The 41932-nt window shown below is 64.8% G+C and carries 45 protein-coding genes (1 of these 45 cut by a window edge); 19 read left to right on the top strand and 26 right to left on the bottom strand.

Annotated features, from left to right (window positions below):
• The 6 genes from QUV11_RS11225 to ffh form a co-directional block, all read right to left on the bottom strand.
• A partial coding sequence (locus tag QUV11_RS11225) for a tRNA (guanosine(37)-N1)-methyltransferase TrmD (protein WP_300882679.1) occupies positions 1-526 on the bottom strand: 526 nt, incomplete at its 3' end.
• Positions 523-906 carry a type II toxin-antitoxin system VapC family toxin gene (locus QUV11_RS11220; protein WP_300882677.1) on the bottom strand — a complete coding sequence of 128 codons (384 nt, stop codon included), beginning with the start codon at positions 904-906 and terminating at the stop codon, positions 523-525. The genes QUV11_RS11220 and QUV11_RS11225, both read right to left, overlap by 4 nt.
• Complete coding sequence (locus tag QUV11_RS11215) at positions 903-1157, bottom strand: AbrB/MazE/SpoVT family DNA-binding domain-containing protein (protein WP_300882675.1); 255 nt, start codon at positions 1155-1157, stop codon at positions 903-905. The genes QUV11_RS11220 and QUV11_RS11215 overlap by 4 nt, the downstream gene beginning before the upstream one ends.
• A gap of 31 nt (positions 1158-1188) precedes the next feature.
• Positions 1189-1662, bottom strand: coding sequence for a ribosome maturation factor RimM (gene rimM / locus QUV11_RS11210; RefSeq protein WP_300882673.1), 474 nt, complete (start codon positions 1660-1662; stop codon positions 1189-1191).
• Positions 1663-1770: 108 nt separating this feature from the next.
• On the bottom strand, positions 1771-2220 hold the full coding sequence (gene rpsP, locus QUV11_RS11205) for a 30S ribosomal protein S16 (protein ID WP_300882671.1): 450 nt from the start codon (positions 2218-2220) through the stop codon (positions 1771-1773).
• Between the two features lie 35 nt (positions 2221-2255).
• Positions 2256-3755, bottom strand: coding sequence for a signal recognition particle protein (ffh, locus tag QUV11_RS11200; RefSeq protein WP_300882669.1), 1500 nt, complete (start codon positions 3753-3755; stop codon positions 2256-2258).
• 416 nt (positions 3756-4171) lie between these two features.
• On the opposite strand from ffh, the gene QUV11_RS11195 reads away from it, so the two are divergent.
• The 6 genes from QUV11_RS11195 to QUV11_RS11170 all read left to right on the top strand — a co-directional run bounded on the left by QUV11_RS11195 (position 4172) and on the right by QUV11_RS11170 (position 10400).
• A complete protein-coding gene (locus QUV11_RS11195) occupies positions 4172-5863 on the top strand; it encodes an EAL domain-containing protein (RefSeq protein ID WP_300882667.1) in 1692 nt (563 codons plus the stop codon).
• 72 nt (positions 5864-5935) lie between these two features.
• Positions 5936-6739, top strand: a complete 804-nt coding sequence (gene dapF / locus QUV11_RS11190; RefSeq protein ID WP_300882664.1) for a diaminopimelate epimerase — start codon at positions 5936-5938, stop codon at positions 6737-6739.
• A 5-nt stretch (positions 6740-6744) separates the two neighbouring features.
• Positions 6745-8019: a tRNA (N(6)-L-threonylcarbamoyladenosine(37)-C(2))-methylthiotransferase MtaB gene (mtaB, locus tag QUV11_RS11185; protein ID WP_300882662.1), complete on the top strand. Its 1275-nt coding sequence runs from the start codon at positions 6745-6747 to the stop codon at positions 8017-8019.
• Positions 8016-8942, top strand: coding sequence for a signal recognition particle-docking protein FtsY (gene ftsY, locus QUV11_RS11180; RefSeq protein WP_300882660.1), 927 nt, complete (start codon positions 8016-8018; stop codon positions 8940-8942). Before mtaB ends, ftsY begins: the two co-directional genes overlap by 4 nt.
• Entirely contained in the window at positions 8939-9583 is a 645-nt protein-coding gene (locus tag QUV11_RS11175; protein WP_300882658.1) for an inner membrane-spanning protein YciB, read from the top strand. The genes ftsY and QUV11_RS11175 overlap by 4 nt, the downstream gene beginning before the upstream one ends.
• A gap of 157 nt (positions 9584-9740) precedes the next feature.
• Entirely contained in the window at positions 9741-10400 is a 660-nt protein-coding gene (locus QUV11_RS11170) for a hypothetical protein (RefSeq protein WP_300882656.1), read from the top strand.
• Positions 10401-10451: 51 nt separating this feature from the next.
• On the opposite strand, the gene QUV11_RS11165 is transcribed toward QUV11_RS11170, so the two are convergent.
• From QUV11_RS11165 to glmM, 4 genes are all read right to left on the bottom strand, one after another.
• The gene (locus tag QUV11_RS11165; RefSeq protein WP_300882654.1) at positions 10452-11075 is read right to left on the bottom strand and encodes a superoxide dismutase; all 624 of its coding nucleotides are present in this window, start codon (positions 11073-11075) and stop codon (positions 10452-10454) included.
• A gap of 112 nt (positions 11076-11187) precedes the next feature.
• Complete coding sequence (gene thiD, locus QUV11_RS11160; protein ID WP_300882652.1) at positions 11188-12336, bottom strand: bifunctional hydroxymethylpyrimidine kinase/phosphomethylpyrimidine kinase; 1149 nt, start codon at positions 12334-12336, stop codon at positions 11188-11190.
• Positions 12329-12559 carry a DUF1272 domain-containing protein gene (locus QUV11_RS11155; protein ID WP_300882650.1) on the bottom strand — a complete coding sequence of 77 codons (231 nt, stop codon included), beginning with the start codon at positions 12557-12559 and terminating at the stop codon, positions 12329-12331. The genes thiD and QUV11_RS11155 overlap by 8 nt, the downstream gene beginning before the upstream one ends.
• Positions 12559-13902 (bottom strand): phosphoglucosamine mutase, encoded by a 1344-nt coding sequence (gene glmM / locus QUV11_RS11150; protein WP_300882647.1) that lies wholly within the window; start codon positions 13900-13902, stop codon positions 12559-12561. Before glmM ends, QUV11_RS11155 begins: the two co-directional genes overlap by 1 nt.
• A gap of 154 nt (positions 13903-14056) precedes the next feature.
• On the opposite strand from glmM, the gene QUV11_RS11145 reads away from it, so the two are divergent.
• Both QUV11_RS11145 and QUV11_RS11140 read left to right on the top strand, forming a co-directional pair.
• Positions 14057-15277: a cation:dicarboxylase symporter family transporter gene (locus tag QUV11_RS11145; protein ID WP_300882645.1), complete on the top strand. Its 1221-nt coding sequence runs from the start codon at positions 14057-14059 to the stop codon at positions 15275-15277.
• Positions 15274-16263, top strand: coding sequence for an aldo/keto reductase (locus QUV11_RS11140; RefSeq protein ID WP_300882642.1), 990 nt, complete (start codon positions 15274-15276; stop codon positions 16261-16263). Before QUV11_RS11145 ends, QUV11_RS11140 begins: the two co-directional genes overlap by 4 nt.
• Positions 16264-16412: 149 nt before the next feature.
• Here QUV11_RS11140 and QUV11_RS11135 read toward each other — a convergent pair whose 3' ends face one another.
• The 4 genes from QUV11_RS11135 to QUV11_RS11120 are packed head-to-tail and all read right to left on the bottom strand — an operon-like array spanning position 16413 to position 21513.
• On the bottom strand, positions 16413-17093 hold the full coding sequence (locus QUV11_RS11135; RefSeq protein ID WP_300882641.1) for an NnrU family protein: 681 nt from the start codon (positions 17091-17093) through the stop codon (positions 16413-16415).
• 58 nt (positions 17094-17151) lie between these two features.
• Positions 17152-18459 (bottom strand): amidohydrolase family protein, encoded by a 1308-nt coding sequence (locus QUV11_RS11130; protein ID WP_300882639.1) that lies wholly within the window; start codon positions 18457-18459, stop codon positions 17152-17154.
• Between the two features lie 8 nt (positions 18460-18467).
• Positions 18468-19886: an amidohydrolase gene (locus QUV11_RS11125; protein WP_300882637.1), complete on the bottom strand. Its 1419-nt coding sequence runs from the start codon at positions 19884-19886 to the stop codon at positions 18468-18470.
• A 43-nt stretch (positions 19887-19929) separates the two neighbouring features.
• Entirely contained in the window at positions 19930-21513 is a 1584-nt protein-coding gene (locus QUV11_RS11120; RefSeq protein ID WP_300882635.1) for a peptide MFS transporter, read from the bottom strand.
• Positions 21514-21664: 151 nt separating this feature from the next.
• On the opposite strand from QUV11_RS11120, the gene QUV11_RS11115 reads away from it, so the two are divergent.
• A complete protein-coding gene (locus QUV11_RS11115) occupies positions 21665-22258 on the top strand; it encodes a nitroreductase (RefSeq protein ID WP_300882683.1) in 594 nt (197 codons plus the stop codon).
• A 27-nt stretch (positions 22259-22285) separates the two neighbouring features.
• Here QUV11_RS11115 and QUV11_RS11110 read toward each other — a convergent pair whose 3' ends face one another.
• Positions 22286-22609, bottom strand: coding sequence for a hypothetical protein (locus tag QUV11_RS11110; protein WP_300882633.1), 324 nt, complete (start codon positions 22607-22609; stop codon positions 22286-22288).
• Between the two features lie 223 nt (positions 22610-22832).
• On the opposite strand from QUV11_RS11110, the gene QUV11_RS11105 reads away from it, so the two are divergent.
• Positions 22833-23111, top strand: coding sequence for a hypothetical protein (locus tag QUV11_RS11105; protein WP_300882631.1), 279 nt, complete (start codon positions 22833-22835; stop codon positions 23109-23111).
• A 33-nt stretch (positions 23112-23144) separates the two neighbouring features.
• Here the strand turns inward: QUV11_RS11105 and QUV11_RS11100 are convergent, their stop codons facing one another.
• A complete protein-coding gene (locus QUV11_RS11100; RefSeq protein WP_300882629.1) occupies positions 23145-23579 on the bottom strand; it encodes a hypothetical protein in 435 nt (144 codons plus the stop codon).
• A gap of 162 nt (positions 23580-23741) precedes the next feature.
• Here QUV11_RS11100 and QUV11_RS11095 point away from each other — a divergent pair, with 162 nt between their 5' ends.
• Together QUV11_RS11095 and QUV11_RS11090 are read left to right on the top strand one after the other, a co-directional pair.
• Positions 23742-25283 carry a M20/M25/M40 family metallo-hydrolase gene (locus tag QUV11_RS11095; protein ID WP_300882627.1) on the top strand — a complete coding sequence of 514 codons (1542 nt, stop codon included), beginning with the start codon at positions 23742-23744 and terminating at the stop codon, positions 25281-25283.
• Positions 25284-25343: 60 nt separating this feature from the next.
• The gene (locus QUV11_RS11090; RefSeq protein ID WP_300882625.1) at positions 25344-26465 is read left to right on the top strand and encodes a zinc-binding dehydrogenase; all 1122 of its coding nucleotides are present in this window, start codon (positions 25344-25346) and stop codon (positions 26463-26465) included.
• A gap of 292 nt (positions 26466-26757) precedes the next feature.
• Here QUV11_RS11090 and QUV11_RS11085 read toward each other — a convergent pair whose 3' ends face one another.
• Positions 26758-27639: a LysR family transcriptional regulator gene (locus QUV11_RS11085; protein WP_300882623.1), complete on the bottom strand. Its 882-nt coding sequence runs from the start codon at positions 27637-27639 to the stop codon at positions 26758-26760.
• 140 nt (positions 27640-27779) lie between these two features.
• Between QUV11_RS11085 and QUV11_RS11080 the strand changes: the two genes are divergently transcribed.
• From QUV11_RS11080 to QUV11_RS11060, 5 genes are all read left to right on the top strand, one after another.
• Positions 27780-29279, top strand: a complete 1500-nt coding sequence (locus tag QUV11_RS11080; protein WP_300882621.1) for a CoA-acylating methylmalonate-semialdehyde dehydrogenase — start codon at positions 27780-27782, stop codon at positions 29277-29279.
• Complete coding sequence (locus QUV11_RS11075) at positions 29242-29694, top strand: VOC family protein (RefSeq protein ID WP_367279857.1); 453 nt, start codon at positions 29242-29244, stop codon at positions 29692-29694. The genes QUV11_RS11080 and QUV11_RS11075 overlap by 38 nt, the downstream gene beginning before the upstream one ends.
• Positions 29691-30566, top strand: coding sequence for a 3-hydroxyisobutyrate dehydrogenase (mmsB, locus tag QUV11_RS11070; protein ID WP_300882617.1), 876 nt, complete (start codon positions 29691-29693; stop codon positions 30564-30566). Before QUV11_RS11075 ends, mmsB begins: the two co-directional genes overlap by 4 nt.
• Positions 30567-30663: 97 nt before the next feature.
• A complete protein-coding gene (locus QUV11_RS11065) occupies positions 30664-33072 on the top strand; it encodes a ligase-associated DNA damage response DEXH box helicase (RefSeq protein WP_300882614.1) in 2409 nt (802 codons plus the stop codon).
• A gap of 81 nt (positions 33073-33153) precedes the next feature.
• Positions 33154-34140 carry a retroviral-like aspartic protease family protein gene (locus QUV11_RS11060; RefSeq protein ID WP_300882612.1) on the top strand — a complete coding sequence of 329 codons (987 nt, stop codon included), beginning with the start codon at positions 33154-33156 and terminating at the stop codon, positions 34138-34140.
• Between the two features lie 7 nt (positions 34141-34147).
• On the opposite strand, the gene QUV11_RS11055 is transcribed toward QUV11_RS11060, so the two are convergent.
• The 3 genes from QUV11_RS11055 to QUV11_RS11045 are packed head-to-tail and all read right to left on the bottom strand — an operon-like array spanning position 34148 to position 36003.
• Positions 34148-34675: a thermonuclease family protein gene (locus QUV11_RS11055; protein ID WP_300882610.1), complete on the bottom strand. Its 528-nt coding sequence runs from the start codon at positions 34673-34675 to the stop codon at positions 34148-34150.
• A gap of 47 nt (positions 34676-34722) precedes the next feature.
• Positions 34723-35583 (bottom strand): formyltetrahydrofolate deformylase, encoded by an 861-nt coding sequence (gene purU, locus QUV11_RS11050; RefSeq protein ID WP_300882608.1) that lies wholly within the window; start codon positions 35581-35583, stop codon positions 34723-34725.
• Positions 35584-35640: 57 nt separating this feature from the next.
• Positions 35641-36003: a DMT family protein gene (locus tag QUV11_RS11045; RefSeq protein ID WP_300882606.1), complete on the bottom strand. Its 363-nt coding sequence runs from the start codon at positions 36001-36003 to the stop codon at positions 35641-35643.
• 170 nt (positions 36004-36173) lie between these two features.
• Here QUV11_RS11045 and QUV11_RS11040 point away from each other — a divergent pair, with 170 nt between their 5' ends.
• Positions 36174-36431 carry a hypothetical protein gene (locus tag QUV11_RS11040; RefSeq protein WP_300882605.1) on the top strand — a complete coding sequence of 86 codons (258 nt, stop codon included), beginning with the start codon at positions 36174-36176 and terminating at the stop codon, positions 36429-36431.
• A gap of 7 nt (positions 36432-36438) precedes the next feature.
• On the opposite strand, the gene QUV11_RS11035 is transcribed toward QUV11_RS11040, so the two are convergent.
• The 6 genes from QUV11_RS11035 to QUV11_RS11010 form a co-directional block, all read right to left on the bottom strand.
• Entirely contained in the window at positions 36439-36945 is a 507-nt protein-coding gene (locus QUV11_RS11035; protein ID WP_300882603.1) for a PAS domain-containing protein, read from the bottom strand.
• 14 nt (positions 36946-36959) lie between these two features.
• Complete coding sequence (locus QUV11_RS11030) at positions 36960-37517, bottom strand: gamma carbonic anhydrase family protein (protein WP_300882601.1); 558 nt, start codon at positions 37515-37517, stop codon at positions 36960-36962.
• A 4-nt stretch (positions 37518-37521) separates the two neighbouring features.
• On the bottom strand, positions 37522-38535 hold the full coding sequence (gene hemB / locus QUV11_RS11025; protein ID WP_300882599.1) for a porphobilinogen synthase: 1014 nt from the start codon (positions 38533-38535) through the stop codon (positions 37522-37524).
• Positions 38536-38747: 212 nt separating this feature from the next.
• Complete coding sequence (locus QUV11_RS11020; protein WP_300882597.1) at positions 38748-40169, bottom strand: HAMP domain-containing sensor histidine kinase; 1422 nt, start codon at positions 40167-40169, stop codon at positions 38748-38750.
• On the bottom strand, positions 40166-40900 hold the full coding sequence (locus tag QUV11_RS11015; RefSeq protein WP_300882595.1) for a response regulator: 735 nt from the start codon (positions 40898-40900) through the stop codon (positions 40166-40168). The genes QUV11_RS11020 and QUV11_RS11015 overlap by 4 nt, the downstream gene beginning before the upstream one ends.
• A gap of 97 nt (positions 40901-40997) precedes the next feature.
• On the bottom strand, positions 40998-41609 hold the full coding sequence (locus tag QUV11_RS11010) for an EF-hand domain-containing protein (RefSeq protein WP_300882593.1): 612 nt from the start codon (positions 41607-41609) through the stop codon (positions 40998-41000).
• 278 nt (positions 41610-41887) lie between these two features.
• Between QUV11_RS11010 and QUV11_RS11005 the strand changes: the two genes are divergently transcribed.
• Positions 41888-41932: the 5' end (the start) of an ABC-F family ATP-binding cassette domain-containing protein gene (locus QUV11_RS11005; RefSeq protein ID WP_300882591.1), read on the top strand. Its footprint extends 1821 nt past the window's final position; only the first 45 of its 1866 coding nucleotides appear in the window; the start codon lies at positions 41888-41890; the stop codon falls past the right edge of the window.

Raw genomic sequence — 41932 nt, 5'->3', positions numbered from 1 at the left:
AACCGTTCTCGAACGATTCTTCGTCTCCGCTGGAAGAGGCGCCCATTACATCGGGGAGCAACCGAACGCAAGCATCAAGCAGCACCAAAGCCCCGGTTTCCCCGCCCGAAAGCACGAAATCGCCGATCGAAATCTCCTCGATCGGCCGCGCCTCGAACAGGCGCTCGTCAAAGCCCTCGAATCGCCCGCACAGGATGGTCACACCGGGGCCATCCGCAAGCTGCCGCACCCGCGCCTGGGTGAGCGGCGCACCGCGCGGCGTCATCGCGATCACCGGAGCCTTTGGCGCACGCTCGAGCGCATGATCGACCGCGCTGGCGAGCACATCGGCGCGCAACACCATCCCTGCCCCGCCGCCTGCAGGCGTATCATCGACGCTGCGGTGCTTGTCGGTGGCAAAGTCGCGGATCTGGATCGCCTCAAGCGACCAGCGCCCTTCGGACAGGGCGCGCCCGGCAATGCTGTGGCCCAGCGGTCCGGGGAACATCTCAGGGTAGAGCGTGAGGATCTGGGCTGCAAAGGTCATTGGGTCCAGTTCTCGACCTTCAGGCCGGGGATGTCAGCGAAATCGCCTTCGTTGTTGGTCACTATCGTTGCCCCGATGCTGAGGGCATGCGCAGCGAGCAAGCGATCGAAACGCGCGCGTTTGAAAGGCAAATCGGCATAGGCGCGCGCCGCAGCCTGGTCGAACGGCTGCACCGGTACGACCGAAACAAATGCAGCAAGCGCTTTCGGCGTCGGCGGCTTTCCAAGCTCGATGCCCAGTGCGATCTCCGCATAGCTTATAGCCGATAGCCCGATCTCTCCTGGCGACAGGGTGGCTAATCTAGCGCGAAGCGATGGGTGTTGGGCTGTTGTAGCAAATATGGCGCTGTCAGCATCGATCAGATAGCGAACTTCCTTCACAGCAGCAGATCGCTGGGCCGGGGCTCAAAATCTTCTTTCGGCGCCGGCACATGCACCATAGGGGCTGCCATACCCCAAAACGCGTCCACATCGAGACGCATAGGCTCAACCTTTCGCGGAGTCAGAACGAGCTGGTTATCCCGGTGTTCTACCGACCATTCGCCGTCCGGCTCGATCCCCAGCGCAGCCGGCATACGGATGGCGACGGAATTGCCCGACTTGAAGCTCTTTGCGCGGTATTCCTTGCCCATCATGGCCTCCTGTATATACGCGATGTATATACTATTCGGCCCAGATCGGGTCAATCGCGATGCGGTTCTCCCCGATATCGGCAGCGGCGACCGGGACCATGAACGTTTTGCCGTCGCGGGTGGCGATATCGAGCAGATCGCCGGCGCCGAAATCCTCGATGGCACGGACGGTGCCCAAAGGCTCGCCCGTTTCGGACACCACCGGAAGCCCGACCATGTCGGCGTGATAATACTCGCCCTCGCCAAGCGGCGGGAGCGCAGAGCGCGGCACGGTGAGTTCGGTGCCGCGCGCGGCCTCGGCAGCGTTGCGGTCGGCGATCTCGGCAAAGCGCGCGATGCCGAGGTCCTTTTGCGGACGCAAGGTCTTGAGCGTCAGCGCGCCGTCGTTGAAGCTCTTATGGGCCTTCACCCCGTCCAGACCGGAGCCGAACAGCTTAAGGCGCACCTCGCCGGTGATGCCGTGCGCGCCGACGATGACGGCGAGAGTTATCGGGCGGTCAGACATAAAGCCCCTCTCCTTCAGGGGAGGGGTTGGGGTGGGGCCTGAAACTTCAAGCCCCGAATTCATTCCCCACCCCCGACCCCTCCCCTGAAGGGGAGGGGCTTTTAAGCGTTAACCTTCAGCCGGTTCTGCAGCAGCTTCTTCAGCGGGTGCTTCTTCGGCAGCAGGCGCTTCAGCCGGTGCGTTCTTGGCTTCTTCAGCGGCCTTGGCGGCTTCTTCGGCTTCAGCGATCTTGGTCGCCTTTTCTTCAGCGCGTTCCTTGGCCTTCTCGCCGGGCTCGCCCTTCTTCATGTTCACGGTCGCCTTGCGTTCCTTGATGCCCATGGTGTCGAGGAAGCGGGCAACGCGATCGGTAGGCTGCGCGCCGACCGACAGCCAGTGCTTGGCGCGCTCTTCGTTGATCTTGACGCGCTCGCCCGAATCCTTGGCGAGCAGCGGGTTGTAGATGCCGATCTGCTCGAGATACTTGCCGTCGCGCGGCGCACGGCTGTTGGCAACGACGATCTTGTAATAAGGGCGCTTCTTGGAACCGCCGCGCGAGAGACGCATTGAAATAGACATGTGAACCTTACCTTTCTGAAATAATTAGATTTAAATCACTTTTTCTTGAAATTCTGAAAGCCGGGCGGGAGGCCGTTGGGAAGGCCCGGAAGCCCGCCAGGCATGCCCTTGCCGCCGCCACCGCCGAGCAGCCCGGCAATGTCGTCCTCGCTCGGCATCTTGCCACCGCCCAGACCACCCATGCCGCCGGCACCACCGCCGCCACCGAACATGGCGGCAAGACCCTTCAATCCACCCATTTTGCGGATCTTCTTCATCGCGCCTTCCATCTCCTGGTGCATCTTGAGCACCCGGTTGACGTCCTGCACGGTGGTACCCGATCCCTTGGCGATGCGGATCTTGCGCTTGGCGTTGAGCAAAGCGGGCTTGTCGCGCTCCTTGGGGGTCATCGAACCGATGATGGCGTCCATATGGACCAGCACCTTGTCGTCGACGCCGCTGGCGCTCATCGCCGCCTTGGCCTTCTTCATGCCCGGCATCATGCCCGCGAGCGCGCCGAGCCCGCCCATCTTAGTCATCTGGCGCAGCTGCGTGCGCAGGTCGTTCATATCGAACTGACCCTTGGACATCTTGGCGGCGAGCTTGTCCGCATCGTCCTTCTCGACCGTCGCAGCGGCTTTCTCGACCAGGCTGACGACATCGCCCATGCCAAGGATGCGGCCTGCGACCCGGCCAGGATGGAACGGCTCGATCGCGTCCATCTTTTCGCCCATGCCGACGAACTTGATCGGGCGACCGGTGACAGCGCGCATCGAGAGCGCAGCACCGCCGCGCGCATCGCCGTCCATGCGGGTCAACACCACGCCGGTCAGCGGCACCTGCTCGGAGAAGTTCTGTGCGACGTTGACCGCGTCCTGGCCGGTCAGCGAGTCGACAACGAGCAGGATTTCCTTGGGCGTCGCCTCGGTGGCGACCGCCTTCATCTCGTCCATAAGCTGCTGGTCGACGTGCAGACGGCCAGCCGTATCGAGCATCACGACATCGAACGACTGCAGCTTGGCCGATTGCAGCGCGCGCCGCGCGATATCGACCGGCATCTGACCGGCAACGATCGGCAGCGTGGCAACACTGATCTGCTCGCCGAGCACCTTGAGCTGCTCCTGCGCGGCAGGGCGCTGCACATCGAGCGAGGCCATCATGACCTTCTTGCCGTGCTTTTCCTTGAGCAGCTTGGCGATCTTGGCGGTGCTGGTGGTCTTGCCCGAGCCCTGCAGGCCGACCATCATGATCACCGCGGGCGGGGCGACAGCCAGGTCGAGGTCGCTGGCTTCGGAGCCCAGCATCTCGGTCAGTGCGTCGTTGACGATCTTGACGACCTGCTGGCCCGGCGCGACCGACTTGAGCACCGACTGCCCGACGGCCTGCTCGGTGACGGTGTTGATAAAATCGCGCACCACGGGCAAGGCGACATCGGCTTCGAGCAGCGCGATGCGGACCTCGCGCATCGCTGCACGGACGTCCTCTTCCTTGAGCGCACCACGGCCGCGCAGCTTGTCGAACACGCCGCCAAGGCGATCAGTCAGATTATCGAACATATCCGCTTCTCCTTCTGCCCGCCCAAATGGCCCGTTGCCCCGACATGATCAACCACCGCCCGATCCAGCTTTGTACCAAACGCACAAAACGCCGGTGGGCGAAACCTCGCCGACCGGCGCGCGCATGGACCGCGACTGCGGTTCTAGCGGCTGGACTGGGTGCCAGCACGCAATCGGGTGCGCACAGGCTGGGCGGGCCATTAGCGCAACCGCCGCAGGCTTGCAACCCCTGCGGCAACGGTGGCTGGCGGACGGCAACCCCTAACGGTGCGTTTACCATCGTGTGGCGCGGAAAGGCTGACAAGTGCGCTGGGCACTCTGTCCAAGCGTAAACGATGTTTTAACGCTCGCGGCGTAGGCTCCTTGCCATTCAGCCGGATACTCCAGGCCGGCTGAGGGGAATGATGGTGCGAAACGTGAAAACCGATCCCTCGAATTTCGCCCGTGCAGAGGCTCTCGCCCACCGCGCGGTGCAGGGACGCGATTTCATCGCCGGCGGCATCATGACCGCCGCACTGCTGATGTTTGTCGGCACCGCAGGCAGCATTTTGCCTACGGTCGTGTTTCGTTTCAGAGGCTTTCCCGTATCGCCGGACAATATTGCCGTCACGGCGCTGCTGCTCAACATCGCGCTGATCATCTTTGCATGGCGCCGGTACAACGAGCTCCATCAGGAGATCGCGCATCACAAGAACGCCGAAGAGCAGGCCAAGACGCTCGCGGTCACCGATCCGCTGACCGGGTGCCTCAACCGGCGCGCGATCGGCGAAGCAACCTCGAGCCTGATCGCGCAGGCATCCAGGCGCGAAATGACCGTCGCGTATCTGATGCTCGACCTCGATAACTTCAAAAACATCAACGACATTCAGGGCCATGATGCCGGCGACAAGGTGCTGGTGGAAGTTGCCCGGCGGCTCAAGGCGACGATGCCCCCCAACAGCCATGTCGCGCGACTGGGAGGCGACGAGTTCGCCTGCACCTTCATCTTCGATGCCGATTTCCCCGAAACGGTTCAGCGCGTGGCAGAGGACATGATCGAGCAGGTCAGCCAGCCGATCATCGGTCCGATCGGCCATGGCGATGCCGAGCTCACTGTCACTGCATCGATCGGCATCGCGCGCGCGGATCTGTGCGACAACAGCCTTGATGTGCTGATGCGCCGCGCCGACATCGCAATGTATGCCAGCAAGAAGCACGGGCGGAACCGCTATTGCTGGTTTGACCCGCGCATGGAAAGCGAAGTCCAGTTCCGCAACAAGATCGAATCGGGCATGCGCGTCGGCATCGGACGCGGCGAATTCGTGCCCTATTACGAACAGCAGATCGACCTCGCCTCGGGAACGCTGATCGGCTTCGAGGTGCTCGCGCGCTGGAACTCGCCCGAGCTCGGGCAGATCGCTCCCGACATCTTCATTCCCATCGCCGAGGACACCGGCATGATCGGCGACCTGTCGGCCTGCGTCATCCGCCAGGCGATGGAAGATGCCCGCAACTGGGACCAGAGCCTGACCATCTCGGTCAATATCTCGCCGGTGCAGCTGCGCGATCCGTGGCTCGCGCAGAAGATCGTCAAACTGCTGGTCGAAACCGGCTTTCCCGCCAGCCGGCTCGAGATCGAGATCACCGAAAGCTGCCTGTTCGAGAACATGGGGCTGGCGCAGTCGATCATCGGCAGCCTGAAGAACCAGGGTGTGCGGGTCGCGCTCGACGATTTCGGCACCGGCTACAGCTCGCTGGCGCATCTGCGCGCGCTGCCGTTCGACCGAATCAAGATCGACCGCAGCTTCGTCACCTCGATGAACGAGAGCAAGGAGAGCCGCGCGATCGTCCAGACCATTGCTTTGCTGGGTGAATCCATGGGCCTGCCGATCACCGCCGAGGGGATCGAGGATGGCGACCTGATCGCACATCTGACCGCAATCGGCTGTGCCAAGGGTCAGGGCTTTCATTTCGGCCAGCCGCTCTCGGTCGAGCAAGCGCGTCGCTTGCTTGCCGACCGCAACATGCTGGGTCATCCGGTCCAGCCGCGGATTGAAACCGATGCCCAGACATTCGACGAGCTGGCCGGGCTCACCGAACCCCAGCGCCGCGCTGCTCTGGGCGAATAATCGCCCGGCTGCACGGCTGGGATGGTCCCGATAAGCCTTCTCAATCTGCATCCCAGCGTCTAAAGCGCGGCCATGGCGCACCACCGTTTTCACAAGATGCACGGCCTCGGCAATGACTTCGTCATTTTCGATGCCCGCGAGCACGACCTTGCGCTAAGCGCGGATCAGGTGCGCGCCCTCGCCGATCGCCACAGGGGTATCGGCTGCGATCAGTTGATCGTCATGACCGCCGCCAGCCCATCTGGCACTGCCGATCTTGCCATGAGGATCTTCAACCACGACGGGAGCGAAGTCAGCGCATGCGGGAATGCCACGCGCTGCGTCGTCGCGCTCGCCGGGCGCGATGTGCTGATCGAGACCGGCGCCGGGCTGCTGCGCGGGACGCTGGGCGATGGCGCGGTGACCATCGACATGGGGCTGCCGGGGCTGGAGTGGGACGCGATCCCCCTCGCCTATCCCATGGACACCGCACATCTGCCGGTCGGCTGGGAGGAGCTGACCGATCCCGCCGCTGTCAGCATGGGCAATCCGCACGTCATCGTCTTCGTGAACGACAGCGCCGCAGTGGATCTGGAACGGCTGGGGCCGCTGATTGAGCATGACCCGCTGTTTCCCGAACGCGTCAATGTTAACGTCGCGCACCTTGCAGACGATGGCATCCATCTGCGCGTCTGGGAGCGCGGCACCGGGCTGACGCTGGCCTGCGGCACCGGCGCGTGCGCGACCGCGGTAGCCGCGATCCGTCGCAAGCTGGTGACGGGTCCGGTGCAGGTGCATCTTCCCGGCGGCACGCTGATCATCGACTGGCAGCCCGGCAACACCGTATCGATGAGCGGCCCGGCGACGCATGTTTTCACCGGCGAGATCACCCTCTGACGCCGATGCCCGCCACCACCAATCCCGCCACCCGCGGCCTCGAGATCGTCTCGATGGGCTGCCGCCTCAACATTGCCGAAGGCGAGGCAATGCGTGGCCTTCTCGCCGGGCGCAGCGACGTCATCGTGATCAACAGCTGCGCGGTGACCAACGAGGCGGTGCGCCAGACTCGCCAGGCCATCCGCAAGGCGCGCAAGGGGCGACCCGATGCACAGGTCATCGTCACCGGATGTGCCGCGCAGACCGATCCGGCGATGTTTGCAGCCATGCCCGAGGTGGATCGTGTGCTGGGGAATATCGACAAGCTCGATCCCACAAGCTTCGACCCGCGCGCCAACGCGAAGGCGCGGGTCTCCGATATCATGGCCGTGCGCCAGACCGCGCCGCACATGGTCACCAGCTTTGCCGAACATGCCCGCGCTTTCGTGGAAGTTCAGAACGGCTGCGATCATCGTTGCACCTTCTGCATCATTCCCTATGGCCGCGGCAACAGCCGCTCGGTGCCGGCAGGCGCGGTGGTCGATGCGGTGCGCGGCCTGGTCGATCGCGGCTATGCCGAGGTCGTGCTCACCGGGGTGGACGTCACCAGCTATGGCCCAGACCTGCCCGGATCACCCACATTGGGCATGCTGGTCGAACGCATCCTCAAGCTGGTGCCGGACTTGCAGCGCCTGCGTCTGTCCTCGCTCGACGGGGTGGAGGTGGACGACCGGTTATTCGACCTGATCACCGGCGAGCCGCGCATCATGCCGCATGTGCACCTGTCGCTGCAGTCCGGCGACGACATGATCCTCAAGCGAATGAAGCGCCGCCATTCCCGTAGCGACGCCACCGGGTTGGTCGAGCGGTTGAAGGCCAGGCGTCCTGCCATCGCCATCGGCGCCGATCTGATCGCGGGCTTTCCGACCGAGGACGAGGCGATGCACGCGCAGAACCTTTCAATCCTCGACGCCTGCGATGTTGTCCACGGCCATATCTTTCCCTTCTCGCCCCGCGCCGGGACGCCTGCTGCACGCATGCCGCAGCTCGACCGAGCGCTGGTCAAGGCGCGTGCCGCCGAGATGCGCCATGCGGCTCAGGCCCGCGCTGCGCGGTGGAAACAGACCCTCGTCGGCAGCCGCCAGAACCTGCTGGTCGAGCGCGACGGACGCACCGGCCATGGCGAAAACTTTGTGCGCATCGCTTTGCCTCAGGCCCAAGCTTCCCATATCGGAAGGATCGTGCCAGTGGCGATCACGGGCCAGCACGGCGATACGCTGACAGCGGAGATGGATATATGAGCGAGAATAGCTGGAGCGAGCGCCTGCTCGGCGGCTTTCGCAAGACGTCGGACAAGCTGACCCAGAACATCACCGGGCTGGTCACCAAGTCGCGGCTCGATGAAGATCAGCTCGACGAGATCGAGGAAGCACTGATCGTCAGCGATCTTGGGCCGCAAATGGCGGGCAAGGTCCGCGCGCGCCTCTCCGAAGGACGCTTCGAGCGCGGGCTCGACGAGGATGGCCTGCGCGAGATCGTCGGCGAGGAAATCGCCAAGTCACTGCGCACCGTGGCCGAGCCGCTCGACATCATCGCCTTCCCGCGTCCGCAGGTGATCCTGGTGATCGGCGTCAACGGATCGGGCAAGACCACCACCATCGCCAAGCTGGCGCACCTTTTCCAAGAGCAGGATTACGGCGTGATGCTGGCGGCGGGCGATACCTTCCGGGCCGCCGCGATCGGCCAGCTCAAGATTTGGGCGGACCGCCTTGGCATCCCGATCGTCAGCGGCAAGGAAGGTGGCGACGCGGCGGGCATCGTGTTCGACGCGGTCAAGCAGGCGACCGCCACCGGCATCGACGTGCTGATCGTCGACACTGCGGGCCGGTTGCAGAACAAGCGCGAGCTGATGGACGAGCTTTCCAAGATCCGCCGCGTGCTCGGCCGCCTCAACCCCGCCTCGCCGCACGACGTGGTGCTGGTGCTCGATGCGACCAACGGACAGAACGCCCTGTCGCAGATCGAGACCTTCAAGGAGGTCGCGGGCGTTACCGGTCTTGTGATGACAAAACTGGATGGCACCGCGCGCGGTGGCATCCTGGTGGCAGCAGCAGAGAAATTCGGTCTTCCCATCCACGCTATCGGCGTGGGCGAAACCATCGACGACCTCAGACCCTTTGACCCCGAATATCTGGCGCATGTGATCGCCGGAGGAGCGAAATGAGCGAAGAACTTCCCGCGGCCACCGAGGTGGTTGCCCCCAAAAAGTCGGAAGGCAGCCTGCTGCCGCTGCTGCTCGATTTCGGCCCGTTGCTGATCTTCTTTGCCGTTTTCAAACTGACCCAGAGCGACGGCGCCGCGCTCGCATCCACCCGCGCCGCGATCAACGGGACGCTGGCGTTCATGGTCGCGATCCTGGTCGCGGTGGCGGTATCGAAATGGAAGCTGGGGCGGGTGTCGCCTATGCTGTGGCTGTCGGCCGTACTCGTGATCGGCTTTGGCGCGCTGACCATCTATTTCAACGACGAGAGCTTCATCCAGATCAAGCCGACGATCATCTATACCGCCTTTGCCGTGCTGCTTTTGGGTGGCTGGATGACCGGGCGCCCGCTGCTGCGCTATTTGCTGCAGGCGGCGTATGACGGGCTCGACGAGACCGGCTGGATGAAGCTGTCGCGCAACTGGGGTATCTTCTTTGCGGTGATGGCGCTGATCAACGAAGGCCTGCGCTATGGCCTGGACTTCGAGACGTGGCTGACGGTCAAGGTCTGGGGCGTCACGGCGGTATCGTTCCTGTTCGCGATGAGCCAGATCCCGATGCTGATGAAGCACGGCCTGGCAATCGAGAGCGCGAAGGGGGAGTAAAACTCTGGGCTACCGCCGGAGCCATGATTGCTCGGGCCTACGCTCATTATATCTTAACGGTACCGACGTAGACATCGTCCACCATCGCGCAAATGTCTTGCGACGCGCTGGCTGAGAGACGGTGCAGTGCTCCCGCGATCACGGGAGACGCACGCATATGTTCAATTTCATGCTGGAACCGGGCATCCCCCTGTTGACGGTCACCCGCACCGGCCAATGGTCGGTGGCGACGGTCGCTGCGCACGAAATCGCATTTCGGCAGGAGCTGGTGCAGTTGCGTCACTCCGGCAAGACCAGAGGCCTGATCGTTGATATCGGCGCGACCTGGATGCAGGAACGCGACGTCGCATGGGCGCTGCGCCGGATGGAAATGCGCTTAGGAGAACTGAGGCCGGAGCGGATCGCCGTGGTCTCGTCGTTCGGCGCGTCGCGGCTGCATGCGCGGCACCTGAAAGAGCCCGACACCCAGATTTTCGCCTCGATGCAATTTGCCCGCGCCTGGATCATCAGCAAGGCCGACGAAACCGCTTATCCTGGCCAAGTGTATGATCAAGCGAGCCATGCCGAGGCCGAGGGACTGACGGTCCACGTGCATGGACCATCCAACGTGCATATCATGCTGACGCCCGCCGCCGCGCTCGAGACGGCCAAGCGGATTGGAGATGCGGCGGTCGAGGTTATCATTGAAAATGCCATGGCAGACGGCGACCGCGCGACCATCGCCACGCTTGTCGATTGCGCCGAAGCGAGCCTGGCGAACTCGCGGCTGCAGGCCCAGACCATGCCGCTGCCGGGGGCAGGTCAACCCGGAATCTAAGCCCCCCTGCCCCCGGCTCTTGCCGAGGACAGGGTGTGCTCAGGACCGAAATCAGCCTTCCTGGTCGGCGCGTTCGATGCCCTTGCCGTCGAGGTTCTGCGCCACGAATTCCCAGTTGATCGCCTTGTCGAGCACGGTGCCGGCATAGTCCGGGCGCGCGTTGCGATAGTCGATGTAATAGGCGTGTTCCCACACATCGAGCGTCAACAGCGGCTTCATGCCCTCGTGTGCGACCGGCGAGTCCGCGTCGTGCAGCGACGTGATCTCAAGCTTGTCGCCGTTGAGCACCAGCCACGCCCAGCCGCTGGCGAAATGGCCGACAGCCTCTGCCTTGAGCTTTTCTTTCATGTCGGCGACCGAACCGAAATCGGCCTTGATGCGCTCTTCGAGCGAACCCGGGATGGTCTGGCCTTCGGGGCTCAGGCAATGCCAGAAGAAGGTGTGGTTCCAGATCTGCGCAGCGTTGTTGAACAGGCCCTTGTTGCCCTTGTCCTTGGCGGCAGTGATGACCTTGGAGAGGCTGGCGCCTTCCAGATCGGTGCCCTTGACCATGTCGTTCGCCTTGCCGACATAGGCATTGTGGTGCTTGCCGTGGTGATAGTCGAAGGTTTCAGCCGACATCACGTCGCCAAAGGCGGTCTTGTCGAAGGGAAGCGGGGGAAGGACGAAAGCCATAGGTCATCTCCTGTTTGGGAACGGTGAAACGGTTGCCGCAACGCATATGGGCAATTGCCGGTGCGGGTAAAGGGCCAAAGCGTGCGGGATCAGCGCATTTACGGGGCGATGATCAATCGGTTGCGATACGCCACGGCGGATAGCGGCGATTCTCGCCGCCGAAATACAGGCACAGGACGTTTCCGGCCGGATCACAGAGCCGCGCCTCGCGCCAGCCCCAGTCTTCATCGCGGGGCATCTGGTCGAACGCAAAGCCTTCCGAAGCCAGCGCGGACACCCGCGCATCGAGGTCCGCGCATTCGAGATAGGCCAACGCGCCGCCGGTGTCCTTGCCGACATGGATCGAGAGCGTCGCACCATTGCCTGCCTCGAACCGGGCGTAACCATTGTCAGGACTGTCGACGATCTGTGTAAGCCCAAGCGCGCGGTAGAAGGTCACAGAAGCGGCATAATCGGTCGCACCGAGCGTGATCTGGTTGAGGTAAAGGCCTGGTGCGAGCGCATCGTTGCGGACGATCTGGTGCCCCATCGGACCATTGGCGTCCACGAGCGCAGGCGCATCGCGCAGCGCCAGCCGCACGAACAGGCGCGCGCGTTCCACCGCCTGCACCAGCGGCACCCCCTGCCCCATCAGGGTCGCGATCGCGCTGGAAAGCGTGCAGCCGGTGCCATGGCTGTGCGGGCTGACAATTCGTGGGTCATCCCAGCACGCGACCTCTCCCTCGCGGGTCACCAGCCGGTCGGTGACCGTGTCCTCGCCGGCGTGCCCGCCCTTGATCAGCAGTGCAGGGGCCAGTTGTAACACTGCCTCCTCGCCTCCGAGCGCATCCAGCTCGGGCAAGTTGGGTGTTACCAAAGTGGCGCAGGCCATCAGCCGCTTGAACGCGGCGATGGTGGCAGGGTCGGCGAGCACCGCGCCGCTCGAGGCAATCATCACGGGATCGAACACCACCGGGGTATCACCCTGCCCCGCCAGCCAATCCGCCAGCGCCTCGGCGATCTGAGGCGAGCCCAGCATGCCGATCTTGATGGCATCGAGCCCGAAATCGCACGCCACCGCGTTGATCTGCGCGATGACCATGTCGGCATCCAGCACCTGTACCGCATCGACCCCGCGCGAATTCTGCGCGGTGATCGCGGTGATCGCGGTCATGGCATGTCCGCCGAGCATGGTGATGGTCTTGATGTCCGCCTGGATACCCGCACCGCCCCCGGAATCGGAGCCTGCGATGGTCAGGATGCGGGCGGGCCGGTCACCCATGCTGCGTGAACTTCCGCACGGTCGACCCCGGAAACTTCGCCAGCAGCTTTTTGGGCCGCACCGGCCGGTCGACAAGCTCGCCGCCGCAATTGGGGCAGATATCGTCCAGTTCCTCGCTGCACTCGGCGCAGAATGTGCACTCGAACGAGCAGATGAAGGCGCCCGGCGCTTCGGGCGGCGTGTCGATGCCGCAGCGTTCGCAATCGGGCCGCATCTCGAGCATCAGGCGGTCACCTCTGCGACCACCGCACAAATGCGGTCCACCACCGCCTCGACCTGATCCGCATCGTCGCCTTCGGCCATCACGCGGATGACCGGCTCGGTGCCCGACGGCCGGATGACCAGCCGCCCGCGGCCACGCAGCTCATCCTCGGCATCGGCGATGACGGCTTGCACACGCGGATGGTCGAGCGGCTTGCCACCTGCAAAGCGCACGTTCTTGAGCAGTTGCGGCGCCGGATCGAACACGTGCAGCAATTCGCTTGCGGGCTTGGCCTCGCGCACCAGCTCGGCCAGCACCTGCAGCGCCGCGACCGTGCCGTCGCCGGTGGTCGCATGATCGAGCAGGATCATGTGCCCCGACTGCTCGCCACCGACATTGTAGCCACCCGCGCGCATCGCGCCGAGGACATAGCGGTCGCCAACCTTGGTTCGGATCAGCTCGAGCCCCTGCCCCTTGAGATAACGCTCCAGCCCAAGGTTCGACATCACCGTGGCAACCACCCCGCCACCACGCAACCGGCCCTGCCGTGCCCAGCTCGCGCCGATCAGCGCCATGATCTGGTCGCCGTCGACGACGCTGCCCTTTTCATCGACCACGATCAGCCGGTCAGCATCGCCATCCAGCGCGATCCCGATATCCGCCCCCGAAGCGACGACGCGTTCCTGCAGCGTCTCGACATGCGTCGAACCGACGCGGTCGTTGATGTTGAGGCCGTTCGGGGTGACTCCGATGGCGACCACCTCTGCACCCAGCTCCCAGAAGGCCGAGGGGGCCACGCGATAAGCGGCGCCGTTGGCACAATCGATCACGATCTTCAGCCCATCGAGCCGCACCTGGTCGGGCAACGAGCTCTTGATGGCGTGAAGATACCGGCCACTTGCATCGTCGATCCGGCGGGCCCGACCAATGCTCTCGGATTCTGCCAGCTTGGGCGCACCCGCCTCGAGCAGCGCCTCGATGCGCATCTCGTCCTCGTCGGACAACTTGAAGCCATCGGGGCCGAACAGCTTGATGCCGTTGTCCTGGAACGGGTTGTGGCTGGCCGAGATCATGACGCCCAGATCGGCGCGCATCGAGCGGGTGAGCATCGCGACCGCGGGCGTCGGCATCGGCCCGACCAGCACCACGTCCATGCCGACACTGGTAAACCCTGCGACCAGCGCATTTTCCATCATGTAACCCGAAAGCCGCGTATCCTTGCCGATGACCACGCGATGCTTGTGGTCGCCGCGCAGAAAGTGCGCGCCCGCTGCCTGCCCCACCGCCATCGCCATCGCTGCGGTCATGAATCCGCTGTTGGTGCGCCCGCGAATGCCATCGGTGCCAAAAAACTTGCGTGTCACGAATGCTTTTCTCCATTTGCAGCGTATGGCACGTAACCGATTGCGTTGCCGCTTGCCAGCCATCCGCATCTACCTATGGTTGCACATCGGCGTAAAGAAACATGCAAAATCATTCCCGCCATGGGCAGGATGGAAGAATGACGGGGACGTCCGAATGCTGAAAACACTGCTGGTGCTGGGGGCCCTCATCATCGGCATCTCGATCGGGATCGCAATCGGCAACGACGCGCCCGGCGTGGTCGATGCCTCCGACGTCATCGGATCGCTTTGGTTGCGCGGCTTGCAGATGACCGTCATACCCTTGGTTGTTGCGCTGCTGATCACCGGCATCCTGCGCACAGCTGAAATGGCGAGCGCTGGGCGTCTGACCGTCCGCGCGATCGTCACGATGGTTGTGCTGCTCTGGGCATCGGCGGCGATGGCGACGGTGGTGACGCCTGCCCTTCTCGGCGCGTTCCCGTTGCCCGAGGCGGCACGCACCGCGTTGCAAGCGGCGCTGTCGGGCGCGCAGCCGACCGGCGATATTCCGCCGTTCACCGAATTCCTGCGGGCGCTGATACCCACCAACCCCGTTGCTGCCGCGGCCAATGACGCCATCCTGCCGCTGATCATCTTCACGCTGGCGTTCGCCTTCGCGTTGACCCGCCTGCCCGCCGAGCGCCGTATGCCGGTGCAGGGCTTTTTCGGCGCAACCGGTGATGCGATGATCATCCTGATCGGCTGGGTCCTCGCGCTCGCGCCGATCGGGGTGTTCGCGCTCGGACTGGTGGTGGGTTCACGCGCTGGTGGCGCAGCCTTTGGCGCCCTCGGCCATTACGTGCTGATCGTGGTCAGCGTCGGATCGGTATTGTGGTTCGCCGCATTCGCGATTGCTGCGCTGGGTGGCAGGATCAGTCCACCCGCGTTCCTGCGCGCATCGATCCCCGCGCAAGCGGTGGCGATCTCGACACAATCCTCGCTCGCGTCGCTTCCCACGATGCTGACCGGCGTGCGCAGCCTGGGCGTGGGCGAGCGCACCGCCGATGTCGTGCTGCCGATCGCGGTTGCGCTGTTTCGTGCGACAGGTCCCGCCATGAACATGGCGGTCGCAATCTACGTCGCCCATCTGATGGGGATCGAATTGGGCCCGGTCGCGTTGGCTGCGGGACTGGCTGCGGCTGCGATCACGACGATGGGATCGGTATCCCTGCCAGGATCGATCAGCTTTATCAGCGCCATCGCGCCGATCTGTTTTGCGATGGGCGTGCCGATCGAACCGCTGGCGCTGTTGTTGGCGATCGAGGTGTTTCCCGATATCATGCGCACGCTGGGCAACGTAACGATGGACATGGCGGTGACGACGACGATCGCCCGCGCCGAAGGAGATACGCAATGATCTATCGCAAGCTCGGCGGGCTCGAGGTTTCCGCACTGGGCCTGGGCTGCATGCCCATGGCCGGGATCGGCGACAATATGTACGGCAAGGCCGACCATCGCGAGTCGATCGCGACGCTCGAACGCGCCATGGAACTGGGCGTGACCTTCTTCGACACCGCCGAAGTCTATGGCCCTTATGTCAACGAGGAGCTGCTCGGTCAGGCGATCCGCGGTCGCCGCGAACGGCTGGTCATCGCAACCAAATTCGGTTTCCGGATCGAAGATGGCAAGATCGCTGGCGTCGATTCGTCACCCGGCAATATCCGACGCGCGTGCGAGGGCTCGCTCCGGCGGCTGGGCGTCGACACCATCGACCTGTATTACCAGCACCGCGTCGACCCCGATGTGCCGATCGAGGAGACCGTCGGTGCAATGGCGCGGCTGGTGGAAGAGGGCAAGGTGCGGTTTCTGGGCCTCTCCGAAGCCGGCGCAGACAATATCCGCCGCGCCCACGCCACCCATCCGATCGCCGCGCTGCAATCCGAATATTCGCTGTGGGAACGCGGGGTCGAGAACGAGATCCTGCCTTTGTGCCAGGATCTGGGCATCGGTTTCGTGCCCTACAGCCCGCTGGGACGCGGCTTTCTCACCGGACAGTTTGCCAAGCGCTCCGACCTGCCCGCAGGCGATTACCGGCTTAACGATCCGCGCTATTCGGAAGAGAATTTTGCCAGCAACATGGCCATTGTCGATGCCGTCAAGACGATCGCCGCCGCGCACAGCGTGTCGCCCGCGCAGATCGCGCTCGCCTGGCTGCTGGCGCAGGGTGAAGACGTGGTGCCGATCCCCGGATCCAAGCGCCGAGCGACGCTGGAGGATTCGATGGCGGCGGTGACGGTGAAACTGACCAGCGCCGATCTCGACGCGCTCGATGCCGCCGCGCCCAGGGATGGCACGGCCGGCGACCGCTATGGCGAGGTGGCGATGAAGATGGTGCGGATCTAAACACCCCTATGGCGCATCCCGGTTTCCTGCGAAGGCAGGAACCCATCTTCTAAGCGGGCACTGGGCGGAACGGTCCGGAGATGGGCCCCCGCCTGCGCGGGGGACCGACATTGGCTGCAGCTACGATGAGCCAGAATGCTCCGATCGGTTCACCACCAGCGAAACACACCGGCCACGCCCGCGCCCAGAGGCTGATGCGCCCACTGGCCCGCGATCCAGAAGGCCACGCCGCCGATCAGCGCGATCCAGCCGGGAAACGCAAACCCGCGGCCAAACGGCACGAAGCTGGTGTGCGATTGCCAGTGCAGCCAGGCATCCCCCATCAGGATGAACTTCTTGCGGTCCTGCATCCGTGATCCGACCAGGGCCAGCACGATGATAGCGCCGCACAGGATGAAGCTGTCGATGCGGGGCGCGACCAGAATGTGGCTGACGCCCCAGAGCGCGAAACTCCACATCATCGGGTGGCGGGTGATACGGAAGACCCCGGCCGGATCCTTGACCGCAATCTTCTTGGCGGCGGCCTCCGGCACCGGAAGCGCAGGATTGCCGATCAGCGATCCTGCAAACAGGATCGACGCGACCAGCATCAGCACCGTGCTGACAGCCCAGACCCCGTCGCCCGCAGGCCAGAACGGCTGGGCCACCGGAGCGCGCTGGAAGCCCTGCACCATCAGGAACAGCGTAACGAACGAGACCAGCGTGTAAACGAGCTGGAAGCCCTTGTCGCCGAGCCGAGCCACCATCGGCGCGCGCAGGGGGTGCGACATGGCAAAATGGCTGCCGACAAACCCGACCGCGCCCGCCAACAGCATCGCATAGCCCTGCATAGACGCTTCCCCCTGCCCGACGGACGCCGTGTGTCAGCGAGTCCGCATTGCCACCATATTACCGCTCATAGGCCTTTGGCAAAGCCCCTTCCTGCGGGGTGCGATAGCGTTCGCGCAACTTGGACTGGCGGTTGTCGAGCGGCTGCTGGACGCCATCGATCATCACCGCGACGGGAGCCGAGGCCAATTCGAGCGGATCGCCATCCCAGATCACGACATCGCCCTGACGGCCAGGCCTCAGGCTGCCGAGCATCCCGTCGACTCCGAGCGCCTGCGCCGGACCCGATGAAATCGAGGCGAAAGCCTCATCCCAGGTCAGTCCCGTTGCCCCCGGCACCCGCTGCAGCGCCACCAGATTGCCGGCATATTGCGGCGAGTAATGCAGTTTGTGCGCATCGCTGTCGTTGATCATGCCGATCGCGACGGTCACGCCGGCGCGCTTCATCCGGCCGATGTTCGACTGGGTGGCGGCGGTCTTCTCGAAGTCCGACGGCAGATCGTTCAGCGCCGAGGCGATCACCGGCACATTGGCCGCTGCGATCTGACGCGCAACCATCCAGCCTTCCGAAACGCCCACCAAGACCAGTTTGAGCGCCGGAAACTCCTGGCGCAGTTTGATCACGTTGAGGATGTCCGCGGCACGCTCGACATGCACCAGCAGGTGAATCTCGCCGTTGACCACCGGCAACAACGCCGCGGCATCCTGCCGGGTGAGCAGCGCGTCGTGCGGGCGCATCTGCATCGGCCGCTGGCTGCGTGCGTATTCCTGCGCCTCGATCAGGCCATTGCGGAACTCCAGAAACGCCGAAGCCCGGCTGCCGCCCGCCTTGGACGAACCGGTCTCGCCAAGCTCCACGAACTGGAATGCGCGTGCCTTGGTCACGGCGTCATAGTCATCGCCCAGATCGATCAGAGCGCCCATGCCTGCGAAGATCGAGGCTGGCGCCTGCGGTGCCACCACCGCCCGCGTGATGCCTGCCGCACGATTGACTGCGATGGGCGTCACCTTGGGATTGATCGCGGGGGCGACGTCGATTGCTGCCGAGAAGTCGCCGCTGCTGGCGCTGCTGTCGTTGGTCTCGCGCACCGCCTCGACCTCGACCAGACCGATGCGGCTGAAGCCCGCGAACAGACCGGGCGTTACCCACCTGCCTGTCGCATCGACCACTTGCGCGCCGGCGGGAATGGCGACGCCCGAACCTGCCGCGACGATCTTGCCGTCACGCACCACGACGGTACCGCCCTCGATCGGCGCGCTGCCATCGCCGATGACGACCTTGCCGCCGGTGATCGCAATGGTCTGCGCGGCAACCGGAGATGCAAACAGCGCTGCGGCGGTGGAGACGAACAAAAGCGCCTTTTTCATGTTGCGGCTCATTTCGTGTCTCCCTCACCCGGCTGGCCCAGCTCGAAATCGCTCACCGGACGGCGCGTGGGATCGTTGAAATCGTATAGCATGGCGCCATCGATCCAGACCTTTTCAGGCCGCGCGTAGACCGACAGCGGGTTGGCATTCCACAAGACGACATCCGCCATCTTGCCGGGCTTCAGGCTGCCGGTCTGGTCGGCGATGCCCATTGCCCTGGCCGGGTTGTAGGTCAGCCAGCTGATCGCGGTGGCATCGCTGATCGTGAAACCCATCCGCCTGCCATCGCCCTGCGCCTTGGCGGCTTCCTGGTTCAGTCGCTGGATCTGGTCCTGATCGTCCGAATGGATGATCGTGCACGCGCCGGTGTTCTGGATGATCGCGGCATTTTCGGGAATGCCGTCATAGGATTCCATCTTGAAACCCCACCAGTCCGCCCAAACCGCCGAGCAGATGCTGTTTTCCTTGAGCAGATCGGCGATCTTGTAGGCCTCCACGGCATGGTGGAAGGTAGAGACGGTATAGCCGAACTCCTTGGCCATATCGATCACGATCGCCATTTCGTCGGCGCGGTAGCAGTGGTTGTGAATCTGGATCTTGCCTTCCAGCGCGCCCTTCAGCGTATCCATGCCGATGTCGCGGGTGGGCGGCGTGCCGCCCTTCTTCTCATATTCGTCCCAACGTGCCTTGTATTCGGCGGCACGCGCCCAGGTCTGGCGGTTCATCGCCAGATTGCCCATGCGGCTGCCAGGCTTCTGATTGCGGCTGCCATAGACGCGCTTGGGATTCTCGCCGCACGCCATCTTGAGGCCATAGGGCGCGCCGGGGAACTTCATCGACTGCATGGTGCGACCGGGCACGTTCTTGAGGGTAACCGACCGGCCACCGAACAGATTGGCTGAGCCCGGAAGAACCTGCAGGCTGGTGACGCCGCCATTGGCCATGGCCCGGCTGAAACCGGGATCCTGCGGCCAGACGCTGTGTTCCGCCCAGACATCCGCAGTCACCGGGCCGGTCACCTCGTTACCATCGGCATGAGCAGACACGCCCGGCGAGGGATAATCCCCCAGGTGACTGTGGATGTCGATGATGCCCGGCGTGACGAACTTGCCGGTACCGTCGATCACCGTCACATCGGCAGGGATGGCCATGTTCGCGTCGCCGACCGCCGTGATCTTGCCATCGGAGAAGAACACCACGCCATTGTCGATCTGCCCGCCTTCGCCATCAAAGATGGTGACGTTGCGGATCGCAGTGGGCGCGCCGCCATAGGGCTTGTAGGTGCTGGGATACGGGTTCTCATCGAAGCTGACCTTCGCCGTCTTGGGCGCATTGTTGCTTGCACCCGATGGCCCCTCGGCGCTCGTCGTATTGGCACATCCGACGACCAATATGGCCGCCAGTGGCGCGGTGAACCCGTATTTCATATGTTCTTCCCTGTCGCAGATTTATCGATGTGTTGTTGATGGCTCAAACGCCACGCGTTGCTGGGTGTATGCCCGCCGCCTGATTCTCGGCGAGTTCCGCCTCTCCCGCCAGCGGCTCGACATCCTTGAGGGTATCGAGGTGCATCAGCTTCTTGATCAGTGGGGAGATCAGAACCACCGCTACGCCCACGCCGATCGCGATCCAGCCGATGTTGGAATACACATCAAGAACCGTCTGCTGACCTGCGCCTTCGCCGCTCGCCGCTTCCGAACCTGTCGCCGCAGCGATCAGACCGGCAACAAAGTTACCCGACGCCGACGCGAAAAACCAGGTGCCCATGATCAGCGATGCCATGTGCGCCGGCGCCAAGCGATTCATCGCGCTGAGGCCGACCGGCGACAGGCACAATTCGCCGGTGGTGTGGAGCAGATAGATCAGGAAGATGAACAGCACCGGGGTCGGTACGCCCGCGCCGGTTGCCGCAGCCCCAGCCACCAGCACCAGGAACCCGGCGCCCAACTGGACCATCGCCAGACCGAACTTGGCAGGCGCGGAGGGTTCGAGCCCCCGGCGTCCGAGCCAGGTCCAGATGCCTGCAAAGAACGGCGCCAGCAGCACGATATACATGGCGTTGACCGACTGGAACACCGAGGCGGGCACGCCGCCGCGATCGACATAGCGATCGGTATACAGGTTGAGCGAAGAGCCTGCCTGTTCGAACAGGGCCCAGAACAGGATCGAACCGAGGATGAGGAACATCGCCGCGAAAATCCGGTCACGGTCTTCGCGGTCGAGCTTGGTGACCGCGGTTATCAGCACATAGCCGACCAATACGATGCCCGAGACCAGCAGCAACCAGCCGACGACCGACTGATACTGGATCAGTGCCCAGATGCCGAGCACAGCGCCGACACCGACGGCATAGATCAGCCATTCTTTCTTGATGCCCATCACGGGTGCGGCGAGCGCCACCGGATCGGGCGATTCCCCGCGGCCGCAGAGCAACGGCTTGCCCAGAGTGAACACCACCAGACCCAGCAGCATGCCGACACCCGCCGCGCCAAAGCCGTAGGACCAGCCATAGGTTTCACCCAGATAGCCGCATGCCAGCGACCCCAGGAACGCGCCGAGGTTAATGCCCATATAGAAGATGGTGTAGGCGCCATCGCGGCGCACATCGGTGCGCGGATACAGCTGACCGACGATCACCGAGATATTGGCCTTCAGGAAGCCTGAGCCAACGATGATGAAAGCCAATGCCAGCCAGAATATGGTCAGCGAGGTGGTATTCTGTCCACCCGTTCCTTCAAATCCCATCAGGAAATGACCGAAGGTGAGCAGCACAGCGCCAAAGGTCACCGCCTTGCGCTGCCCCAGATATCGGTCGGCCAAATATCCGCCCAGCACCGGGGTGATATAGACCAGAGCGGTATACGCGCCGTAGATGACGCCCGATTGCTCGTCCGAGAACAGCCAGTGCTTGGTCAGGTAAAAAATCAGCAGCGCGCGCATGCCGTAATAGGAAAAGCGTTCCCACATTTCTGCGAAGAACAGCACGTACAGGCCCTTTGGATGGCCGAGAAACGTGCCTTTGGAATCGCCACTAACGGCATATCCGCTGGCCATATTCGATTGCTCCCGTCGATTTTATAATGGCGGCCTGTCCCCGGGCGCGCCATAGCATGCGCGCCAACCTAGAGAAAAATGCGCGGCTGTGAAGCGCCTTGTTGCAGTTGATACCGCCTTCTCGTTTTCCAGCCGCTCACCGGAGCCCGACGTGACCCAGTTCAACGACCTTTCCTCGCTGCCTGCCTATCTCGCCAGCCGCCGATCGGGCCGCCCGCGGGACATGGTCGCCCCAGGCCCCGACGCTGCACAGCTGCGCGACATCGTCGCCATCGCCACGCGCACACCCGATCATGGCAAATTGAACCCCTGGCGCGTGGTGCACATCGCCAGCGACCAGCGCGATGCGCTTGCCAGGGTTCTGGTCGATGCCTATCGCTCCGAAAAGCCCGAGGCCGGGAGGCTGGAGATCGAGGCGATGGAGACGTTCGCGCGGCAGGCGCCCGAATTGCTGGTGGTGCTCTATTCGCCGCGCGAATCCAGCAAGATCCCGCTTTGGGAGCAGCAGCTTTCGGCCGGTGCGTTCGTCATGAACCTGCTGCACGCGATCCATGCGCAAGGGTTTGTCGGGGGCTGGATCACCGGCTGGCCGAGCTACAGCGATTCCGTACGCGACCATTTCGGCGCTGCGGGCGAACAGATCGCAGGCTTCGTGTTCATCGGCACGGCCAGCCAGCCGCTCGAGGAACGCCCGAGGCCAGAAATCGACGCGGTGTTCAGCGAGTGGAATGCCGTGGCGCGCTGACGGGCGCAGCCATGCGGCTTCGCGGGGTCAGGCAGGCTCTTCGAGCTCGTCCTCGTCCTGATAGCCCGCAGCCTCCTCGGCTGCAAATTCCTGGGTGATTGCCGCGTCGAGCTTGTCGAGCGGCTCGAGCTTCGATTCCTGCTTGTGGGCAAGCTGTGCCGCAACGTCCCAGGCCTTGGCCGCAGCAAGCGCGATGCCTTGCCGGTTTTTCAGCGGCTCGGCCGCCGCCTTGGCGATCTGCAGGCTTTCCTGCTCGCGGCAGAATTTCTCGGTGACGCGCACGACATGGCCCTCCCTGGCATTGACCGTCGACTGCAGGAAGGAGGCGGCGGACGCAGGTTCGCGCATCATCGCGCTGACCCCGGCGAACGGACGAGCGCACGATAGCACGCCCCGTTCAAGAACACGAACGCTGGTTCATGCGTGCCGGGCCAGGTTGTTTCTGGCGGTACCAGACAGGATATGCACGCCATCACAGCGCGACCACCAGAGTATGCGACAATCGCCTCGTCGCTGAAGGAAACCGTTTCGGCCCTCGTGCGTATTTAGCGGCATGGATTGGAGGAAGCAGGACATGACGATGCACTTTTCCCGGCTCGCGGTTGCCCCCCGCCAGACTCTGGCGGCTGGACACAGCTTCGCCCATCGTATTGCGGGCCGCGGCTTCATGCCGCTTTACCATTTGGGTGACACCAACCACTGCCCCGGTTGTGGCGGCAAGAGCTGGCATGTCGGACGGATGAGCGCCGAATGCGCAACCTGCGAGACCGCGATCCCGCTGGCCAACGTCGCCGCCCAGCCGATGCAGCCGATGTTCCGGGTCACCCGCAGCCGCACTGCCTGGGCGGAGTAAACCGTCGGCGACGGGCGGCGCTGCCGCCGGTTGTTATGCTATGCCGCGCCCCAGCACCTTGGGATAGAACTCCTGCTCTTCCCAACGCAAGCGCGCAAACAGGTCTTCCGCCAGAGGTGCAAACACTGCCAGGAAATCATCGGGGTTTTGCGCGACCCGCTTGGCCGGCCAATGCGCGTTCAATTCCATCAGAGCTGCGCGCCAGGCAAGCAGTTCGTCGTGAAAGCGCCGGATCAGATCAGCCCGGTCGATTGCGACCTGCGGATGGCTTTTGACATGCTCGCGCAGATAATCGATCTCGGCCGAACAGTGCGCCGCCACAGTGCGCGAAAAGGCGAGCCGCAGCGCCGGTAGCGGATCCGTCCCGGCGACGGACTTACCGTCCGTGAGTCCGGAGACGTGCGCCAGTATCGCCCGCGCGACATCATCCAACGCCTGATGCTGTTCCGAAAAAAGCTGAAATGCCATGGCGGGAGCCGTTGTCCTTGTGTGCGGGGTAAAAGGCGTCAGGTCGATTTTACATTTAGAGCGTCGCTAGGCGATTTAGGGTTTCCAAGGGGTTAATGACTTGCCCGCCCCTATCCATTGCGTCATCGTTGGCAGCAGATAAGGATCAGGGGAGCAGCCAGCATGACCATGGACACACCTCCGGCGCCTGAGCGCCGCGCCTTCTTGCGCTCGGCGGCGCTGGTCGGGGGCGGTCTGGCGCTGACTGCTGGCGGCGGCGGATCCGCGCTGGCAGCCGACGGTGACATCGCGCGGATCCGCAAGGCGGCGCAAGCGAACCGTGGGGCCGATATCAAGCGCATCCAGGATTGGATCGCCCTCCCCTCGATCGCGGCGGAAAACCTCAATATGCCCGAAGGCGCGGCCTATATGGCCGAGCTCATGCAAGCCGCAGGGTTCGCCGGGGTCGAGACCGTGCCGTCGGACGGCCATCCCGGCGTCTTCGGCACGATCGACGTCGGCGCGAAGCGGACGCTGGGCATCTACTTCATGTACGACGTCAAGCAGTTCGATCCCGCCGAATGGTCCTCGCCGCCGCTCGAAGCACGGATCGTCGACAAGCCCGGCTGGGGCAAGGCGATCGTCGGGCGCGGCGCGATCAACCAGAAAGGTCCGCAGGCGACCTTCCTCGCCGCGCTGCACGCGATGAAAGACGCGGGCGTCAAGCTTCCGGTGAACATCGTGCTGCTGGCCGAGGGCGAGGAAGAGATCGGGTCGCCCAATTTCAAGCAGATCGCCACCCGGCCCAACGTGCTGGCCGCGTTGAAGCGGTGCGAGGGCATTTTTATCCCCGCGTGCTGGCAGGGCGCGAATGGCGAGGTGCAGGTCAACCTAGGCTCGAAGGGGATCATCGAACTCGAGCTGATCGCCAGCGGTGAAAAATGGGGCCGCGGGCCCAAGGGCGATGTCCACTCGAGCTACAAGGCGATGATCGATTCGCCGACATGGCGGCTGGTGCAGGCGTTGCAGACCCTGGTCTCGGCAGATGGCAACAATGTCGTCATCGGCGGCTGGTCGGATAACGTGCGGCCTTTGACGGCGCGCGAAAAGGCGCTGATCGCCGAGGCCGCCAAGGGCATGGACGAGGCGCAGATGAAGGCGTCGTTCGGCGTCACCCACTGGATCGACGACCTGCCGCTCGACCAGGCTTTGGTCCGGCTGGCGCAGGAGCCGACTGCGAACATCGAGGGGCTGGTCGCGGGCTATACCGGTCCCGGCGGCAAGACCGTGCTGCCGGGCAAGGCCGTCGCCAAGCTCGATTTCCGGCTGGTCCCCAACCAGACCCGCGCCGAGGCCGAGGCCAAGCTCCGCGCGCATCTCGACAGACAAGGCTTCACCGATGTCGAGGCCAACGTCTCGGGCGGGTACGACCCCACCGAGGTCGCCGAGGACAGCCTGCTGATCAAGGCGGAAATGGCGGCGTATGCCAGGATGGGGGTGAAGGCCAACCTCAACCCGCGGCTGGCCGGATCCTGGCCGGGGGCAGTTTTCACCGCCCCGCCGGTCAGCATCCCCGCAGGCCATTTCGGCATCGGCCATGGCAGCGGCGCGCATGCCCCCGACGAATATTTCGTGGTGGACTCAACCAACCCCAAGGTTGCCGGGATCACCGATGCGACGATGGGCTTTGTCGAGATGCTCTACCAGATGGCGGCTGTCCGCTAGGCGGTTGCGGACGGCGCGTGGCGCTTGCAGCCGCGCGCCTGCCGCTGCATGACGGCGCGCATGAAAATCACCGCCGCCATCCTCGATAGCATCGGCCACACCGGGCCGTTCGCCGACACCCGCCCCTTGCGGCTCGCGCAAATCGACCTCGCCCCGCCGGGTGCGGACGAGATGCTGGTCAAGATCGAGGCGGCGGGGCTGTGCCACAGCGACCTCTCGGTTATCAACGGCGACCGCCCGCGCCCGATGCCAATGGCTCTGGGGCATGAGGCGGTGGCGACGGTGCTCGAGCTGGGCGACATCGCCGCCAAGCATTTCGCCCCCGGCGACCGGGTGGTGCTGAGCTTTTTGCCGTTGTGCGGATACTGCCCCAGCTGCCATTCGGGTGAGGGATACCTCTGCGGCAACGGCGCAGCAGCGAACGGCGCGGGCACCTTGCTCGGCGGCGAGCGGCGGCTGTCCGAGAACGGGCATCCGGTGCAGCATCATCTGGGCTCGTCGGCCTTCGCGACGCACGCGGTGGTCGACCGGCGCTCGGCGGTGAAGATCGATGGCGACATTCCGGTGGAGATCGCAGCTTTGTTCGGCTGCGCGGTGCTGACCGGCGCGGGCGCGGTGCTCAATGGCGGAAACCTGCGCGCGGGCGAAAGCGTGGTGGTCTATGGCCTGGGCGGCGTCGGCCTCGCCGCGCTGATGGCGGCGATCGCGGGCGGCGCGCATCCGGTGATCGCGATCGACCCCGTCCCCGCCAAGCGCGCGCTGGCGATGGAACTCGGCGCGCTCGCCGCCGTGCCGCCCGAGGACGGCGAGGACGCGGTGATCGCGGTGCTCGGCCGCAAGCCCGATCTGGTGATCGAGACCGTCGGCAAGGCGGCGGTGCTGGCCAAGGCCTACGGGCTGGCGCGGCGCGGCGGGCGGATCGTCACCGTCGGCCTGCCCAACCCCGCCGACATGCTCTCGATCCCCGCGGTCTCGCTGGTCGGCGACGGCAAGACGCTGATGGGCAGCTATATGGGCAACGCCATCCCCTCGCGCGACATCCCCCGCTACATCGCCCTGTGGCGCGCCGGACGGATGCCGGTGGAGAAACTGCTGAGCTCGGTGAGCCCGCTGTCGGAGATCAACGCGCTGTTCGATGAACTGGCGGGTGGGACGGCGATTAGGCAGGTGGTGGTGCCTTGAGCGAGTTTCCCCACCCACCTCCGCTCAGCCTGAGCCTGTCGAAGGCCCCGCTATTCGGCCAGCGTGGGCGCGGGTCCTTCGACTTCGCGGGCTGCGCCCGCTGCTCAGGATGAGCGGGGGTGGTGCGGGGTCTGCCCAAAGGCCCTCTCCCCTTCAGGGGAGAGGGAGGAGACGCCGTCAGGCGGCGGGGGGAGAGGGGGATGCGTTGCCGCTGGCCCCTCTCAACTTCGCCTAGCCAGCAAAGCTGGCAAGACTTCGTATCTCTCCCCTTAAGGGGAGAGAGCAAGCGGCCTTACTCGCCCGGCGCGATCTTGCGCGCGACATCATCCAGCCAGCCGATAAACGCATCCACCCTCGCCAGCTTGCGCATGTCGCGGTGGACCACCAGCCAGAAGCTGCGGTGGATGGTCACGCTGTCGGCCAGCACCCGCTCCAGCCGCGCATTCTGCTCGCCCATGAAGCACGGCAGGATCCCCACCCCTGCCCCGCTCGCGATCAGGCTGTGCTGCACGTTGATGCTCGAGCTGGTCAGCACCGGTTCGAGCCCGGGGCCGATCTCGTCGAGATAGCGCAGCTCGTCGGCATAGATGAAATCGGGGATATAGCCGATCAGCGGGTGGCCGCGCAGGTCGTCGACCGAGGCAATGGGCCCGGCGGCGGCGAGATAGTCGCGCTCGGCATAGACGCCGAGCTGATAGTCGACCAGCTTGCGCACCTTGAGCGGCCCGGCGGTGGGGCGCGAGAGCATGATCGCCAGGTCCGCCTCGCGCTTGGAAGGATTGAGGAAACCGTTGGTGGCAACCAGTTCGATGCGTATCGCGGGATGGCGGCGGTGGAAATCGGCGAGGTTGCGCGCGATGATCCACGCGGCAAAGCCCTCGGCGACGCTCACCCGGATCGTGCCGGCAAACACCGTCTGCTCGCCGGTCAGCTCGGTGCGCGCATCGACCAAGGATTGCTCAGCACCCTCGGCATAATGCAGCAGCTTGCGGCCATGTTCGGTAAGCGTGATGCCCTTGCCGCCCGCCTCGAACAGCGTCGATTGCAGATCGGACGACAGCCGCGCCAACCGGCGCGCGACCGTGGTCGGGTCGATCTCGAGCCGACGCGCGGCTTCCGCCACCGATCCGGCGCGCGCGAGCATCAGGAAGATGCGCAGATCATCCCAGTTCATGATGCTGGCCAGTTCATAAGGTACCCGCTCTCCGACTATTGTATTTATGCAGCCTGTTGTGATGTTTTTACGCAATTGCTTGCAGTTATGCCAGAGGCTAATGCGGTGACCAAGCGACAAGCACCTTTAGGAGAGCGATCATGCGCACCGTAACCCACCGCCTGGCAGGCGGCACCACCGTCCCCGCCAGCCCCCGCCAGTCCGACATCTTCGATCCCAACAGCGGCACCGTGCAGGCCAAGGTCGACCTCGGCAACAAGGCCGTTCTCGACGCCGCGGTCGATGCTGCGCTCGCCGCGCAGCCCGCCTGGGCCGCGACCAACCCGCAGCGCCGCAGCCGCGTGATGTTCAACTTCAAGACCCTGGTCGAAGCGCATATCGACGAGCTCGCCGCGCTGCTTTCCAGCGAGCACGGCAAGGTCCACGCCGACGCCAAGGGCGATATCCAGCGTGGGCTCGAAGTCATCGAATTCTGCTGCGGCATCCCGCACGCCTCGAAGGGCGAATACACCCATGGCGCGGGCCCCGGCATCGACGTCTATTCGATGCGGCTGCCGATCGGCATCGGTGCGGGCATCACCCCGTTCAACTTCCCCGGGATGATCCCGATGTGGATGTTCGGCCCCGCGATCGCCACCGGCAACGCCTTCATCCTCAAGCCCTCCGAGCGTGATCCTTCTGTGCCGGTGCGGCTTGCCGAACTGATGAGCGAAGCCGGCCTGCCCGATGGCATCCTGCAGGTCGTCCACGGCGACAAGGAAATGGTCGACGCGATCCTCGATCACCCTGCGATTGCCGGCGTCTCGTTCGTCGGATCGTCCGATGTCGCGCATTACCTGTACCAGCGCGGTGTCGCTGCAGGCAAGCGGGTGCAAGCGATGGGCGGCGCGAAGAACCACGGCATCGTCATGCCCGACGCCGACCTCGACCAGGTGGTCAAGGATCTCGCCGGCGCGGCCTTCGGCTCGGCGGGCGAACGCTGCATGGCGCTGCCGGTTGTCGTCCCCGTCGGCAACGAGACCGCCGAGCGTCTGCGCGCCAAGCTGATCCCCGCGATCGAAAAGCTCCGCCTCGGCGTCTCGTCCGATCCCGAAGCCGATTACGGCCCGGTGGTCACCGCCGCGCACAAGGCCAAGGTCGAAGGCTGGATCCAGACCTGTATCGATGAGGGCGCAGAGCTGGTCGTCGATGGCCGCGGCTTCGCGCTGCAGGGCCATGAGAACGGCTTCTTCGTCGGCCCGACTTTGTTCGATCACGTCACCACCGAGATGGAAAGCTACAAGGAAGAGATCTTCGGCCCCGTGCTGCAGATCGTCCGCGCCGCCGATTTCGAGGAAGCGGTCGCGCTGCCCAGCAAGCACCAGTACGGCAACGGCGTGGCGATCTTCACCCGCAACGGTCACGCCGCGCGCGAGTTCGCCGCGCGGGTCAATGTCGGCATGGTCGGCATCAACGTGCCGATCCCGGTGCCGGTCGCCTACCACACCTTCGGCGGCTGGAAGCGCAGCGCATTCGGCGACACCAACCAGCACGGCATGGAAGGCGTGAAGTTCTGGACCAAGGTCAAGACGATAACCTCGCGCTGGCCCGACGGCGCGGTCGATGGCGGCAACGCCTTCGTCATCCCGACGATGGGGTAATCCTGTGCGGCTGGCCTACACCGCCTATCTGGTCCGCGACTATGACGAAGCCATCGACTGGTTCGTCAGAGCGCTGGACTGGAGGGTGGTGGAAGACACCGATATGGGCGGCGGCAAGCGCTGGGTCAGGGTTGGCGCAGCGGATGGCGGCGAACTGCTGCTGGCCCGCGCGGCGACCCCTGATCAGATCGCGGCCGTCGGCAAGGCGGCAGGCGGGCGGGTTGCGTATTTCGTGCACACCGGCGATTTCGACCGCGATCATGCGCGGATGCTCGCGGTCGGGGTAAAGTTCGCTGAAGCCCCGCGCGACGAGGCCTATGGACGGGTCGCGGTGTTTGCCGACCTGTATGGCAACAGATGGGATTTGATCGAAGCGCGCACGAACGCGATTTCGGACGATGGAGAAACAGCATGACCACAATCGGATTTATCGGCCTGGGCAATATGGGCGGCGGCATGGCGGCGAACCTGGCCAAGGCCGGACACACGGTCATTGCATTCGACCTGTCGGGCGAAGCGCTGGCGCGCGCGGGCGCAGCGGGCTGCACGCCCGTCTCCGACCCCGTGCAGGCGGTGAGCGATGCCGATGTCATCGTCACGATGCTGCCCGCGGGCAAGCATGTCGCATCGGTCTATAACGACACCGTGTTCGGCGCGGCGAAGAACGGGACGCTGCTGATCGATTGCTCGACCATCGACGTCGATACCGCGCGCGACGTCGCAGCAGCGGCCAAGGAACGCGGGCTGGTCGCGGTCGATGCCCCGGTCTCGGGCGGGATCGCGGCGGCCAATGGCGGCACCTTGACCTTCATGGTCGGCGGCAGCTCGGGCGGCTTCTCGCGCGCCGAACCGATCCTCGCCGATATGGGCAAGGCGGTGATCCACGCGGGCGACAATGGCGCTGGCCAGGCGGCGAAAATCTGCAACAACATGCTCTTGGGCGCAACGATGGCCGCGACCTGCGAGACTTTTGCGCTCGCCAAAAAGCTCGGGCTCGATCTGCAGACCTTCTACGACATCTCGTCCAAGGCCTCGGGCCAGAGCTGGTCGATGACGAGCTATTGCCCGGTCCCCGGCGTCGGGCCGAGCAGCCCGGCGGACAATGGCTATGCCGGTGGCTTTGCCGCCGCCTTGATGCTCAAGGACATGCGGCTCGCGCTCGAGGCGGCCAAGGCCAACGGCGCACGGGTTCCGATGGGCGAGCGCGCCGAGGCGATCTACGCCGCGTTCGTCGAGGCCGACGCGCAGGGGCTCGATTTCAGCGCGATCATCACCGCGCTGGAGTGAGCGCCCCACCCAGCTCAGCCTGAGCGGAGGTGGGTAATGGCGAGGGTGCATCTCAGCCCCCTTCTGTTCCTTCCCCTCTCCCCCTATATCCGCAGCCATGGCGCTGCCCGCAATCATCACCGACTGGTTCGCGCAGCGCGGTTGGGCCCCCCGGCGGCATCAGCTCGAGATGCTGGAACAGGCCGACGCCGGGCGCCATGCGCTGCTGGTCGCATCGACCGGCGCGGGTAAGACGCTCGCAGGCTTCCTGCCCACCCTCGCCGATTTCGCCGATGGCAAAAGTCATGACGGGCTGCACACACTCTATATCTCGCCGCTGAAAGCGCTCGCGCACGACATTCAGCGCAATCTGCTGACCCCGGTGACCGAGATGGGGCTGGGCATCACCATCGAGACGCGCAGCGGCGATACGCCATCGGACCGCAAGACGCGCCAGCGCGCGCGCCCGCCGCATATCTTGCTGACCACGCCCGAATCGCTCAGCCTGCTGCTGTCCTACCCCGAGAGCTTCGAGATGTTCGCCGGGCTCAAGACCGTGATCGTCGACGAGGTCCATGCGTTCGCCACCTCGAAGCGCGGCGATCTGCTCAACCTCTCGCTCGCCCGGTTGCAGGGTATCGCCCCCGCACTCCGGCGCGTCGCTCTATCGGCGACGGTAGCGGATGCCGACGCCTACCGCGCCTGGCTCGCGCCTTATGGCGATATCGATACCGTGGCTTTGGTCGAGGGCGAACCCGGTGCCGAGCCCGATCTATCGATCCTGATCACCGATGACCGCGTCCCCTGGGCCGGGCACAGCGGCAACTATGCGGTGCCGCAGGTGCTCGAGGAAATATCGCGCAACCAGACCACGCTCGTGTTCTGCAACACGCGCTTCCTCGCCGAATTCATCTTCCAGAAGCTGTGGGAACTCAACGAGGCGCATCTGCCGATCGGCATCCACCACGGTTCGCTCTCGGTCGAGGCGCGGCGCAAGGTCGAGGGCGCGATGGCGCGTGGCGAGTTGCGCGCTCTGGTCGCCACCGCCAGCCTCGACCTGGGCGTCGACTGGGGCAATGTCGATTGCGTGATCCAGATGGGCGCGCCCAAGGGCTCGTCGCGGCTGCTGCAGCGGATCGGCCGTGCCAACCACCGGCTCGACAGCCCCAGCCGCGCGATCCTGGTCCCCGGCAACCGCTTCGAATATCTCGAGGCGCAAGCCGCGTTCGATGCGGTCACCGAAGGCCAGCGCGATGGCGAGAGCTTCCGTCCGGGCGGACTCGATGTGCTCGCGCAGTACATCATGGGCGCAGCCTGCGCAGGGCCGTTCCACGAGGATGCGCTGCTCGACGAGGTGCAATCCGCTTTGCCCTATAGCGGTATCGACCGCGCCGCGTTCCACCGCGTGCTCGGCTTTGTCGAGAACGGCGGCTATTCGCTCAGGGCCTATGACAATTTCAAGCGGCTGGTGCGGCTGCCCGATGGCACCTGGCGGCTGGCGCACCCCAAGTTCGCGCAAGCTTACCGACTCAACGCCGGGATCATCGTCGACACGCCGATGCTCGAGGTGCGGTTCAAGAACGGGCGCTCGCTGGGCCGGGTCGAGGAGAATTTCGCCGCGCAACTCGCGCCGGGCGACACCTTCGTGTTCGCAGGCATGGGGCTCGAGGTCGAGCGGATCAAGGACATGGACCTGCTGGTCAAGGCATCCTCCAAGGCCTCGCAGATCCCCAGCTATGGCGGCGCGCGGATGCCGCTGACCACGCACCTGTCGCAGCGGGTGCGCAACTTCCTCACCGATCGGGCAAGCTGGAGCCGCTTTCCCGATGACGTGCGCGAATGGCTCGAGATGCAGGACTGGCGCTCGGCGATGCCCGAGCCCGACCAGCTGCTGGTCGAGACCTTTCCGCACCATGGGCGGCACTACATGGTCTGCTATCCGTTCGAGGGATGGAACGCGCACCAGTCGCTGGGCATGCTGCTCACGCGGCGGATGGAGGATCGCGGGCTGCAGCCGATGGGCTTTGTCGCCAATGATTACGCGCTCGCGGTCTGGGGTCTGAAGCCGATCACCGATCCGGGCGCGTTGCTGTCGGCCGATATCCTTGCCGACGAGTTCACCGACTGGGTGCAGAATTCCTACCTGCTCAAGCGCGCGTTCCGCGAGGTCGCGGTGATCAGCGGGCTGGTCGAGCGCCAGCATCCGGGCAAGAAGAAGTCGGGGCGGCAGGTGACCTTCTCGACCGACCTGATCTACGACGTGCTGCGCAAGTACGAGCCCGACCACGTGCTGCTCGAGGCGGCCTGGGCCGATGCGCGCGCCCGGATGACCGATGTCGGGCGGCTGGGTGATCTGCTCGACCGCGCGGCGGGAACGATGCTGCATATCGATCTCGAACGCGTCAGCCCGCTCGCGGTGCCGGTGCTGGTGATGATCGGGCGCGAAAACGTCGCGCAAGGCTCGACCGACGATGCCTTGCTGGTCGAGGCGGAGAGCCTTGCCGCCACCGCGATGCGCGGCGACTGATTGCCAGTGCTGGCGGCGAATGGTACCCTTGCCGCACGCCGCGACGGCTTCAACCTTCGGGCGCGCGAGAGGACCACCGGTATGACTTTACGCCCCTTGTGCGGCGCGCTGGCTCTTGTGGTCGCCCTGTGCGCATCTGCCGTTACCGCTCAACCCTCCGATCCTGCCCCCGGCGTGGCCAATGCCACCGTCGGCGCACTCGAACCCAATGCGGTCAGCGCCGCTGCCGAGATCGTCGCTATCGCCCAGGATCGCGCCGACCGGATGACAGTTCCGGTGGGCATCGACGGGCGCGGGCCATTTTCGTTTCTGATCGATACAGGCTCTGAACGCACCGTCGTCTCGCGCGACATCGCTGCCCGGTTGATGCTCGAGTTCGCCCAGGTCGCCCGGCTGGTCAGCATCGCCGGCAGCAAGATGGTCGAAACCGTCTATGTGCCCGGGCTGACCCTGGGACGGCAGAATTACGGCGAGGTGGTCGCGCCGATCCTTGAATCGCATCACATCGGCGCGGACGGGATTCTCGGCCTGGATGGCCTGCAGGACCAGCGCATTCTGTTCGATTTCACATCCAATGCGATCAGCATCGAGGATGTCACCCGGCGCGCGCCGATCAGTGGTTTCGAGATCGTCGTCACCGCGCGCCGCAAATCTGGCCAGCTGATCTTCACCGATGCGACGCTGGGCGGGCGGCGGATCAGCGTGGTGATCGACACCGGGGCCCAGGCCAATATCGGAAACCTCGCGCTGCTGAGGCGGCTGGGCAACGGGAAACGCCTGACCCAGGACCAGGGCAGCCTGATTTCGGTGACCGGCCAGTCGATCGATGTCGATGCCGGGTTCGCTTCCGATTTCCGGATCGGCCGCGCGCAGTTCGACTATGTGCCGATCCTGTTCACCGATTCCGAGGCCTTCACCCAACTGGGTCTGGACGACACCCCTGCCCTGCTGCTGGGCATGGGCACGTTGCGCGCCTTCAGCCGGATGATGATCGATTTCAAGCAGCGTCGGGTGCTGTTCGATATGCCCGGCAAGGCAGCGCGCAAGCCCGCCGGCGCCAGGATCTAGCGCCGGCTCAGCACCAGTCGGGGCGACCGTTGCCGTACCAAACGGCCAGGCCCTCATCGACCAGTGCGCCGCCGACGCTCACTCCGTCGCGCGCCACCACGAAGAGTGCTCTGCCATAGCGGTCCTGCGCCCGGTCGACGGGTTCGAGCGTGAACGGGCCTGTGTTGAGCAACTCGACCAGGCGATGGGTCGCCCGCCTTCCGCGCTCGAGCTCCGCAGGGCAGCGCGGCGAGGATATTTCGGGGGTGTCGATATCGGCGATGCGGATCTTCTGCCCGCGCAGCCAGATGGTATCCCCGTCCACCACGCAGGTGACCCGCGCGCCGCCACCGCAGATGCCGAACTGGACCGATACCGCGTCCGGCTGCGCGCTGGCGAGATCGAGCGACGCTGGCGCGGCGGCGTCCTGCGGCAGCGGCATCAGCCAGGCGTTGAGGTTCCACCCGATCAGCGCAGCGAGCAGCATCGCAAGCACGATCAGGCGGGTAAAGTCTGGCTCGGCCTTGCGCGAGCGAACGGGATAGGATTTGGCCACACGGCATGATCGCGCCGCCGGGTTAACGGTTCCCTATCGCGAGCAGATCAATCGTGGAAAACGACCGTCTTGCTGCCGTTGATCAGCACCCGGTCCTCCAGATGAAACCGCACCGCGCGTGAGAGCACGCGCCGCTCGATGTCGCGGCCCTTGCGTACCAAGTCATCGGGGGTGTCGCTGTGGCTGATGGCTTCGATATCCTGGTGGATGATCGGCCCCTCGTCGAGATCGCCCGTCACATAATGCGCGGTTGCGCCGATGATCTTCACGCCCCGATCCCACGCCTGATGATAGGGCTTGGCGCCCTTGAACCCGGGCAGAAAGCTGTGGTGGATGTTGATGCAGCGCCCCGAGAGATATTGCGCCATCTCGTCCGACAGGATCTGCATGTAGCGCGCCAGCACCACCAGCTCGGCTTCGGTCTGCTCGACGATCGCGCGAATGGAGGCCTCCTGAGCGGGCTTGGTTGCCGCGGTGACCGGCAGATGGTGATAGGGAATATCGCCGATCATGGTGTGGCTGATCGCCTCGCGCGGGTGGTTGGAGACGATGCCGGTGACAACCATGTTGAGCTCGCCGATGCGCGCGCGGTAGAGAAGATCGCTCAGGCAGTGGTCGAACTTCGAGACCAGAAGCAGCACGCGGCGCGGCTGGGCGGTATCGCGGATCGACCACTCCATCCCATGCGAACCTGCGACGAGCGCAAAGGCATCGCGGAAATCGTCGATCGGCTTGGCTCCCTCGAGCAGTTCAAAACTGACCCGCATGAAGAACCGGTCTTCGATCCGGTCGTTATACTGCTGCGATTCCAGAATATTGGCGTGATGACCGGCGAGAAAGCCGGCGACCGCGGCAACGATGCCGGGTCGATCGGCGCAGGACAGGGTCAGGCTGTAGCTGTCGGTCATGGTCACTCCACGCGCGAGGTTAGCAAATTGCGGGCATCGATGTCCGCGCTGTAGGGCTTATTTCCCAACAAACAGGAAACCCACCCCGGCCATGATGCAGGCGAACGCGGCAAAATGCCGCCAGTGCAGTGCCTCGCCCAGAACCGCCACCATGAACACGCCGAACACGGTCAGTGCCAGCGCCTCCTGCACGATCTTGAGCTGGCCCGGAGTCCAGCCATGGGCAAAGCCAATGCGGTTGGCGGGCACGGCAAAGCAATATTCGACCAGCGCGATTCCCCAGCTGATCGCGATCACCCAGAAAATCGGCCGGGCCGCCGCAGCCTCTGGTCCACCTTTCAGGTGCCAGTACCAGGCGGTGGTCATGAAGATGTTGGATATGGCGAGCAGCAGGACGGTGGGCGCGATCTGGCTGGGCATGGCGGACTTTCGTTGCGTGACGGATCGATCGATATTCCAGCAGCGCGGCGTGCGCGAGAGGTAAAGAGAAGATAAATCTGTCGTCAACGACCTGTTAACCCCTGCTGCCAAGCCGCGCTTAACCAGCAATGCGCACATCTTGTTGTAGTTGTTCGCAAAAGGGGGTCAGCATGTCACCAGACAGTGTGTTCATTTCATTCCTCTCGATCTCGCTTGCCTCGGTCTTTCTGGCGTTGGTCATCGGCACGCGCGGCGACCAGATCCGCAAGGTGGCGATGGCGTTGACCGAGGAAAGCGGTGGGTTGACCCGGCGGAAGGCGACGCGGATCGCCGCTGTCGAACGCAAGACCGCGATCGCGGATGAGGCTATGCAGGCGCGGGCGCGCGGCGAACGGTTCGTTCCGCCGCGCAATTACAGAACAGGCTGACGCGCAATCAGGCTTGCCCGACCGGGCCGGATGTCAGGTCGATGACGAAACCGAGCAGGCCTATGGTCGTGCCGTCTCGACCAAAGCGACAGGTTCCACGCGACATGACCTCGCGCACCTCGCCCCGATCGGTGATGATCCGCGCGCGCAGGTCATAGTCCTCGCCATGGTCGAGCGAGCGCTGCACCGCATCGGCAACCTTCAGGCGATCGTCGGGATGATAATAGGAGATCGCCTCGTCCAGCCCGGGCTGACCGCGGCGACGGTCGCGATGATGGATGACGAACACCTCGTCCGACCAGACCAGCGACGCGTCCGATCGCTCAAACTGCCAGATGCCCATTCTGCCCACGCTGTGGGCCAGATCGAGCGACAGGCTGACCCGGTTGCGATCCTGATGCAGCGCCCAGTTCTCGTGCTGGGTCAGGTGCAGACGGCGCAGCAGCGCAAGCGCGACCAGCGTCGCGACCAGCGCGCACATCCACGGAAGGTGATCGATCAGCCATACCCCCACGATCTGAGCCTGGATCAGGTGACAGAACCGTCAAGCGCCGCCTTGTGGGCGCGCGCGTTCTCGACATAGTGCGCAACTCCCACGCGCATTCCGGCGATCGCAGGTTCGGGCAGATCGCGCATGAACTGAGCAGGACGACCGCTCCAGAGCTGGCCGCCGGGGATCGATTTGCCCGGCGTCAGCATCGCACCGGCGGCCAGCATCGCATCGCTGCCGATACGGCACCCGTCCATCACGATCGAGCCCAGCCCGACGAACGCGCGGTCTTCAAGCACGCAGCCGTGCACCATCGCCAGATGGCCGATCAGCACATCGTCACCGATCAGCGTGGGATAACCGTCTTCCAGGCCCGGGCGCGGGCTGTCGCAATGGATGATGCTGCCATCCTGCACATTGGTGCGCGCGCCGATGACGATGCGGTTGACGTCGGCGCGGATCACGCAGTTGTACCAGATGCTGGCATCGGCGCCGATCTCGACATCGCCGATGATGCGGCATCCCGGCGCGATGAACGCGCTGTCATGGATGCGCGGGGTCTTGCCGTGCAGGCTGATGATCGAGACGTCCTGCATGATGTCAGCCTTTCGCCAGCAGCTTGGCGGCGTGGAGCGCGTGATAGGTGAGGATGCCGCTGCACCCGGCGCGGCGGAAAGCGAGCAGGCTTTCGAGCACCACCGCGTCGCGGTCGCCCGCGCCTGCCGCCGCCATCGCCTCGATCATCGCATATTCGCCCGAGACCATATAGGCGTAGGTGGGCAGCCCGAAGGTCTGCTTCACCTTGGCCGCGATATCGAGATAGGGCATGCCAGGCTTGACCATCACGCTGTCGGCGCCCTCGGCGATGTCCATCGCGACTTCGCGCAGCGCCTCGTCGGCATTGGCCGGGTCCATCTGATAGCTCTTCTTGTCGCCTTTGAGCAGGCCTGACGAGCCGACCGCATCGCGGAACGGGCCGTAGAACGCGCTGGCGTACTTCGCAGCATAGCTCATGATCTGGACGTTGTGGTGCCCGTGCGCCTCAAGCGCCGCGCGGATCGCGCCGATGCGGCCATCCATCATGTCCGATGGCGCGATGATGTCCGCGCCCGCCGCCGCCTGGTTGAGCGCCTGGCCGACCAGCACCTCGACCGTGGCGTCGTTGAGCACATAGCCTTCATCGTCGATCAGCCCGTCCTGGCCGTGCGCGGTGTAGGGGTCGAGCGCGACATCGGTGAGCACCCCGATCCGGTCGCCAAGCTCGGCCTTGATCGCGCGGATCGCGCGGCACATCAGATTGTCGGGGTTGAGCGCTTCGGCGCCATCCTGGCTGCGGCGATCGGCCTGGGTGTTGGGAAACAGCGCGATGCACGCGATGCCAAGCTCTGCGGCCTCCTTGGCACGAGCAACGATGCCATCGACCGACCAGCGCGACACGCCGGGAAGCGAGCCGATCGGCTCCTCGACGCCCTCGCCTTCGGTCACGAACAACGGCCAGATCAGGTTGGCGGGCGTCAGGCTGTTTTCGCGGACCATCTCCCTGCTCCAGCGGGTCGCACGGGTGCGGCGCAGGCGGGTTGCGGGATAGGCGGTGGGGGGAGTGGTGTGCGTCATGCCCGAGCATTAGCGGGTGGTTGGGTCGAGGGGAAGCGGTGTTGCGGACTGGGGTCAATCAGGCACGGGAGGCGCAACGTCCCTCGACTTCGCTCGGGAACACGGGAGGGGGGCTTTAGCGGACAGGTATAGTACGTACAGGCTAGCCATCAAAATGCCAAACACCCCCACCCCGCCTATCCCGAGCGAAGTCGAGGGACGTCCACAACGCCTCACCCCACCGGCAGCGTCAGCACCGCGCGCAGCCCTTCGACCGCACCGTCCGCACCGCGCCGGTTCTGCACCGTCAGCGTACCGCCATGCTGGTGCGCGACCGCGCGGGCGAGCGTCAGGCCCAGACCCGTGCCGCCGGTCGCCATGTTGCGCGAGGCTTCCAACCGGGTGAAAGGTTCGAACATCCGTTCGATCTGGTCGTCGGCGATGCCAGGCCCGTCGTCGTCGATCGTGATCGAAACAGACGACGCCTGCCGCGCAACGCTGATCCGCGCGCGCGTCCCATAGCGCACAGCGTTGCCGATGACGTTGCGCAACGCGCGGCGGATCCAGGTGAGCTGCAGCGGCGCGACAATCCGCTCGCAATCGGCCAGTTCGACGTCCTGCCCCAGATCGCGATATTCGTCGGCGATCATCTCGACCAAGGCGCCCAGATTGACCGGCTCGGGCGCCTCGCCGGTGCGTCCGATCCGCGCCAGCGACAGGATGTCGTCGAGCGTGCGGGTGATATCGTCGATGCTCGCGACCATGCGTCCGCGCTGGCGGTCGTCGGGCACCGATTCTACGCGGACCCGCAAGGCTGCAAGCGGCGTCTTGAGATCATGCCCGATCGCGCCGAGCATCACGTCCTTCTCGTTGAGCATCGCGGCGATCCGCGCGCTCATCGCGTTGAATGATCGCGTCAGGTCGGCAAGGTCGCTGGGGCCCGAGGGCTCGATCGGCTGCGCCTGCTGGGTCTGCTCGAACTGCGCGACGCCATCGCGCAATGCCCCCATCGACCGGGCGATCCGTCGGGTCAGCCACACCAAAGGCACCAGCATCACCAGATACAGCACCACCGTTTGAAAGATGATCGTCGCGCCGACGCGGCTCGACGCCTCGGGCACGGGGACCCCGACGCTCAGCCATTGGCCGTCCGGGCGCTCGATCGCGATCAGCGCCAATTGGCGGATTTCCGCGTCTCCGCGCCCGCCAATTTCCGCCGACAGCCGCGCCATCCGCTGCGGCCGTGGCGGGGCCGCCATGGCGGCGGCATCGATCTGGCGATACTCCACGCCATAGCTCGGCAGGATCGCGTCGAGTCGTTCCTCAAGTTGAGGCAACGCCCGCATTCCCGGCTTGAGCGGGTTGGCGGGTGTCAGGTCGGTGCGGCGCAGCCTGAGCCCGGGCGCGCGGTTCATCCGCCCGAGCCTTCGCTCGCGCAGCGGGCGACCCGCCTCGATCCGGTCGGTCGCTGCGATCAGCCGGACCGCAGCCTCGGCCGCAACCCGGTCCATCGCCTGCGCTCGCTGCGCGCGCACCAGCAGCACGCCGTTGAGCAACTGCCCGACCAGCAGCGCGAGCGCGATGGTCACGAGCAGGCGGCCGGCCAGGCTGGACGGCCACAGGCTCTTCAAACTCGGCCGCTTTACAATGGTCATGGCGTATCGGGGCTGGCCAGACGGCGCACCTTGGCGGCGAGCGTGTAGCCGCCGCCCCATACGGTCTTGATCAGCTTGGGACTGCGGTTGTCGACCTCGACCTTCTTGCGCAGACGGCTGATCTGGTTGTCAATCGCACGATCGAACAGATGCGCCTCGCGGCCATGCGCGAGATCGAGCAACTGGTCGCGGTTGAGCACGTGCCCTGCATGTTCGGCGAACACCTGGAGCAGCTTGAATTCGGCGGTGGAGATCGGGACGAGCGCGCCATCGGGATCGATCAGGCGGCGCTTGACGGTGTCGAGCGTCCAGCCGTCGAACTCGAAGCCCTGCACGTCTTCCTCGAGCGCTTGCGGGGACCGCGAAGCGCGGCGCAGCACGGTCTTGATCCGCGCCACCAGTTCGCGCGGGTCGAAGGGTTTGACGACATAGTCATCCGCGCCGATTTCCAATCCGATGATCCGGTCCATCGCCTCGCCCTTCGCGGTGAGCAGGATGACCGGAATTTCGGATTGCGCCGCGACATGGCGGCACAGGCTCAGGCCATCCTCGCCGGGCATCATGATATCGAGCAGCAGGATGGAAAAGCGCTGGTCGCGCATCAACGTCCGCGCCCTGGCGGCATCACCTGCCTCGGTCACGTCGAAGCCCTGCCCGACGAGATATTCGGCCAGAGGTTCGCGCAAAGACGGTTCGTCATCGACGAGCAGGATGTGGACGGGTTCGTTCATATCAATTCAGCATGTGCCGGTTGCGGGGGGCAAAGGCAACCGGCCCCGGTGCAGCGGGGAACCTGCACCGGGGCCGGAAGGTCGGATCAAGGCTGGATCAGCCCTCGGGAGCAGCGCGCTTTTCCTGCCAGCGCTGCTTCATCGCTTCGCGCGCAGCGTCGCGTTCGGCCTTGGTCACCTGGCCGTCGTTGTTGGTGTCCTGGCGCTTGAAGCGCTCGACTGCGGCGGCTTCGAACTCGGCCAGCGAGATCGCGCCGTCCTTGTTGGTGTCCATCCGCATCATGCCGCGCTGCATGCCTTCGCCGCCACCGCCGCGCTTGCCGCGCCATTTGCCGCCGGGTCCACCGCGCGTCTCGCCCGGCTTGGCCTCGGTGCCACGCTGCGCCATGCGCTCACCGCGCTTGGCTTCACGGGCTTCGCGCGCTGCGGTCATTTCGGCCTGGCTGATCTGACCGTTTCCGTCGGTGTCGAGCTTCTTGAAGCGCTCGGCCTGACGGGCTTCACGGTCGGCCTTGTCGATCTTGCCGTCGTTGTTGACGTCCATCTTGGCAAAGCGCTCGCGCGCATGGCCGCGGACCTCGGCTTCGGTGATCACGCCGTCCTGATTGGCATCCGGGCCGCGCATCTTGCCGCCGCCCGGCTGGGCAATGGCCATGCTGCCAGTGAGCATCGCGGCGAGAGCGGCACCTGCTATAAGGGTCTTCTTCATGGGGTATTCCTTTGTGGTTCGTTTCCAAATCGGAGGAAGTCGCCCCAGCCCCGCTGCAAAGGGGGAAATTGGGGACCGGAACGACTTCCTTGAGAACCGTTTTAGGAGTCCAATGTCGCACAGCTATGCCGGATCACCGGCAAAAGTGTCGCAAAGTGTATCAGATGGGGCCGAGCGTTCATCCGCGCGCAAGCTGATAGGGGTTTTGGCAACGTTTTCGCTGCATCGCAGCAACGCCCCGCTTGGCTAATGCGCCGCGCCCTGATAGGCGCGCGTGCATGCTCGCAATGAACAACATCACCGTCCGGCTGGGTGGCCGCACG

It is taken from the genome of Blastomonas sp. (genome assembly GCF_030373265.1).
Lineage (GTDB): Bacteria > Pseudomonadota > Alphaproteobacteria > Sphingomonadales > Sphingomonadaceae > Blastomonas.
Note: the sequence above shows the minus strand (reverse complement) of the source record. Positions and strands in the feature narration are given on the sequence as shown.

Coding starts and splice junctions, on each gene's coding strand:
- QUV11_RS11215 (WP_300882675.1), bottom strand. CDS start 1,157: ATGGGCAAGGAATACCGCGCAAAGAGCTTCAAGTCGGGCAATTCCGTC.
- rimM (WP_300882673.1), bottom strand. CDS start 1,662: ATGTCTGACCGCCCGATAACTCTCGCCGTCATCGTCGGCGCGCACGGC.
- rpsP (WP_300882671.1), bottom strand. CDS start 2,220: ATGTCTATTTCAATGCGTCTCTCGCGCGGCGGTTCCAAGAAGCGCCCT.
- ffh (WP_300882669.1), bottom strand. CDS start 3,755: ATGTTCGATAATCTGACTGATCGCCTTGGCGGCGTGTTCGACAAGCTG.
- dapF (WP_300882664.1), top strand. CDS start 5,936: ATGGCGCACCACCGTTTTCACAAGATGCACGGCCTCGGCAATGACTTC.
- mtaB (WP_300882662.1), top strand. CDS start 6,745: ATGCCCGCCACCACCAATCCCGCCACCCGCGGCCTCGAGATCGTCTCG.
- ftsY (WP_300882660.1), top strand. CDS start 8,016: ATGAGCGAGAATAGCTGGAGCGAGCGCCTGCTCGGCGGCTTTCGCAAG.
- QUV11_RS11175 (WP_300882658.1), top strand. CDS start 8,939: ATGAGCGAAGAACTTCCCGCGGCCACCGAGGTGGTTGCCCCCAAAAAG.
- QUV11_RS11170 (WP_300882656.1), top strand. CDS start 9,741: ATGTTCAATTTCATGCTGGAACCGGGCATCCCCCTGTTGACGGTCACC.
- QUV11_RS11165 (WP_300882654.1), bottom strand. CDS start 11,075: ATGGCTTTCGTCCTTCCCCCGCTTCCCTTCGACAAGACCGCCTTTGGC.
- thiD (WP_300882652.1), bottom strand. CDS start 12,336: ATGGGTGACCGGCCCGCCCGCATCCTGACCATCGCAGGCTCCGATTCC.
- QUV11_RS11155 (WP_300882650.1), bottom strand. CDS start 12,559: ATGCTCGAGATGCGGCCCGATTGCGAACGCTGCGGCATCGACACGCCG.
- QUV11_RS11145 (WP_300882645.1), top strand. CDS start 14,057: ATGCTGAAAACACTGCTGGTGCTGGGGGCCCTCATCATCGGCATCTCG.
- QUV11_RS11140 (WP_300882642.1), top strand. CDS start 15,274: ATGATCTATCGCAAGCTCGGCGGGCTCGAGGTTTCCGCACTGGGCCTG.
- QUV11_RS11135 (WP_300882641.1), bottom strand. CDS start 17,093: ATGCAGGGCTATGCGATGCTGTTGGCGGGCGCGGTCGGGTTTGTCGGC.
- QUV11_RS11130 (WP_300882639.1), bottom strand. CDS start 18,459: ATGAAAAAGGCGCTTTTGTTCGTCTCCACCGCCGCAGCGCTGTTTGCA.
- QUV11_RS11125 (WP_300882637.1), bottom strand. CDS start 19,886: ATGAAATACGGGTTCACCGCGCCACTGGCGGCCATATTGGTCGTCGGA.
- QUV11_RS11120 (WP_300882635.1), bottom strand. CDS start 21,513: ATGGCCAGCGGATATGCCGTTAGTGGCGATTCCAAAGGCACGTTTCTC.
- QUV11_RS11110 (WP_300882633.1), bottom strand. CDS start 22,609: ATGATGCGCGAACCTGCGTCCGCCGCCTCCTTCCTGCAGTCGACGGTC.
- QUV11_RS11105 (WP_300882631.1), top strand. CDS start 22,833: ATGACGATGCACTTTTCCCGGCTCGCGGTTGCCCCCCGCCAGACTCTG.
- QUV11_RS11100 (WP_300882629.1), bottom strand. CDS start 23,579: ATGGCATTTCAGCTTTTTTCGGAACAGCATCAGGCGTTGGATGATGTC.
- QUV11_RS11095 (WP_300882627.1), top strand. CDS start 23,742: ATGACCATGGACACACCTCCGGCGCCTGAGCGCCGCGCCTTCTTGCGC.
- QUV11_RS11090 (WP_300882625.1), top strand. CDS start 25,344: ATGAAAATCACCGCCGCCATCCTCGATAGCATCGGCCACACCGGGCCG.
- QUV11_RS11085 (WP_300882623.1), bottom strand. CDS start 27,639: ATGAACTGGGATGATCTGCGCATCTTCCTGATGCTCGCGCGCGCCGGA.
- QUV11_RS11080 (WP_300882621.1), top strand. CDS start 27,780: ATGCGCACCGTAACCCACCGCCTGGCAGGCGGCACCACCGTCCCCGCC.
- QUV11_RS11075 (WP_367279857.1), top strand. CDS start 29,242: ATGGCGGCAACGCCTTCGTCATCCCGACGATGGGGTAATCCTGTGCGG.
- mmsB (WP_300882617.1), top strand. CDS start 29,691: ATGACCACAATCGGATTTATCGGCCTGGGCAATATGGGCGGCGGCATG.
- QUV11_RS11065 (WP_300882614.1), top strand. CDS start 30,664: ATGGCGCTGCCCGCAATCATCACCGACTGGTTCGCGCAGCGCGGTTGG.
- QUV11_RS11060 (WP_300882612.1), top strand. CDS start 33,154: ATGACTTTACGCCCCTTGTGCGGCGCGCTGGCTCTTGTGGTCGCCCTG.
- purU (WP_300882608.1), bottom strand. CDS start 35,583: ATGACCGACAGCTACAGCCTGACCCTGTCCTGCGCCGATCGACCCGGC.
- QUV11_RS11045 (WP_300882606.1), bottom strand. CDS start 36,003: ATGCCCAGCCAGATCGCGCCCACCGTCCTGCTGCTCGCCATATCCAAC.
- QUV11_RS11040 (WP_300882605.1), top strand. CDS start 36,174: ATGTCACCAGACAGTGTGTTCATTTCATTCCTCTCGATCTCGCTTGCC.
- QUV11_RS11030 (WP_300882601.1), bottom strand. CDS start 37,517: ATGCAGGACGTCTCGATCATCAGCCTGCACGGCAAGACCCCGCGCATC.
- hemB (WP_300882599.1), bottom strand. CDS start 38,535: ATGACGCACACCACTCCCCCCACCGCCTATCCCGCAACCCGCCTGCGC.
- QUV11_RS11020 (WP_300882597.1), bottom strand. CDS start 40,169: ATGACCATTGTAAAGCGGCCGAGTTTGAAGAGCCTGTGGCCGTCCAGC.
- QUV11_RS11015 (WP_300882595.1), bottom strand. CDS start 40,900: ATGAACGAACCCGTCCACATCCTGCTCGTCGATGACGAACCGTCTTTG.
- QUV11_RS11010 (WP_300882593.1), bottom strand. CDS start 41,609: ATGAAGAAGACCCTTATAGCAGGTGCCGCTCTCGCCGCGATGCTCACT.